A 54,100-nucleotide genomic window follows, 5' to 3' on the forward strand; every position below is an offset into this window, starting at 1 on the left:
GGGCCGCGGCGGCAGCGCGGCCGGCCCCGGGCCGTCCGGGCACAACCCGGCCGCGTGTTGCGCCACCTGGCGCAGCCGGCGCGCCACCTCGCGATGCAGGTGCCACGACAGCAGCAACGCGAGCAGCAGCGCCGCCGGCAGCACCGAGGCCGCGCTGCGCAGCAGGCTCGCGCGCAGCTCGCCGGACAGGTCGCTGCGATCGAAATCGATGCTCAGCCGAGCGATCGGCGGGTGACCGTCGCGCGGATCGGCGACCGCCAGCTCGATGCCCTTCAGCGCCTTGCGGCTCGCCAGCGCGTGCGGCATGCCGGGCAGGTCGCTCGGCGTCCCGGCGGCGTAGGCGGCACCGCCGGCGATGTCCAGGCGGACGGCCGCGACGCGCGGATAGCGCGTGATCAGGTCGAGCTCCTGCTGCACCGTGGTGCCGTCCTGCCGGCGCACCGCGTGGCCCAGCCGTGGCAGGCGGGTCTCGGTGATGTCGCGCGTGGTGGCGGACTCGGCCGCCTCGACCGCGCCGCTGGCCTGCCAGGCCTGCACGGCGAGGGTGAGCCCGGCACAGCCCAGGCTCACCAGGGCGACCATGCCGATCGTGCGCACGACCAGCGAGCGGAACGGAGCGGAGGGCGGGGGCAAGGCAGGCGTCATGAGGGCATTTCGGCCGCTGCACGAAGCGGCTGTTGCACGGCCGCGTGAACTATTGCGATCGAGCGGCGGCGCGTTCCATCGAGTTGACATTTGTTGTTGATTCAGCGGGCCGGGTGGCCCGCGACGGCCCGCACGCGGCTTGCCAATGGCGAGCGGCTCCACCCACAATCGACGCATGACAGGCGCGTCGTCACGGTCGGAGATGGCAGCAGGCGGCGAGGCCCGGCTGGGGCACACCGGCAATGCGCCGCGGGCCGGGCTGCTGCAGCGGATCCGCAGCATGCTTGCGCTGCTGGGCGACGGTCGCCACCGTCGCACGCCGGCGGACAACTTGATCGACAACTGCCAGCAGCCGCTGCTCGGCGTCAATGCCTTCGGCCGCGTCGTGCGCGCCAACCCGGCTGCCGCCGCCTGCTTCGGCGTCGACGGCGAGCCGGCGCTGCAAGGCCGCGAGATCGCGTCGCTGTTCGACGGCTGGGCCTGCCTGCCCGATCACGCCGTGCTCTGGCCTGCAGGGGGCCCGCCCCGCAAGGCGATCGAGTGCGAGGCGCAGGACACCGCACTGCGCCGGCTGCTGGTGCGAGCGGTGCCGAACCCCGACGACGGCGGCTGGAGCCTCTCGCTGTCCGAGTGCACGCAGGAACACCTTTCGCGGCAGCAGCGCGACGCCGCCCTCAGCCTGCTCAACCACGACCTGCGCGCGCCGCAATCCGCCACGCTGACGCTGATCGAGCTGTGGCGGCTGCGCCAGTCGACGCTGACCGAGGACGAGCTGCTGTCGCAGGTCGAGACCAACGCGCTGGCATCGCTGTCGTTGGCGGACGATTTCGTTCGGTTCGTGCGCATGCATGACCGCGTGCTGCAACTGCAATCGCTCGACCTGGACGACGTCGCCGACGAGGCCGTCGACGATGTGTGGAGCCGTGCCCGCGAACGCAGGATCGCGATCCGTCGCGGGCCGGCCGCGCGGTCCGGACCGCGGGTCGATGGCGACCCCGAGATGCTGCAATGCGCGATGCGCAACATCCTGCGCCATGCCCTGGCACGCAGCCCGGGCGGCGCGATCGTGGACTGCAGCGTCGCCGCCGGCCCGGACGGCCTGGTCTTCGAGGTCACCGATCACGGCGCGAACCCGGCGGCCAGCCCGTCGGCCGCGGGCGCGGCGCTCGATGCGGAAGCGGGTGTTCCGATGCTGCCGGCCGACGGCGACTACGCGCTGGCGTTCGCGATCCTCGTTGCGCGCCGGCATGGTGGCGTGTTGCGCCAGCGTCGCACCGCGACGCAGGGGCTGGCGGTCAGCCTGGTGTTGCCGCTCGGGGCCCGGCCCTAGGCCCCACGCCGTTCGTTCGCTTCGACGTCCGGCCCCTCGGTCGGTACGGCGAGCTTGGCATGGCCGGCGTCGTCGAGCGCTTCGAGCCTGTAGCCGACGCCGTACACCGCGCTCAGCCGGAACCCGGACGACGGCCGCAGGCCCAGCTTGTTGCGCAGGCTCGAGATGTGCGTGTCGAGGCTGCGCGACCAGATCTCCGGGTTCACGCCCCAGACCTTGTCGAGCAGGTGCTGCCGCGACAGCAGCCGGCCGACGTTGCTGAACAGGAAATGCGCGAGCTCGTACTCCTTCTGCTTCAGCTCGATGGGCTTCCCGTCGGCCGAGAGCTCGCGCTTGCGGATGTCGAAGGTGTAGCGCCCGAAGCTTTCGACCTCGGCGGTGGCGGCCGGGTAGGTGCGGCGCATCAGCGCGGACACGCGGGCCGTCAACTCGCCGATGCGCACCGGCTTCGTCAGGTAGTCGTCGACGCCGTTCGACAAGGCCTCGACCAGGTCGCGTTCCTGGTTGCGGTTCGTGACGAACAGGATCGGGATGCGGTGCGCCACCTTGCCGCGCACCCAGGCCACGATCTCCGGCCCGCTCATGTCGGGCAGGTGCCAGTCGAGGATCAGGAAGTCGAAGGTGTCGCGCCGCATCTGGCGGATCAGCGCCTGGCCGCGCTCGAAGCCCTGGCAATCGTGGCCCAGGCTGGAGACGGCGTGCGAGATCAGGTCGACCTGCGAAGGATCGTCGTCAACGATGGCTACTCTCATCGGGATTCCTCCCCAAGTTGCCGACCATGCGGTGCTCCCGTGGGTGTGAACATAGCTGAATTTCCTGCCGTTGTGCGAGGGCTTGTGCGAGGACAAACGGGGTTGACTTCTCAGGGATCGAAGCGGTAACCCACGCCGTAGACGGCGGTGATGCCCGAACCTTGCGGCCGCACGTTCTCGAGCTTGCGCCGCAGGTTGCGGATGTGGCTGTCGACGGTGCGGTCGGCGGTGTCGCGGAATTCCTGGCGCACGGCATCGAGCAGCTGCGCACGCGACAGGATGGCGCCGGCGCGCATCAGCAGCGCGCGAAGGATGCGGTATTCGGAGGTGGTCAGGTCGAGCGCGCGGCCTTGCCACAGGATGCGCTGGGCGGCTTCGTTGACGTCGAAGCCGCCGTGCGACATGGTGCGGAACTGCCCGGTGACGCGCCGCCACTGCGCTTTCACCCGCGCCGCCACCTCGCGCGGGCTGAAGGGCTTGCAGACGTAGTCGTCGGCGCCGGACTCGAGGCCGAGCAGCCGGTCGACTTCGTCGATGCGCGCCGTCAGCATGATGATCGGCACCGACGAGAACTCGCGGATGGAGCGGCACACCTCCAGGCCGTCCAGGCCGGGCAGCATCAGGTCGAGCAGCACGATCGAGGCGCGCTGCAGGCGCACCTCGTTCACCGCTGCCACGCCGTTGTGGACCACGTGCGTGTGCCATCCCTGGGCGCGCAGGTAGTTGCCGAGCATGTCGGCGATCTTCAGGTCGTCCTCGGCGATGAGGATCGGGGTCGACTCCATCGAGCTGTTCACGCGGCTGTTCCTTCTTGCGCAGCGATGACCGGCAGGGCCAGCCGGATGGCCAGTCCGCCCAGCGGGGACGGGCCGGCGCTGACGTTGCCGCCGTGCGCCAGCAGGATCGCGCGCACGATGGCCAGGCCGAGGCCGCTGCCGCCGGGGACCTGGCCCTCGTCGGGGCCGGACCGCTGGCGCGAGCGGTCGACGCGGAACAGCGGTTCGAAGACGTGCGGCAGGTCGCTCGCGTCGACAGCGGGGGCGGAATCCTCGACGCCCAGCCACAGGTGGCGTCCATCGTCGTCCACGTCCCACGACAGCCGCAGCCGGCCCGGGCGCGTGGTGTAGCGGGCGCTGTTGCCCAGCAGGTTGCGCAGCACCTGCTCGATGCGCACCGGATCCCAGAACGCCTTCAGCGCCCGGCGCTCGGGCACGCTCACTTCGACCCGCAAGCCGTCGAGCGACGGATGGCGGATCAGCCGCTCGACGATGTAGTCCAGCGTGTCCAGCGGATCGAGTTCGATCGGATGGCAGGGCAGGCTGCCCAGGTCGGCGACGGCAAGCAGGTGCAGGTCGTCGACGATGCGGACCATGTGGCGGACCTCCTCGCCCAGGTTCACGACCAGCGCGCGGCTGGGCTCGCGCGCGCCGTCTTCCACCGACTCGATCTCGCCCTGCAGCACCGACAGCGGCGTGCGCAGTTCGTGCGAGATCTGCGCCATCCACTTGCGGCGCGCCAGTTCGAGCTTGCGCAGCGAGTCGGCCATCGACGAGAGGTCGTCCGACAGCTGGGCGATTTCCCGCGGGCCTTCGGGGGCCGGTTCGGTGGGATCGAAACGGCCGGCGGCGAGGTCGCGCGTGACACCCTGCAGCACGCCGAGCGGCCGGGTCCAGCGCCGAGCCAGCCAGACGGCGAGCCCCATCGACATGCCGAGCGAGACCAGCGCCGCGATCGCGATGCCGCGGTATTGGCGCTGCAGGAAATCGGCATCCTGTCCGCTGGCGGCGGACGCCAGCTCGAGTTGCGCAAGGCCACGCACCAGCTCGTGCGCGCTCGCAGCGTCATCGGCCGGTGCGGCCGCCGGGTCCGCGCTGCCGGCGCGCGCGTCGAAGTAGTGGGCGAAGCGCTCCCGGCGCTGGGCCTCGCGGTGCTGGAGGTAGTCGCCGAAGCCGTCGCGCAAGCTCAGCAGCACGCCGCCCGCCACGAAGAGCACGGACAGGCTGACCACTGCCATCAGCAGCATCGCCAGTTGGTGGACCATTCGAAAGCGCATCAGCGGGGTGGCCGGTTGTGGGGTTGCAGGAACGACGCGGAGAAAGCGGTGGACAGCGGGTCTGCGTTGCCGGTGATGTCGGCAGCTGTGGGGCGTGATGACAGGGTCCAAAACTCACTCACGCGCATGCTCGTTCCTGCGAGGGCGGCTTGGCAACGCGGGTTCGCAATCGTTGACATTTCAAGCACCCCAAACGCGCACTTCTGGGTGGCGTTCGCATTCTGTTACCGCCATGATTCGACCCCACCAACTCGCAACAAATTGCAACCATGACGCGCAGCACCTTCCGTCACAGCGGCTTCACCTGCTGCACCGACGAGGCCGGCGGGCAACCGATGCGGGCCCATCCGCATGCCGCCGCAGCACCGCTGCCTTGCGGGTCGCCGGATGTCCGTGGCTGTGGCGCATGAACCTGCAACTCCCGTCGACCTGCCATGACCCATACCGTCGATGAAGTTCAATCGCCTGCGCGGCAACGCGTGACCGGTGCCACGCTGACCGGCCCCACCCATCGACCGAAGGCCGGTCCGGACGGACCGGTCTTCGTGGTTGCGCGGGACGATCGCACCCACGCGCGCTTGCGCAAGGTGTGCGCAAAGCTCGGGCGGCCCTGCATTGCGGCGGCATTGGCCGACGTGGTGGTTCGCGTGCCCCAACCCGGGGCTGCGCAGCTGGCGGTGGTGGCGGCGAGCGGGCTCGACGTGCCGCTCGGTGCCGTGCTGCAATCCCTGCGCGAGGCCGGTGTTGCCACGGTGGCGCTCTACGGCCCCGAGTTCGGCGGCCTGGTCCACCTGCTGGCCCTCGAACTGGGGTTCGACCATGTCTGGGACGGGTCGGCCAATGACGAGGCGCTGGCGGTTCTCATCAAGCATGCGGGGCTGCGCCATCAGCGAGACCGGAGCGCGAAAGCCGAAGAGACGGCAGGCGACAGCGATCTCATCGTCGATACCGGCAGCCTCACCTGCACGGTGCGCGGGGTTCCATTCGCGCTCGGCATATCGTCGCTGTACACGCTGAAGCTGCTGCTGGACCGGGCTCCGCAGCCGGTGAGCCGGGCCGACATCGAAGCCGTGATCCCGGTCACCAAGGCCGGGCGCATCGGTGGCACGCGCGTCGTCGATGCGCATGTGTCGCGGTTGAGGCAGCGCTTGCGCGAGGCGGGTGCGGACACGGTGAGGATCGTTGCCATTCGGGGCAAGGGCTATCGCATCACCACGGTGTCGGCGGGCACCGAGGCAGACGCGCCAGATGAGTCGGAGCAGTTGGATCAGCGTGACGCGGTCCGGTGAGGGGCGGCGAACGGCGCGGGAGCGCCGGACTCTTCGAGCCGCAAGGCCGTGACGTCGTGGCGCAAGCGCACCATCTCGTGCGGCGAGCGCGCGTCGTAGATGCCGCGGATGCGGTGCCAGCGGTCGATCAGGAAGGCGCGTTCGGTGTGCGGCGGCAAGCCGTCGGCACCGGGTTTGCTGATGTCCGAATGGAGGCTGCGCCGGGCCCAGTCTTCCACCTGTTTGGGCTCGCCGGTCAGCAACAGCCAGTCCTTCGGCAGGCCGAAGCGGTCGGCATAAGCGGCGAGCGCGGGCACGTCGTCGGTCAGCGGTGACACGGTCAGCGAGACGAACTGCGGTGGCGTGTCACCGAAGCTCGCATGCAGCGTGCGCAGCAGGTCCATCGACACCGGGCACACCGAGACGCAGCCGGCGAAGAACAGGTTGACGACGGTGGGGCCGCGGTCGAGGAGCTGCCGGTCGACAGCTCGCTGACGCTGGTCGATCAGCTGGAAGCCGCCGATGCGCATGACCGACGAGATGCGGTCCCAGCGCGGGCGCAGGTCGGCTGCCGCGTAGAACGGCAGCGTGTCATGGTCGAACACGGAAGCCGGGCGCTGCCAGTCGATCCACAGCGACCACGTGATCGCGGCCAAGGCACAAGCGCCTGCCGCGACCGCGAGCTTCGACAATCGGCGCATGGTCCGCCCGGCGCCGGTCAGTTCGTGCTGGCCGCCGTGCCGCGGAAGCAGCCGACGGTGTAGGGGAAGTCCTCGGTCGTGTGGTAGTGGTACTCCGATGACGAGGCTCCGGCGTGGATGTGGCCGTGGCATTCGTCGAGGTCGGAACTGCGCAGTGCCTTGCCGCTTTCTCCGAGATTGCCGTAGATGCCGAATCCGTCGCTCGCATAGCCCACCAGGGCGGAGTGCTGTCCTGCCACGTCGGCGGTGAGGCCGCAAGCAGGCAGGCTGTGGTAGTGGTAGGCATCAGCCGACGGATGTCCGCCGCAGGCATCGGTGATTTCCCAGGCGCGAGCGTCTCGCGCGATGGCATCTGTTGCTGCAAAGAGTCGCGCACCGGTCAGGAAGACCCCGATGGCGCCGTAGCCGACGCAGGTCGGTGTGTCGTGGTAGGTCGGGGTGCTCGGCAGGCCCCATGCGATGGTCTTCGACAGCACACGGTTGGGGTTGGGGTCGTATTGGCTCAGGCTGGCGTCATCGGTGGGGAAATCTCCCGTGTTGTGACCGGGCAAACCGTTTCCGCTGATGCTCGGCCAGCTGACGGAGAAGGTGGAACTCCATGTTTCCGTGGCGGCGAGGTAGAGCTTCTTGGTCAGATCCCAAGTGGTTTGGTCTGCGTTGAACCAGGGACCCTTGCTGCCGGCCTGGGTGCCGCTGTTGATCTTGCAGAGATAGAGGTAGCCCGCCTTGGGTGTCGTCTTGGTCATCCGATAGTCGGTCGCCGCGTCGCCGAGCGGCAGCTTGGTGGTATCCAGCGATGTCGTGGACCCTCCGGAGGACCCTCCCGATGACGATGCCACCGGAACCACATCCTTGGCTGTCGACGTCGCCGACCCCGCTGAGTTGGTGGCCGTCACCGTGCACGAGTACGTGGTGCCATTGGTCAATCCGGTGATCGTGATGGGACTGCTGGTGCCGGTGACGGCGGATGTCGAGCACTTGCCGGTGTAGCTCGAAGCCGCCCCGCCGCTGGTCGAAGCCGTGAACGCGAGCGTTGCCTGGCCGTCGCCGGCGGTTGCCGAGTTCAGCGTCGGCGCGCCAGGGGCCGTCTCGCTGGTCGCCGACGACGACCCGTTGCCGCCGCACGCCGCGAGCGCCAGCAGCGGCCACGCCTGGGCCAATGAACGCAGGAACTTGGGAAGGGGCGATGCGGGTGTCTTCTGCATGTGATGGCTCCGGCTGTGCATCGCCGGAAGTTAGAGAGCATTTGTGCAGAGAGCGCGGGGATCATCTGCACAATTTCTGCAACTTCATCCCCGGCCGCCTGCGTTACGCTGCCGGTTTCGGCCCGGCGAGCGGGCCTGCGGAGAGCTTCGTGAAGACCTACAACATCGAGATCCAGCGCGTGAAATCCATGCGCCACGACCAGCACGGCCTGGTCCATGCCCAGATCGACGCACTCGTGCAGACCGTCACGGCGCGCGACGAAGGCGAGCCGTCCAGCGTCATCAGCATGACCGAGGCAAACGCGCGCGTGCTGCTGTCGCTGATCAAGGCCCAGCTGCTCGAGCTGGACAAGCGCAAGGCACGCAGCCGGTTCTGAGGCGATTGAAACGGAGTGTGACCAGCGCTCTTCATCCCTACAGCCCGGGCCGGCCGGGCCGAAGACAGAGGGGCGGGTGCCGTTCGAGCGCGCCGGTCGCCCGTCTGTGAATGCGGGCGGAGTGACCACTGACGGTTACCGGTTCTCGCGCCACAATCGCGTTCCCACCCTGATGCAGATGCCCGTGCCCTCCGTTCCCACCAAGACCCCGCTCGGCCAGGATGAGCTGCGCAACCGCACGCAGCGCCTGGGTCAGCGGCACCGCACGGTGCTGTTCCTGGTCGATGGACGGCGCACGCTGGCCGAGGTGCTGAGCCTGGCGCACCAGGCGGGCGCGCAGACGGTGCACTTCGAGGACCTGGTCCGGCTCGGCCTGGTCGAGATGCCGGCGGAGGTGGACGAAGCTGCCGAAGAGGCGGTCGACAGCGGCTCGGGCGCGCTCGATGCACTCCGGCTGACCAGTGTCGCCCTGGACGTGCCGGAGCCCCTGGTCCCGGTCGCCTCCATCGTGCCGCTGGCGCTCGACGAGCATGCCGTGGCCGCGCCGGTCGACAGTTCGCGCGTGTCGTCCACCTCGTTGCTGCCGCCGCAGGTGGCGGCCACGCCGTGGCTGCATTCGCCGATCGACGAGCCGATCGCGTTGGAGGCAGTTCCAGTGCCGGCGCGCCGGCGTGCCGTCGAAGCGCCGGCAGCGTCGGTGCAGCTGGTGGACGCCACGCCCTGGGTCGACACGATTCCCGCCGGGACGCCGGCCGTCGCCGTCGCAGCCCCCAAGGCCCTGAAGAAGGCGTCGCCGCGCCAGGCCGGCCGTGCCGCCGCCTCGGCCCCGGTCGTGATGACGACCATGCTGGGCCGGGCGCTGGGCCGCGGGCGCGGGCGCCAGCAGGTGCCGCTGCCGCCGGTGGCGACGCCGATGGCCCGCCCGTCGAGCGAGCAGGACCTGATCGTCCAGGTGCGCGAGCTGCTGCTCGACACCATGCGCATCGATGCCCCGCTGTTCGCCGCACTCACGCTGACCCGGGTCCGTTCGGCCCAGACGCAGCGTGAGCTGATCGGCATCGTCTGGGAGATCGAGCGTCACCGCAGCCATGCACGCATGACGCGCGACGAGCTGATCAGCCTGCAGCAGGCACGCGAACTGCTCGGCATGGGCAACACCGTGGTGGCCGGAGACAGCCAATCCGACCGCCATGACGACTGGCCGACGACGCAGCCGCCGCTGTAGCCGCAGCAGCGCGGTTCGACCGGCCGCGGTTCAGCCCGCCGTGGTTCAGCTCGATGCCGCGCCGAATTCCTTCTTGAACCAGGCGTCCAGCAGCGACTTCTCTTCGGCCAGCGGTTGCTGCTGCGGGAAGGCGCCGGACGGCTTGCGCTTGCCGAGGCTGGTGAGTGCCGCATCCGACGTGCGCAGCACCTGGCCGTTGGCCGACAGCGTGTAGCGCAGCGTGATGCGCGCCGGGTCGTTGTCGTTGCGCTGGATGCGCAGGTTGCCGCGCTGCGTCGGTCGCAGGCGTCCGGCGAGGTCGACGTCCAGCACCTCGATCTTCAGGGCCTGGTCTGCCGGCAGCAGCCGGGCGGCCAGCGATTGCAGCTCGACGGCCAGCACCTGCAGGTTGGCGTCGCGTTCGGCTGGCGTGTCGCCGGCGTCTGCATAGCGCTCGGGCTGGGTGAAGCTGACGTCGGCGGTGCCGCTGGCAAGGGCCGTCGCGACGCACGTGGCGGACAGCGCGGCCGCCAGGGCGACCGATCGCAAATGCAGGTGGACCATGTGATTCTCCCGGTGAGGCTCGATGCGCAACGTTACGCCGCCGCGGCGGCGGGTGCAAGGCGGTGCCGCGGCCGGCTACCATGCGGGCCGTTCCCGGAAAGGTCTTCGATGCGCCGCCTGCTGCTCCCCCTGCTGCTTGCCACGTCCCTGCTGGGTGCCTGTGCCAGCGTCGTCAACCCGGTCACCGGCCGCAGCGAGCGATCGGTGATGGACGAACACACCGAGATCGCCGAGGGCCGCAAGGCGCACGAGGCGGTGATGAAGGAGTACACCGCGCTCGACAACCCGCAGGTGCAGGCCTACGTCAACGACCTGGGCCAGCGCCTGGCGAAGCAGTCGCACCGGGCGCAGCTGCAATGGACCTTCACCGTGCTCGACAGCCCCGAGGTGAATGCCTTCGCGCTGCCCGGCGGCTATGTCTACGTGACGCGCGGCATCATGGCCTACATGGAGAGCGAGGCCGACCTGGCCGGCGTGATGGGCCACGAGATCGGCCACGTCACCGCACGCCATGGGGCGCAGCGCGCGACGCGCCAGCAGACCGCCGGCATCGGCGTGCTGGCCGCCACGGTGCTCGGCGCGGTGCTGGGGGTCGGCGACGTGGCGAACCAGGTGTCGCAGAGCGTGGCCGCCGGCTACATCGCGTCGTACAGCCGCGACCAGGAGTCGCAGGCCGACCAGCTGGGGGCCGAATACCTGGTGCGCAACCGCTACAACCCGAAGAACATGGTCGAGGTGATCCAGGTGCTCAAGCGCCAGGAACAGTTCGCCGCCGACACGGCCAAGGCCGAAGGCCGCAACGCGTCCGGCGGCAACGACTGGCTGGCCTCGCACCCGAGCAACGACCAGCGCCTGCGCGACATCACCGCGATCGCCGACGGCTACGCGAAGGACGCGAACTACGTCGACGAGGGGCGGGACCGCTACCTGCAGGCCGTCGCCGGCCTGCCGTTCGGCGAGAGCCGCGCGCAGGGCGTGACGCGCGGGCGCAGCTTCTACCACGAGCCGCTGGGCATCGCGCTGAAGGCGCCCGAGGGCTGGAAGGTGCAGAACTCGGCCGAGGACATCACGCTGGTGAACGCCGCGGGCGATGCCGGGCTGGTGGTGATGCTGGCGCCGGCCAAGGCGGGCAGCACCCACGAAGAGATCGTGCGCAACGTCTTCAAGCCGACGCAGGGCAAGTTCGACAGGCTCGAGCTGAACGGGCTGAAGGCGAGCCGCTTCACCGGCACCGCGACGACGAAGCAGGGCCAGGCGCGCGCCGTCGTCGCGACGGTGGTGGACGGGCCGCAGAACAACCGCTTCGTGCTGTTGCAGGCTTCGAAGGACGCGGCGGCGCTGCAGCGCAACGCGGCGGGGTTGAAGGAGGCGGAGACGTCGTTCCGTGCGCTGACGGCGACCGATCGGAACGCCGCCAAGCCGTGGACCTTGAAGACGGCCAGCTTCCCGCGCGGGGGCTTCGCCGAACTCGCGAAGCAGTCGCCGCTGCCGCAGGCCGAGGCGCAGCTGAAGCTGATCAACGGCGTCTACGGTGGCGGTTCAGACCCCGCGGTCGGGCAGAAAATCAAGGTGGTGGAGTGAGCGCGGCGGGCCGAGCGCCGGGCCGCCCCAAGCCGGCCCGCATCCCCCCGGGGGATCGGTCGATGTATTCCATCGACCGCGGGGCCGTCATTTCCCCCAGCTGTCCTTGAGGCTCGTGATGCGGTTGAAGACAGGCTTGCCGGCGGCATGCGAGATCCGGTCCGCGACGAAATACCCATGCCGCTCGAACTGGAACTTGTCGTCCGCCTGCGCCTTCGCCAGTGACGGCTCGACGTAGCCGGTCGACACCTTCTTGCTGTGCGGGTTCAGCACCGTCAGGTAGTCGCGGCCACCGGCATCCGGCTGGGCCTCGGTGAACAGGCGGTCGTACAGGCGCAGCTCGGCGGCCACGCCGTCGTGCACGCCGACCCAGGTGATGGTGCCCTTGACCTTCACCGCATCGGCGCCCGGCGTGCCGCTCTTGGTGTCGGGGATCACCCTGGCCAGCACCACCAGGTTGCCATCTGCATCCTTCTCGCTGCCGGTGCACTCGACCACCACGCCGTACTTCAGCCGCACCTTGTTGCCGGGGAAGAGCCGGAAGAAGCCCTTCGGCGGCGTTTCGGCGAAATCGTCGCGCTCGATCCACAGCTCGGGGCCGAGGCCGAACTCGCGCTGCCCCAGTTCGGGCTGGTGCGGGTGCGCCGGCGCGTGGCAGGGCTCGATGTGCGCGGCGCTGCCGAACACCTCGGCCCAGTTGACGAGCTTCAGCTTCACCGGGTCGATCACCGTCATCGCGCGCGGCGCCTTGGCTTCCAGGTCTTCGCGCAGCGCGCCTTCGAGCGTGGCGTAGTCGATCCAGCTGTAGTCGCGCGTGACGCCGATGCGATCGCAGAACAGCTGGATCGCCTGCGGCGTGTAGCCGCGCCGGCGCAACCCGGCCAGCGTCGGCATGCGCGGGTCGTCCCAGCCGTCGACGTGGCCTTCGTCGACCAGCTGCTTCAGCTTGCGCTTGCTGGTGATCACGTAGGTCAGGTTCAGCCGCGCGAATTCGTGCTGGTGCGGGCGCGGGCGCGCCAGCAGCCCGAGCGTGCACAGCGTGTCGAGCAGCCAGTCGTAGAACGGGCGCTGGTCCTCGAACTCGAGCGTGCAGATGCTGTGGGTGATCTGCTCCAGCGCGTCCTCGATCGGGTGCGCGTAGGTGTACATCGGGTAGATGCACCAGGTGTCGCCGGTGTTGTGGTGCGTCGCGCGCTTGATGCGGTAGAGCGCCGGGTCGCGCAGGTTGATGTTGGGCGAGGCCATGTCGATCTTCGCGCGCAGCACCGCGGCGCCGTCCGGCAGCTTGCCGTCGCGCATCTCGCGAAAGCGCGCCAGGTTCTCGGCCGGCGTGCGGCCGCGGAACGGGCTGTCGGTGCCGGGCGTGTTGAAGTCGCCGCGCGCGGCCTTCATCTGTTCGGCGCTCTGCTCGTCGACATAGGCATGGCCGGCGCCGATCAGCGCCTCGGCCGCGCGGTACATGAAGTCGAAATAGTTGCTCGCGTAGTAGAGGTGGTCGACCGGCGCGCCGTTGACCTCGCTGCGCCAGTCGAAGCCCAGCCACTTCACCAGGTCGATGATGGCGTCGACGTACTCCTGCTCTTCCTTCTCGGGGTTGGTGTCGTCGAAGCGCAGGTGACAGACGCCGCCGAAGTCGCGCGCGAGCCCGAAGTTCAGGCAGATGCTCTTGGCATGGCCGACGTGCAGGTAGCCGTTCGGTTCGGGCGGGAAGCGGGTGCGGATGCGCGCCGCGTCGAGCGGGCCGCCGGCCTGGTGCGCTGCATCGCCGGGCGAACCCGCGAAATGCCGGCCCGCATAGCTGCCCTGGGCCAGGTCGCGCTCGATGATCTGCCGCAGGAAGTTGGTCGGCCGGACATCGGACGCGGCGGGCTCGCCGGGGGAGGCTTTGCTGTGGGCTTCGCTCATGAAATGCGCTGGAAATTCAAGGGTTTTGGAACGGATTCATTGTAGTGCCCGGTTTTTGGGCGTGAATTTTTCACGGCACCTGTATCTGGATGTATCCAACCCCCGCGGGCAGAGGGAGTGGAAGGGCTTTTCGTGCCGGAACCCGGGGCGAACAATCGATGCACCATGAAAAGCCCGCCGCGCTCGACCCACTCCGCGTTCGACTTCCTGCCCAGCCAGACCGGCTGGATGCCCACCGCCCCGTCGGCGCTGATGGACGGGCCGAACGGGCTGCAGCACCGGCCGCCGCCGCCCAAGCGGGCGCCGCAGTTCGGCGGGCTCAGCGGCATCGCCGAGGAGTGGCTGGCCTCGCTGCCGCCGCGCTACCAGCCGATGTCCACCGCGCAGCGCCATCCGCACGTCGTCAACCGGCTGGCCGCGCTGTGGGACCAGCCGGCCCGCCTGCCGGCCTACTTCGATGAGCTGCTGCTGAGCGATCGCCCCGGCCGCGCCGGCTTCTCGTTCGAGGTGCTGACCGAACTGGGCGACCTGCGTTCGCTGCTCGAACTGGCGATGCAACGCGCCCGCCAGTGAGGCGCCAACTTAACGTTCCAGAAACCTGCGGCTTACCAAACGACACGGAATGCGGTCTTCCAAGGCATACGTTGTGACGTTGTAGGGGGCATGACGCCGCCATCGCGGTGGCGTCCGACCCGAAGGAGCACACGATGTTGAATCGCAAGACCCTGTTCGTTGCCGCACTGGCCGTCGCCGGTGCCTCGTTCACCGTGGGCGCACAGGCTGCCAACGTGCACTGGTCGGTGGGCATCAACCTGCCGCCGGTCAGCACCGTGGTGTCGACCGGACCCGTCTATGCCGAGCCGGCCTATGTCGAACCGGCTTATTACTACGCACCGGCACCGGTCTACGTGCAGCCGGCACCGGTGGTGGTCTACCGCCCGCGGCCCATCTACCGTCCCTACCCGGTCTATCGTCCGTACCCGGTGGTGGTGCCGCACTATGGCCCGGGGCACGTGACGTACCGCGGCGGCTGGGACGGGCGTGGCGATCACTGGGGTGACCACGGCCATGGCCGCGACGATGGTCCCCACGGCGGCCACCGCCGCTGATCACATCGGCTTGAAGATGTGGGCGTAGAGGCGGCTCACGCCCAGCTTGTCGGCGTGGCCGCGCAGGGTCAGCGTGATCTTGCCGGCCTCGTCGCGCAACGCGGTGGCGATCGCGTCCGAGCGCACCACGGTGCCGCGGTGGATCTGCCAGAAGCGTTGCATGTCCAGTTGCGGCAGCAGCTCGCGCAGCGAGATGCGCACCAGGTACTCGCGCTGCGCGGTGACGACGCGCACGTACTTGTCGGCCGCCTCGAAGTACAGCACCTCGGCCACCGGCACCATGTGGATCGCCGGGCCCACCGCCGCCTGGATCACCGTGAGCTGCGGTGCGGCCGGTGCCGCTGACACGCCGCTGCCGAGCAGCTGGCGCAACTGGCTGAGCGCCGAATCGATTGCCGCATCGCCGTTCGCCGGCGTGCGTTGACCGAGGGCCGCCTGCACCCGCTCGCAGGTCTGCGCCAGCCGGGCCGGCTGCACCGGCTTCAGCACGTAGTCGATCGCGGCGTGGTCGAAGGCCTGCAGCGCGTACTCGTCGTACGCCGTCACGAACACCACCACCGGCAGCGGCGAGCCATCGTCCGGCCACTCCTCGACGATGGCCTGGGCCGCCTCCAGGCCGGTCAAGCCGGGCATGCGGATGTCCAGGAACAGCACCTGCGGGCGCAGCGTCAGCGCCTGCTGCACCGCGGCCTCGCCGTGCGTGGCGCTGGCGACGACCTGCAGCCCGGGCCATGCCGACTGCAGCTCGGCCTTCAGGTTGGCGGCGAGCAGCGGCTCGTCTTCGGCGATCAGCGCGGTGGCATTCATGCGTTCGGGCTCCAGGGCAGGCGGACGGTGGCCAGCGTGCCGCCTTCGCCATCGGGTGCCGCGCCCAGGTGGAACGCGGCCGTGTCGCCATACAGCGTGGCCAGCCGCCGCTGCACCTGGCTCAGACCGAAATGGGTACCGTCGGGCGTGTCGTCGGCCGCACCGTCGGACAGGCCGGCACCGGTGTCGCGCACCCGCAGCACCAGCTGGTCGCCTTCGCGCCGCGCCGACACCCGCAGCCGCCCGCCCTGCACGTGCGGCTCCAGCCCGTGCTTGATGGCGTTCTCGATCAGCGGCTGCAGCAACAGCGGCGGCACCGGCCGCTCCGCCAGCTCGGCCGGCAGGTCGAACTCGGGCTGCAGGCGTTCGCCCATGCGGATCTTCATCAGCTCGAGGTAGTCGCGCACCCGGGCGAACTCGGCCGACAGCGGGTGCAGCGTGGCGCGCGACGCCGACAGCGTGGCGCGCAGGAAGGCGATCAGCTGGTCCAGCATCAGCTGCGCGCGCGGCGGGTCGAGCCCGATCAGCACGCGCAGGTTGGCCAGCGTGTTGAACAGCATGTGCGGCTCGAGCTGCGACTCCAGCAGCTTCAGCTGGTTCTCGGCCGAATCGCGCTGCGCGGCCGCGAGCTGGCGCAGCCGCATCTGGTCCTTGCCGCGGGCGTAGAAGAAGAACGAGATGCCGGCGCTGACCGCGATGCACATCAGCAGGTAGCTCAGCATCGAGCGCGGCGACGAGCGCCACATGTCGAGCAGCGGCCGGTCGTAGGCCAGGTCGCCCAGGGTGTTGCCCAGCAGGTAGCCGAAGAAGATGGCGCCGCCCTGCAGCGCCCAGCGCCGCCAGCCTTCGGGCCAGCCGGTCTCGGGGTTGATGCGCACCACCAGGCGGCTGAAATCCATCAGTGTCCAGATGCTCAGCCCGATGGCCTGCGCGTAGACCATTTGCACATGCCACGGGCCGGGGCGGTTCAGCGCGAGCACGATGCCGATGAAGGTGTTGAAGCCGGCCACGATCAGGCCGTGTCTCAGGAAATCGAGCGGCCGGATGGCGTTGTTGTCGTCGATCGGTGTCGGCATCGCGGGATTGTGCGGGATCTGGTTTCGGGCGGACTCAGGCCGGGACCGGGGTGCGGGAGGCGCGCCACATCGCGAGGCCGCGGCTCAGGAACAGCCCGCTGAAGGCGCCGTAGACGAGCGCGACCACGCTGGCGAAGCCGTGGCGGGCGGAAAACTCGGGGTGCAGCGCCAGCGTCGCACCGACTGCGAACTTGACGGCGAACAGGCCGACCAGCAGCGCCAGTGGCACCCAGCTGCCGGGAACCCGCACGCGCCGCGTGGCCGCCGACCATTCGATGCCGCGCCAGCCGCCGGCGAAGCGCACCGTCAGCAGCGTCTTCGCAACGCCGGCGGCCCAGCCGAAGAGCACCGCGCCGCTCCAACCGAAGGTGGCGCCCAGGCCGGCCAGCGACAGCGCGGCCAGCGCCAGCGGCAGCAGCGTGGCGCGCTGCAGCGTCAGCTGGCGCGGCGCCATCTGCAGGATGCCGATGGCGACCAGGCCGGCGAGCAGGGCCCAGGCCCAGGTCGGCGCGTGCTGGAGGATGGCGATGAACATGGCGGGCTCCGGGATGGTGGCGGGGTGGCGATGGACGCACTGTGGCGGGTGGCGCGGCAGGCGCCCAGCCGGCTGCGACGAAACGCCGCCGCGGGTCGCGAGCGGTGCCGGCCCGGGCGCGAAGCGGCCGCGACGCCGTATAGTCACCGCCGCCCTTGCGTCCCACGGAGACCTGCATGTCTTTCCTGCCCCCGCTGCCGCGCCTTCCGGTCGGCCTTGCGCTGCTGGCCGCTGCCGCGCTGATCGGCTGCAGCTCGCCGATGCCCCCCTGGGTGCCGCCGGAGACCGGCACGCCGCCGCTGGCGCGCATCCCGGCCAGGCCGGCCGCTGCGGCTTCCGCACCGGCTGCCGAGTTGCCGGCCCCGGGGGCGCCCTACAACGCCGCCGTGGCGGCCCGCTTCCCCGAACCGGCGGTCGACTTCCGCACCCCGGCCTTCCAGCCTGGCCATGCCGGCTTCACCAGCAATGCCGAGCTGCAGGCGGTGCTGCGCGAGATCGTGCACGGCGGGCGCAATGCGACGCTGCTGTCGCTGGGCAGCTCGCAGTCGGGCGTGCCGCTGGAGGCGGTGCTGTTCACGCGCAACCCCGACATGTCGCCGGCGGCGGTGCTGCGCAGCGGGCGTCCGACGGTGCTGCTGGTCGGCCAGCAGCACGGCGACGAGCCGGCCGGCAGCGAGGCACTGGTCGTGCTGGCGCGCGAGCTGTCCGCCGGCAGCCTGGAGGAACTGCTCGACCGCATCAACGTGATCGTGCTGCCGCGCGCCAACCCCGACGGCGCGCAGGCCGGGCGCCGCGTCACCGCGAGCGGCATCGATGCGAACCGCGACCACCTGCTGCTGAAGACCCCGGAGGCGCAGGCCCAGGCGCGGCTGGTGCGCGACTTCCAGCCGGTGGTCGTGGTGGATGCGCACGAGTACACCGTGGTAGGCCGCTTCCTCGAGAAGTTCAACGCGGTGCAGCGCTTCGACGCGCTGGTGCAGTACGCGACCACGGCCAACCTGCCGGAGTTCATCACCAAGGCGTCGGAGGAGTGGTTCCGCCAGCCGATGCTCGCGAGCCTGAAGCAGCAGGGCATCAGCTCGGAGTGGTACTACACGACCTCGGTCGACGTGAACGACAAGAAGATCTCGATGGGCGGCACGCAGCCGGACACCGGGCGCAACGTCAACGGGCTGAAGAACGCGGTCAGCATCCTGATCGAGACGCGCGGCGTCGGCATCGGGCGGCTGCACCTGAAGCGGCGCGTGCAGACGCACGTGGTGGCGATCGGCAGCTTCCTGCGCAGCGCGGCCGAGCACGCGGGCGACCTGGTCAAGCTGCGCCAGTACGTCGATGCCGACGTGGCCTCGAAGGCCTGCCAGGGCGAGGCGGTGGTCGAGGCCGGCCCGACGCCGAGCGAATACACGCTGCAGATGATCGATCCGGCCAGCGGCGCCGACAAGGCGCTGGTCGTCAACTGGGATTCGGCGCTCGAGCTGCAGCCGCTGAAGACGCGGCCGCGCGCCTGCGGCTACTGGCTGGCGGCCGACCAGACCGATGCGGTGATGCGGCTGCGCACGCTGGGGGTGCGGGTGGAGCAGGTGAGCGGCATGGGCGTGATGCAGGGCGAGACCTATGCCGAGACCGGCCGCGAGAGCGGTGTGCGGCAGGACGTGCGCGGCACCATCGCCGATGGCGGTGCGGTGGTGCGTGCCCAGGTGCAACTGACGCAGACGCTGCTGGACGTGCCGGTGGGCAGCTACTACGTGCCGCTGAGCCAGCCGCTGGCCAACCTGGTGATCGCGGCGCTGGAGCCCGACACGCAGAACAGCTTCTTCGCCAACGGCATCATCGGCAGCGTCAGGAGCGAAGCGCGGGTCACCGCCGTGCCCGGGGTCAAGCTCAATGTTCTCCCGTAGCCCGGATGCCAATCCGGGTGTGGCGTCGGCGCGAGCGAAGGCGCGTGTGGGGAGGCCGGGGCGCGCCGGATGGAGCGGTCGCCGCGCCGGGGGCGCGTCGACTTCCCTGCGCCGTCTGCTTTCAAGGCCCGTCGCCGAAACTCCCGCCGCTCGCTGCGCTCGCTGTGGTCAAACAGTCGGCGACAAGTCAGTCCACGAAGCGTGCTGGCGCACGCGGGCCTTGAAAGCAGCCAGCTCCGGCGCCCCATCCTGATTGGCGCGCCCCAGCCTCCCCACACGCGCCTTCGCCGAACCGGCGTTTCGTGCCTGCAATCCGGGCTGCCAGCGACAGATCAGCGGCGCTTGCTGCCGCCGAGCAGGCTGCCCAGCACCCCGCGGATCAGCTCACGCCCGACGCTGGTGCCGATCGTGCGCACTGCCGACTTGGCCATCGTCTGCGCCAGCCCGTCGTGCTTGCCGCCGCGTGGCCCGGTGGTGCCGAACAGCACGTCGCTGAGCATGCCACCGAGGCCACCACCGGCCGGGGTGGGCTGGGCCGTGCCGGCAGGCACCGTGGCGGTCGGCGCCGCCTCCGCGCTCGCCACTCCCCGGCCCTTGAGCTTCTCGTAGGCCGACTCCCGGTCCACCGTCTTCTCGTACACCCCCGCCACCAGCGAGTTCGCGACCAGCGCCTTGCGCTGCTCCGGCGTGATCGGGCCGATCTGGCTCCCCGGCGGCAGCACGAACACGCGCTGCGTGACGCTCGGCCGCCCCTTCTCGTCCAGCAGGCTGACCAGCGCCTCGCCGACCGCCAGCTCGGTGATCGCGGTCTCGATGTCGAGCCCCGGGTTCGCGCGCATCGTGCTCGCCGCCGACTTGACCGCCTTCTGGTCGCGCGGCGTGAACGCGCGCAGCGCATGCTGCACCCGGTTGCCCAGCTGGGCCAGCACGGTGTCCGGGATGTCCAGCGGGTTCTGCGTCACGAAGTAGACGCCGACACCCTTGCTGCGCACCAGCCGCACCACCAGCTCGATGCGCTCGACCAGCGCCGCCGGCGCGTCCTTGAACAGCAGGTGCGCCTCGTCGAAGAAGAACACCAGCTTGGGCCGTTCCAGGTCACCGACCTCGGGCAGCTGCTCGAACAGCTCGGACAGCATCCACAGCAGGAAGGTGGCATACAGCCGCGGTGCGTTCATCAGCTTGTCGGCCGACAGCACGTTGATGACGCCCCGGCCGTCCACCGCCTGCATGAAATCGCTGATGTTCAGCATCGGCTCGCCGAAGAACCTGTCGCCCCCCTGCTCGTCGATCTGCAGCAGCCCGCGCTGGATCGCGCCGACGCTGGCGGCGCTGACGTTGCCGTACTCGGTGGTGAACTGGCTCGCGTTCTCGCCGACGTGCTGCAGCATCGCGCGCAGGTCTTTCAGGTCGAGCAGCAGCAGGCCGTTGTCGTCGGCGATCTTGAACACCAGGTTCAGCACGCCCGCCTGGGTCTCGTTCAGCGCCAGCATGCGCGCCAGCAGCAGCGGGCCCATGTCGCTGACGGTGGCGCGCACCGGGTGGCCCTGTTCGCCGAACACGTCCCACAGCGTGGCCGGGCAGGCGGCCGGGACCGGGGCGTCCAGCCCGCGTTCCTTCAGCACCGCGGCCAGCTTGTCGCCGAGCTTGCCGGCCTGGGTGATGCCGGTCAGGTCGCCCTTGACGTCGGCCATGAAGACCGGCACGCCCAGCCGGCTGAAATTCTCGGCCAGCGTCTGCAGCGTGATGGTCTTGCCGGTGCCGGTGGCGCCGGTGATCAATCCGTGGCGGTTGGCCAGTGCCGGCAGCAGGAAACACTCGGCCTTGTCGTGCTTGGCGATCAGAATCGGCTCGGCCATGGGTTTCTCCGGTGGGCAGGCAAGTAAAATTGCAGTCTATCCAAGAACATTGCCCACCCGGCTGCCGGCGTGGGCCCTCAGAGGAGCCTTCATGGCCGGACATTCGAAATGGGCCAACATCCAGCACCGCAAGGGGCGTCAGGATGAAAAGCGCGGCAAGATCTGGACCCGCGTGATCCGCGAGATCATGGTCGCCGCGCGCCAGGGCGGCGGCGACGTCAAGGAGAACCCGCGGCTGCGGCTGGCGGTCGACAAGGCCAAGGCCGCCAACATGCCGGCCGACACCATCAAGAAGAACATCGACAAGGCCACCGGCAACCTCGAAGGCGTCAGCTACGAGGAAATCCGCTACGAAGGCTATGGCATCGGCGGCGCGGCCGTGATCGTCGATTGCATGACCGACAACCGCGTGCGCACCGTGGCCGAGATCCGCCACGCCTTCAGCAAGTACGGCGGCAACCTGGGCACCGAAGGCTCGGTGGCGTTCCAGTTCAAGCATTGCGGCCAGTTCGTCTTCGCGCCCGGCACCAGCGAGGACAAGGTGATGGAAGTCGCCCTCGAAGCCGGCGCCGAAGACGTGCTGACCGACGACGACGGCGCGATCGAGGTGCTGTGCACGCCGGTCGATTTCGAGGCCGTCAAGGCCGCGCTCGAAGGCGCCGGCCTGAAACCCGACGTCGCCGAGGTCACGATGCGGGCCGAGAACACCATCGACCTGAGCGGCGAAGACGCGCAGCGCATGCAGAAGCTGCTCGACGTGATCGAAGACCTGGACGACACGCAGGATGTCTTCCACAACGCCGTCCTCGGCGAATGAGAGTGAGTTCATGAAAGTTCTGGTCATCGGTTCCGGCGGACGCGAGCACGCGCTGGCCTGGAAGCTCGCGCAGTCGCCCAAGGTGCAGGTGGTCTACGTGGCCCCGGGCAACGGCGGCACCGCGCTCGACGTACGCTTGAAGAACGTCGCGATCACCTCCGCCCCCGCGTTGGCCGACTTCGCGCAGGCCGAGAAGATCGCGCTGACGGTGGTCGGCCCCGAAGGGCCGCTCGCGGCCGGCGTGGTCGACGAGTTCCGCGCGCGCGGCCTGCGCGTGTTCGGCCCCACGCAGGCGGCGGCGCAGCTCGAGAGCTCGAAGGCCTTCGCGAAGGACTTCATGCAGCGCCACGGCATCCCGACCGCGCTGTACGCGACCTTCGACGATGCGAAGGCCGCGCATGCGCACGTCGACAAGCACGGCGCGCCCATCGTCATCAAGGCCGACGGCCTGGCGGCGGGCAAGGGCGTGGTCGTCGCGATGACGCTGGCCGAGGCGCACGAGGCGATCGACTGGATCCTCGGCGGCCAGGACAACCGGCTGGGCGTGCAGCACAACGCCGGCGGGGCGCGGGTCGTGATCGAGGAGTTCCTGCAGGGCGAGGAAGCCAGCTTCATCGTGATGTGCGATGGCAAGAACGTGCTGCCGCTCGCGACCAGCCAGGACCACAAGCGTCTGCAAGACGGCGACGTCGGCCCCAACACCGGCGGCATGGGCGCGTATTCGCCGGCACCGGTGGTCACCCCCAACGTGCATGCGACGGTGATGCACGAGATCATCCTGCCGACCATCGCCGGCATGGCGCGCGACGGCACGCCGTTCACCGGCTTCCTGTACGCCGGCCTGATGATCGACGACGCAGGCGCCCCGAAGACGATCGAGTTCAACACGCGCCTGGGCGACCCGGAAACGCAGCCGATCATGATGCGGCTCAAGAGCGACCTGTTCGACGTGATGATGGCGGCCACCGACGGCACGCTCGACCAGGTCGAGCTGCAATGGGACCGGCGCGTCGCGCTGGGCGTCGTGATGGCGGCCGGCGGCTACCCGCTGAACCCGCGCAAGGGCGACGCGGTCACCGGGCTGCCGGCCGAGCAGCCGGATGCGGTGGTGTTCCATGCCGGCACCGCGCCGGAAAAAGGTGGCGTCGTCACGTCGGGCGGGCGCGTGCTGTGCGTGACGGCGCTGGGCGAATCGGTGAAGACGGCGCAACAGCGTGCCTACGAGGCGCTGCAGGGCATCCACTTCGACGGCATGCAGTTCCGGCGCGACATCGGTCACCGTGCGATCAAGCGCTGAGCCGGCATGGTCCTGACCGAGCGTCCGGTGCAACTGCGCGGCAGCGCCGTGGCCCGTGCGCTGCTGCGCCTGGCCGGCTGGCGCCTGCAGTTCAGCGGCCTGCCGGCGCGCCAGGGCGTGATCATCGTCTACCCGCACACCTCGAACTGGGACTTCGTCGTCGGCCTGGTCGCCAAGTGGGCGTCCGGCGTGCCGGTGACGTTCTGGAGCAAGGACAGCCTGTTCCGGCTGCCGTTGTTCGGGCGCTGGATGCGCTGGGTCGGCGGCGTCGCGGTCGATCGCGGCGCGCGCCACGGCATCGTCGGGCAGATGGCGCTGGCACTGCAGCAGGCGCGCCGGGACGACGGCTTCCTGTGGCTCGCGCTGTCGCCGGAAGGCACGCGCCGCCACACGCCGTGCTGGCGCTCGGGCTTCTACCACGTGACGGCGGCGGCCGGGGTGCCGCTGGCGCTCGGCTACTTCGACTACGCCGCGCGCGTGGTCTCGGTCGACCACTTCATCACCCTCAGCGGCGACGCGGCGCAGGACATGGCCGAGATCGCCGCCTACCTCGGTTCCCACACCGGACGCCGGCCCGAACAGGCCGGGCCGATCCGGCTCACGCCATGAACACTTCCGACGTCCGCGCCTACCTGCTGGGCCTGCAATCGCGCATCATCGCCGCCGCCGAGGCGGAGGACGGGCATGCCTTCGTCACCGACCACTGGGTGCGCGAACCCGGCGGCAAGCTCGAGGGCGAAGGGCTGTCGCGCCTGGTCGAAGAGGGCGGGCTGCTCGAGCGCGGCGGCTGCAGCTTCTCGCACGTGAAGGGCAAGGTGCTGCCGCCGTCGGCCACGCAGCACCGCCCCGAGCTGGCCGGCGCGCCGTTCGAGGCGATGGGCGTCTCGCTGGTGTTCCACCCGCGCAATCCCTACGTGCCGACGGTGCACATGAACGTGCGCATGCTGGCCGCGCTGCCGGCCGGCGCCGCGCCGGTCACCTGGTTCGGCGGCGGCATGGACCTGACGCCGTACTACGGCTTCGAGGACGACGCGCGGCACTTCCACCGCGTCAACCGCGACGCGCTCGCGCCCTTCGGCGACGACAAGTACCCGCGCTTCAAGCAGTGGTGCGACGAGTACTTCTTCCTGAAGCACCGCAACGAGCCGCGCGGCATCGGCGGCGTGTTCTTCGACGATTTCTCCGAGCTCGGCTTCGAGCGCAGCTTCGAGATGATGCGCGCGGTGGGCGATGCGTTCATCCCGGCCTACCTGCCGATCGTGCAGCGGCGCAAGGGCCTGGCCCATGGCGAGCGCGAGCGCGATTTCCAGGCCTATCGACGCGGGCGCTACGTCGAGTTCAACCTGGTGTTCGACCGCGGCACGCTGTTCGGGCTGCAGTCGGGCGGGCGCACCGAGTCGATCCTGATGTCGATGCCGCCGCTGGTGAAGTGGCGCTACAACTGGGCGCCCGAGGCCGGCACGCCCGAGGCGCGGCTGTACACCGATTTCCTGCGCCCGCGCGCGTGGGCCGACGAGACGCCGGCTTGAAGCGCATTGCCCTGTTCGGCGGCAGCTTCGACCCGGTGCACGCGGCGCACGTGGCGCTGGCAGGTGTCGCGTTGTCGCAACTCGGCCTCGACGAATTGCGCTGGGTGCCGGCCGGCCGCCAATGGCAGAAGCACCGCGACCTGACGCCGGCCGTGCACCGCGCGGCGATGGTGCGGCTGGCCATCGCCGGCGAGCCGCGTTTCGTGCTGGAAGACTGCGAGCTGCGGCGCAGCGGCGCGAGCTACACCTACGACACCGTGCGCGAGCTGCAGGCCGCCGAGCCCGGGGCCGAGTGGTTCCTGGTGATCGGGCAGGACCAGTACGCCGGCCTGCACAGCTGGGTGCGCTGGCAGGAGATGCTGCAGCGCGTCACGCTGGCGGTGGCCAACCGGCCCGGCGTCACCGTGCTGGCCAGCCCCGAGGTGCAGGCGGTGCCGCACCGGGTGGTGCCGCTGCCGATGATGGACGTCTCGTCGACCGAGATCCGCGCCCGCGTGGCGCGCGGACTCGCGGTCGACGATCTGGTGCCCGCCCCCGTGGCGCGCTATATTGCCCAACACGCCCTGTACCAGGGCGATCTCATCAGGAGTTGAATGGACATCCGAAAACTGCAGCGCGCCATCGTCGATGGTCTGGAAGACGTGAAGGCACAGAACATCCTCGTCTTCAACACCGAGCACCTCTCGCCGCTCTTCGAGCGCGTGATCATCGCCTCGGGCACCTCGAACCGGCAGACCAAGGCCCTCGCGGCCAGTGTGCGTGATGCGGTGAAATCGGGCGGCTTCCCGGTGCTGCGCACCGAGGGCGAAGACAACGGCGAATGGATCATCGTCGACTGCGGCGCGGCCGTGGTCCACGTGATGCAGCCGTCGATCCGCGACTACTACCACCTCGAAGAGATCTGGGGCGACAAGCCGGTCAAGCTGAAGGTCGACACCGCGCCGGTCAAGCTGGTGAAGGCCGAGGAAGTCCCGATCGCGAAGAAGTCGGCCGCGAAGAAGGCGCCGGCCGGGAAGACGGCGGCTGCCAAGGCGGCACCGGCCAGGAAGGCAGCTGCCAAAACGGCACCGGCCAAGAAGGCACCCGCCCGGAAGGCCGCACCTGCCAAGTCGGGCGTCACCCGCACGGTGGGCGTGAAGAGCGCCGCGCCGGCGAAACGGGCTGCACCCGTCAAAGCCGCACCGGCCAAGGCTGCACCAGCGAAGAAGGCCCCGGCGAAGAAGGCCGCGGCGAAGAAGGCCCCGGCCAAGGCGGCTCCGGCCAGGAAGGCGCCGGCCAAGAAGACCGCCTCGCGCGCGTGAAGCTGCTGCTGGTCGCCGTCGGCCAGCGCCAGCCGGCCTGGGCCGAGACGGCCTACGAGGACTTCGCGAAGCGCTTCCCGCCGGAGATGCGCCTCGAGCTGAAGGCCGTCAAGGCCGAGGCACGCGGTTCGCGCACCGCCGAACAGATGATGGCCGCCGAGGCCGTCCGCATCGAGGCGGCGCTGCCCAAGGGCGTGCGCCGCGTCGTGCTCGACGAGCGAGGCGACCGTCTCACCAGCGTGCAACTGGCTGCGCGCATGAAGGCCTGGCTGCCGGATGGCCGCGACGTGGCCTTCCTGGTCGGCGGCCCCGACGGCCTGGACGCCACGCTGAAGCAAGGCGCCGACGAGACGATGCGCCTGTCCGACCTGACGCTGCCGCACGCCTTTGCCCGCGTGCTGCTGGCCGAGGCGCTGTACCGGGCCTGGACGCTGACGGTGAACCACCCCTACCACCGCGAATAGCCCGCCCTTCACGATGCCTGCGCTGCACGATTTCATCTACCTCGCGTCGCAGAGCCCGCGCCGCCGCCAGTTGCTCGACCAGATCGGCGTGCGCCACGAGCTGCTGCTGCCGGGGCCGCACGAGGACGCCGAGGCGCTGGAGGCGGAGCGGCCCGGCGAGCTGCCGGCCGACTACGTCGAGCGCGTGACGCTCGCCAAGCTGGCCGCCGCCCGGGCCCGCCACGCGGCGCGCGGCCTGCCGCCGGCGCCCATCCTGTGCTCCGACACCACGGTGGCGGTGGGGCGCCGCATCCTCGGCAAGCCGGCCGACGCCGCCGATGCGCGCCGCGTGCTGGGCCTGCTGTCCGGGCGCACGCACCGGGTGCTGACGGCGGTGGCACTGGCGTACGGGCGGCGCCGCGAAATGCGGGTGAACGTCTCGCACGTGGACGTCGCGCCGCTGCCGGCCGCCTGGATCGAGGACTACATCGCGAGCGGCGACCCGTTCGGCAAGGCCGGCTCGTACGCGATCCAGAGCGCGATGGCCGGCTGGATCCGGCGCATCGCCGGCAGTCACTCCGGTATCATGGGTTTGCCCCTGTACGAAACGGCCCAACTGCTGAGACAAGCGCGCGTCAGGTTCTGACGACGCCGCCCCAACAAGAGCGCCCATGCAAGACATCCTCATCAACTGGGCACCCCAAGAGACCCGTGTCGCGATCGTCGAGAACGGCGCGGTGCAGGAATTGCACCTCGAGCGCACGCTCGAACGCGGCCTGGTCGGCAACATCTATGCGGGCCGGGTGGCGCGCGTGCTGCCGGGCATGCAATCGGCCTTCATCGACATCGGCCTGGAGCGAGCCGCCTTCCTGCATGTCGCCGACGTGCACGTGGCCGGCAGCAGCCCGCGCAACGACCATGCGCCGGGCGCCGCGCCGCCGGCGCCGATCGAGCGGCTGGTGTTCGAGGGCCAGACGCTGACGGTGCAGGTCATCAAGGATCCGATCGGCACCAAGGGCGCGCGCCTGTCGACGCAGATCAGCATCGCCGGGCGCATGCTGGTGTTCCTGCCGCAGGACGACCACATCGGCATCTCGCAGAAGATCGGCTCGCACGAGCTGCGCGACCAGCTGCGCACGCGCATGAACGAGCTGACGGGCAAGACCGAGGGCAGCCTGCCTGGCGCGGTGCCGTATGCCGGCGGCGGTTTCATCCTGCGCACCAATGCCGAGGACGCGAGCGACGCCGAGCTGGCCGACGACATCGCCTACCTGCGCAAGACCTGGGGCACGATCCGCGAGCGCAGCTTCAAGTCGCCGCCGGGCACCTTGCTGCACCAGGACCTGAGCCTGGTCGAACGGGTGCTGCGCGACCTGGTCAACGACACCACGCAGTCGATCCGCATCGATTCGCGCATGCAGTACGACCAGCTGGTGGCGTTCGGTGCCGAGTACATGCCGAGCTCGGTCGACAAGCTGCAGCACTACAAGGGCGAGCGGCCGATCTTCGACCTGTACAACATCGACGAGGAGATCGCGCGCGCGCTGGCGCGGCGCGTCGACCTGAAGTCGGGCGGCTACCTGATCATCGACCAGACCGAGGCGCTGACGACGATCGACGTCAACACCGGCGGCTATGTCGGCGCGCGCAACTTCGACGACACGATCTTCAAGACCAACCTGGAAGCGGCGCAGGCCATCGCGCGCCAGCTGCGGCTGCGCAACCTGGGCGGCATCATCATCATCGACTTCATCGACATGGCGCGCGACGAGCACCAGGGCACGGTGCTGGGCGAGCTGCGCAAGCAGCTGGCGCGCGACCGCACCAAGATCACGGTGAGCGGCTTCACGCAACTGGGGCTGGTCGAGATGACGCGCAAGCGCACCCGCGAGTCGCTGGCGCACATGCTGTGCGAGCCGTGCCCCACCTGCGGCGGCAAGGGGCAGGTGAAGACGCCGCGCAGCGTCTGCTACGACATCCTGCGCGAGATCCTGCGCGAGGCGCGGCAGTTCAACCCGAAGGAATTCCGCGTCATCGCGTCGGCCGCGGTGGTCGAGATGCTGCTCGACGAAGAGAGCCAGCACCTGGCCGGCCTGAGCGATTTCATCGGCAAGCCGATCTCGCTGCAGGCGGAGGCGGCGGGGTCGCCGGAGGCCTACGACATCGTGCTGATGTAGGCCGCGCTCAGCGCGCCGCGTCCTTCACCGCCGCGAACTCCCACAGCAGGTGCGCCGTGCGGTCCTGGTCGAGCGTCCAGCGCCGCTTGCCGCGCACGAAGCGCAGGCTCTCGCGCAGGTTGTAGGCGATCCAGCGCGCCGGTTGCCGCCGCTTGGCCTCGGCCACCCGCAAGGCCTCGCGTTCGGCTTCCTTCTCCGGTCCGGTGAAGTCGAGGTTGTGGTGCCGCACCCATTGCGAGCGCAGCAGCTCGAAACGTCCCTCGAAGCCGTAGATCGCACCGAATGGCCGCGGCCCGCAGAAATACTCGTGCGTGCGCTCGGTGATGATGTTGACGTGCGTCGGGTCCTGGAAGGCCTCGGCCTTCGGATACGCGGGCGTCACCGCGTACAGCCGGCCGCCCGGCGCCAGCACGCGCCAGATCTCGTTCATCAGCGTGATGAAGGGCAGGATGGTGCGGCGCTCGTCCGGCACCGCCAGCACGCGCGGGATGTGCTCGATGAAATCGAAGGCCGACACCGAGCCGAACATGCCGTCCGGGTACGGGATCGGGTCCAGCGCGAGGTTGGCCGCGCGCGACTCGAAGCCCTCGGTGGGCGGCAGCTCGCGGATGTCGACGCCGAACAGCCGCTTCTGGTCATAGGGGTTGCGCGGGTACTTGCCGCAACCCAGGTCGAGGTGGGTGTCGGGCAGGCCGGCAGGCAGCGTGCGGCGGGGCAGGGCGGGTTGTGTCATCGGGTCAGCTCGGCAAGGGTGTCCAGCAGCAGCGTGCCCTTCTCGGTGTCGGGCTCGAGGTAGGTGCCCTCGGCCCATTCGTTCCAGGCATTGAAGAACAGGAAGGGCGCGCCGGCTGCGCGCGCCTTGGCCAGTTGCGCCGCCATGCCGCGCCGGAACGCGGCCGGGTCGAAGTTGCGCATCACCAGCCCGCGCAGGCCGCGCCGCGGGCTGTTGTCCCAGTCCGCGAAACCGCCGGGGTAGGTGTGCGGCGGCAGGCGGCGCCGCGTGATCAGCTGCCACAGCGACGCATAGTCGTGGCTGTTCAGCCGGTGCGGCCGCGCATCGGGCTGCAGCCAGCGGCGCAGCCGCGCCACGTGCCGCAGCAGCTTCTCCTTGCGCCGGTACCAGCCTGGCTGGTGGTGCGTCAGCGTGTACATCGGCTCGAACTCCACCTGCGCGTCAGCCAGCCCGCTGCGCTCGTCGGCGCGGAACACCGTCAGCATCGACACGATGTGCAGCCCGGGCAGCCCGGCCTCGGCGGCCAGCGTGCGCCAGCGCGCCAGCATCGCCGCCAGCGGCGGGATCGACTGCGTGCGGTAGATCAGCAGCATCGGCTTGCCGTCGACGCGGATGTAGCGGCGGTCCTGGAAGGCCTTCAGCAGGTAGGCGAAATGCCGGTCCCAGTCGTCCTGCCCGCCGTACTCCTGCGGCATCAGCACGTCGCGCTCGCCGCCGTCCCAGGCGCGCGTCCACGGCTCGTTGGCCCAGGCCAGGCAGAACGGGAAGTCCGGTTCGCCGTCCTCGATCAGCGCCTGCACCGGCCGCTCCAGCAGCTGCCGGCCGTTGAACCAGTAGTGGTAGTAGCAGAAGCCGTGCACGCCCTTGCTGCGCGCCAGCTCGGCCTGCCAGGCGCGCGCCTCGCGCGTCGTCAGGTCGTAGTAGCGCTCGCCCAGCGGCACGCGCGGCTGGCGGTGCCCGCGGAACAGCGCGGTGGCCCGCTGCACGTTGGTCCAGTCGGTGAAGCCCTGTCCCCACCAGCGGTTGTTCTCTTCGATCTCGTGGAATTGCGGCAGGTGGAAGGCGATGATCTTCGGCTCGGCCATGCGGATGACGGGCGCGGCCGTCGTTGTGTCGTCGAATGTCGGAGTCTAGAGTGTCTTTGCAGGGACAATCGCCGTCCGATGAGCCCCTTGATCCTCCCGCAGGTGACCCTGTGCTGCGTCGATTCGACGCCGCGGCTGGCGTGGTCGTTGAAAGCCTTGCGCCATTGCCTGGCGCAGGTCGCGTTCGGCGACGCCTTCCTGTGCACCGACCGCGCCTCGCTGGCCGGGCATGAGCTGCCGCCGGGCGTGCGCTGGGTCGAGATCGCGCCACTGTCCAGCATCGAGGCCTATTCCGAATTCATGGTCAAGGGCCTGGCCGCGCACCTGCGCACCAGCCACCTGCTGGTCGTGCAGTGGGACGGCTACGTGCTGAACCCGGCCGCCTGGCGCGACGAGTTCCTGTCGGTCGACTACATCGGCGCGCCGTGGAACCACATTCCGCAGCCGTGGAAGGTCGGCAACGGCGGCTTCTCGCTGCGCTCGGCGGCCTTGCTGCAGGCCTTGCTGGATCCGGCGATCCAACCGGAGCACCCCGAGGACCTGTGCATCTGCAAGACGCACCGCGCGGCACTGGAGGCCCGAGGCCTGCGCTTCGCGCCGCTCGCGATGGCCGAGCGCTTCGCGGTCGAGGACGGTCCGCTGTCCGGCGAGGTGTTCGGCTTCCACGGCCCGTACCACCTGCCGGCGGTGCTGCCGCCGGACGAGACGCTGGCCTTCGTCGAATCGCTGGCGACGCCGGCGCTGCGTTCGCACTACTTCGGCAGCCTGCTGCGCGAGCTGGTGCAGGGCGCGCGGCGCGAGCCCGCGCTGCGGCCGGCGCTGGCGGCCTTCCAGCGGCTGGTGCTGAAGGCGATCGGTGAGATGGACGGCGCGGCCAGCCTGTCGCCGCAGGCGCTGGGCATGCTGAAGGCGCTGATCCGCCACGGACAGCGCGCACCCGCCGCGAGCCTGCTGGCGCGCCGGCGCGTCGCGCTGGGCCGCCGCTTCGCCGAACCGAAGCTGTGGCTGCGCCTGCAGTTCAATGCGCTGCGCGCCGCGGTGGCCGGACGATGACGAGCCGCATCGCCGCGCTGGAGCGCTATGCCGCGGCCACCTGGACGCCGCCGTTCGCGCAGCCGCTGCCCTCCAACGCCGAGGCCTATGCGGCCCGGGCCTCGCGCTGGAAGGTCGCGCGCCGCCGCGCGATGCGCGAACTGAACCTGGCGCTGCACGGCCAGAGCGGGCTGCAGCGCACGCACATCGATCCGGCGCGGCACCGCCGCCTGCTGTGGATCCACCAGGGCACGCCGCAGGTGGGCGATTCGCTGATGGACCTGGCGGCGCGCGTGCTGCTGGCCGGCCGCGTCGAACGCATCGACCTGCTGACCGAGCCGCACCTGCTCGGCCTGTACCGCAGCGACCGCGTGTTCGCCCACGCGGTGTCGAGCGCGGCCGACCTGCCCGGCGACCACGACCTGGTGCTGCTGCACAGCATCTCGTCGCGTTCGGTGAAGGACAAGCTGGCRCATTTCCGCCGGCTGCCGTTCGCCCACGTGCAGGGCTGCTACACCGGGCCGGAGTTCAACCGCACGCTGTTCGGCTTCCACCGCTTCGCGCAGCTGCTGGGCCTGCCGGCCGGCGGCCTCGACGCGATCGCTCGCCCCACGATGACCGCATCGCCCGAGGAGCACGCCGCCATCGACCGCCTTCGGATCCCGCCCGGCGCCATCGCCGTCGCGCTGGGCGGCGTGCGCGACTGGCGCACATTTTCTCGGTGGGTCGAGGTGCTGCGCGGCCTGCGCAGCACCGGCTTCGCCTCGCCCATCGTGCTGGTCGGCGCCGACAACGGCCTGGCGATGCGCGACCAGGTCGTTGCGGCCGGCATCGGCCTGCCGCTGATCGACCGTGTCGCGCAGCACAGCCTCGGTGAAGTGCAGGCGCTGATCGGCTGTTGCGCTCTGGCGCTGTGTGCCGATGGCGGGCTGCTGCACGTCGCGCACACCACCGACACGCCGGTCGTCGCGCTGTTCGCCGGCGAGATCCTGCCGGCGTTCCGCGTCACCGCCGCCAACCGCACCACCTCGTTGCATGCGCCGGCACGCGTCGACGACATCGCGCCGGACGCGGTGGTGCAGGCCGTCAGCGCTGCGCTGAGCTGAGCAGGCGCTGGTAGATGCCGAGGTAGGTCTCGGCGGCCCGGTCCCAGCGGAAGCGAGCGGCGTGCGCACGGATCGCGAGGCCCTCGCGCAGCAGCCGCGGCATCTCGGCCTCGATCGTGCGGCGCATCGCCCGCGGCTCGAAGCTGTCGAAGTAGCCGGCATGCGCCCCGCCGATCTCCGGCAGGCTGGTCAGCCGCGACAGGAACACCGGCTTGCCGAAGTGCATCGCCTCCAGTGGCGGCAGCCCGAAGCCCTCGGTCAGCGACGGGAACACGAAGGCCTGGCAATGCGCGTACAGCCAGGTCTTGCGTGCATCGCTCACCTCGTTCACCACCGTCACGTTGGCCAGCCTGCGCTCGCGCACCTGGGCGGCCAGCCGGTCCGAATCTCCGGTGCGCGGCCCGGCCAGCACCAGCTGCTGGCCCGGCCACAGCGCCGCCATGTCGACCAGGCTCTGCGGGTTCTTCGAGGCGGCCATGCGGCTCAGGTGCAGCAGGTAGCGGCCCGGCGCGATGCCCTCGACCGCCTCCTGGGCATGGGCGTTCAGGTCGCGTGCGCCGTTCGGGATCACCGTGACCGGGCCGGTCCAGCCGAGGTGCTTGCGGATGTCGGCCTCGACGTGGCGTGTCAGCGTGGTCACCTCGTCGAAGCGGCGCAGGCGTTTGCGCAGCTTGTCGAGCGCCTTGCGCGCCTGCGGCTCGGCATCGTGGTAGACCGGGTTCAGGTCGTGGATGGTCAGCAGCGAGCGCTGCGTGCCCAGCGGCGGGATGATGCGCCCCAGCTGGTTCAGCCCGTGCCACACGTCGAAGCGGCGCAGGCCCTGCCAGTGCCAGTAGCCCTGCAGCTTGCTGGTGGACAGGTAGCCCACCTGCTCGCCGAAGCGGCCGTGCCAGCGCTTGGGCAGGTGCATGTGGAAGCGCACGCCCAGGCGGTCGCGCCAGTCGGGGGCGACGCGCGCGACGTGCTCGCAGATCTGCGTCGAGAACTCGCCCAGCCCGTCGCTGAGCGAGTCGATCATGCCGAGGCTGATGCCGACGTGGCGCAGGGGGGCGGCCATGCGGGCTCAGGCAATCAACTTGTAGTGCTTGCGGCTGAGGTCGCCGCCGAACCAGCGCTCGACGCGCATCGACAGGCGGTGCTTGCGCTCGCGGCTCGTCAGCACATGCGCCGGGTCGGGCGCGAAGTGCTGCTCGGCCTCGTCGCGCAGCCAGCCGGCCATCACCGCCGGGTGCGTGCCGGCGTAAGGTTTCAGCGACTGCGGATCGATGTTGCCGTAGTGCACCTTGGGCGCGCCGTGCGACCAGTATTTGCTCACCTGGTCGAGCTTGGCCTGCATGTAGTCGGTGCGGCGCACGTGGCCGTAGTGGTAGATGTGGGCGTTGGCCAGCGCCGCGTTCGGGTGGCGGCCGCGCCGATGCTTGTCCATCACGACCCAGAACTGGCCGTCGGGCGCGTAGCTGCGGATCGTGTTGCGGATCAGCCGGCATTCGCGCCGGTACCAGGCCGGGCTGACGGCCAGCCAGTGCGGCGAGCCGTAGAAGTGCAGGTAGTCGAACACCAGTGCCTCGACCTGCCGGTTGCCGTGGTGGCGCTCGACCGATGCGCGGATCGCGGCCAGCTCGGCTTCGTGCAGCACCTCGTCGCCTTCGAGGTAGAAGGCCCAGTCGCCGGTACAGGCGTACTGCGCGATCATCTTTTGCTGCGCATAGACGAAGCCGCGCGATTCCATGCGTTCGTTCCACACGGTGTCGATCAGGCGGATCTTCGGGTCGCCGATCGCGAGCAGCCGCTCGCGCGTGTCGTCCTCGCCGCGGCCGACCGCGATCACGAACTCGTCGACCAGCGGCAGCAGCGAGCGCACCGAGGCCTCGAACGGGAAGCCCAGCTTGACGCCGTTGCGCAGGAAGGTGAACCCGCTGATCGAGGCTGTCATTGGTGTGCGTTCAGGCGGGCCACTTCGCCGGGATTCCACTTCTGCTCCATCGGGATCAGCCGCGACGCGTCGGCGAAGGCCGGCGGCCGCGCGCGCAGCGTCACGCGGATGTAGTGGTGCACGAACACGTCGAGCGCGATGTGCAGCGGCCGCACGTCGCCGATCTCGACCGCACGCTTCTTGGCGCGCAGGAACAGGTCGGCATCGGCCGCCTGGATGCGCTCGTCCCACAGCCCGATGCGGTCGATCGCCCGGCGGTTCATCAGCACCGAATTGCCGACGTAGCCTTCGAGCACCAGCCCCTCGAACTGCTCGGCGCGCTGGCGGCTGAAGCGCTCCCAGTCGCCGTACATCCAGCGGTGCGACATGCCGAGCCAGGGTTGCTTGGCGCCGAAGAAGCGCACCGGCAGCGATGCGCGCTTCCAGCGCCGGCGCAGCGCGTGCGTGGCCTCGGGTGTCTCGATGCGCTCGATGCCGCATACCGTCAGCGCGTCCAGCCCGTGCGCTTCGGCATTGGCGACCAGCCGCTCGTCCCAGGCCGGCGGCACGACGATGTCGTTGTTCAGGAACGCCAGCCAGTCGCCCTGTGCCGCCGCGATGCCCTGGTTCTGCGTGTAGGGGTAGGAGTAGTTGGCCTTGTTGCGGATCACCTTCGCGCCGACCGACTCGAAGAACTCGGCCGAGCCGTCGGTCGACGCGTTGTCGATGATGATCAGCTCGGACGGCAGCTTCGTGTAGCGCTGCAGGTGCTCGACGAACCAGCGGTTCATCTCGAGCTGGTTGTGCACGGCGGTGATGATGCTGAGGCGGGTCATCCGCGAAACTCCGGTGTGGCGGCGTGGGATCTGAACTGCAGCGAGTGCAGGTGCGCGAACAGGCCCCCCTGGGCCAGCAGCTCGGCATGCGTGCCCTGCTCGACGACGCGGCCGGCCTCGAGCACCAGCACGCGGTCGGCGGCCTTGATGGTGGACAGGCGGTGCGCGATCACCAGGCTGGTGCGGCCGCGCATCAGCCGGTCGAGCGCCTCCTGCACCAGGCGCTCGGATTCGGAGTCGAGCGCCGACGTGGCCTCGTCGAGGATCAGGATCGGCGCGTCCTTGTAGATCGCGCGGGCGATCGCCAGGCGCTGGCGCTGGCCGCCCGACAGCTGGTTGCCGTTGTGGCCGATCAGCGTGTCCAGGCCCTGCGGCATGTCGTCGACGAACTTCAGCAGGTTGGCGCCGCGCAGCGCCTCGCGCACGCGCGCGGTGTCGACCGCCTCGCCGCCCAGCGCCACGTTGGCCGCCACCGTGTCGTTGAACAGCACCACGTCCTGGCTGACCAGCGCGAACTGCCGCCGCAGCGCGGCCACGTTCCAGTCGCGCAGCGCGTGCCCGTCGAGCAGCAGCTCACCGCTGGTCGGTTCGAGGAAGCGYGGCAGCAGGTTCACGAGCGTGGTCTTGCCGGCGCCGGACGGGCCGACCAGCGCGACCGTCTCGCCGACCTTCAGGTTCAGCGTCACGCCGTCCAGCGCCGGGGCCTGGTCTTCCTTGTAGCGCAGGCCCACGCCGCGCATCTCGATGCGGCCCGCGGCGCGGCCGGGATCGAAGCTGCCGCCTTGCTCGACCGGCGAATCGGTGATGAGTTCGACGCCCCGTTCCAGGGCGGCCAGCCCGCGCGTGATGGGCCCGGCCACCTCGGACAGGTGCTTGATCGGCGCCAGCAGCATCAGCATCGCGGTGATGAAGGCGGCGAAGCTGCCCGCCGTGCCGCCGTAGTGCGTGCTCTGCCACAGTGCCGCGATGATCACGGCCGACAGGCCGCAGGCGGCGATCATCTGCGTCACCGGCGTCATGGTCGCGGCCGCCATCGTCGACTTGATGGCCAGCCGGCGCAGCGTGTCGCTCAGGCCGCGGAAGCGCCCCGCCTGCGTGCCCTCGGCGCCGTGCAGCCGCACGATGCGCCAGGCCAGCACGTTCTCCTCGACCACGTAGGCGAGCTGGTCGGTGGCCTGCTGGCCCTCGACCGTCAGGCGGTGCAGCCGCTTGCTCAGCTTGCGCATCACGAAGGCCACCGCCGGCACCAGCACGCCGACGAACAGCGTCAGCTGCCAGTTCACCCACAGAAGGTAGGCCAGCAGCGCGATGAGCGTGGCCGAATCGCGCACCAGCGTCATCACCGAACCCACCAGCAGCCCGGCCCCCTGTTGCACCTCATAGGTCAGCGTGTTGGTCAGGCTGCTGGCGGTGTTGCGGCTGAACAGCGCGGGCTGCACCGTCATCAGCCGCTCGAACATCGCGGTGCGCAGCGCCTGCGTGCCGCGGTTGGCCGACCAGGCCAGGCCGTACTGCGCGACCAGCCCGGCGACGCCGCGGATGAAGAACAGGCCGATGATGGCCACCGGCACCATCCACAGCGGGATGCCGTTGCCGGTGAAGCCCTTGTCCAGCAGCGGGGCCATCAGGGCCGGCATCACCGGTTCGGTCAGCGCGCCGATGACCGAGCCGGCGATCATCAGCACGAAGCCCCGGCCGCTGTCGGCGAAATACGGTGCCAGGCGCTTCAGGCGGGATCGCAGCGGCAAGGCGGGGGGCAGGGTGGGGGTGCTCATTCCGGGCGCATTATCGTTTGCCGGCACTGCCTACAATCGCGGCACCCCACGATCCGCCTGCCTGCCGCCCTTCTTCATGCCTGCGCCCAACCTGTCGGTCATCGTCATCACGCACAACGAAGGCCACCAGATCGCGGACTGCCTGAAGAGCGTCGCGTTCGCCGACGAATGGATCGTCGTCGACTCCGGCAGCACCGACGACACCCGCGAGATCGCCGCCGCGCTAGGCGCCCGCGTGCTGCGCAGCGCCGACTGGCCGGGCTTCGGCCGCCAGAAGAACCGCGCGCTCGACGAGGCCCAGGGCCGCTGGGTGCTGAGCCTGGACGCCGACGAGCGCGTCAGCGCGCCGCTGGCGGCAGCGATCCGGGCGGCGGTGGCTGCATCCGATGCTGCGGGTGAAAGTGGAGCAACCGCTTACCAGCTGTCACGCCTGTCGCGCTTCTGCGGCCAGTGGATGCGCCACGGCGACTGGTACCCTGACCGCGTGACGCGGCTGTTCCTGCGCGGCCGCGCGCGTTTCACCGACGACCTGGTGCACGAGCGGCTGGACGTGCAGGGACCGGTCGCGCGGCTGGACGGCGAGCTGCTGCACGAGACCATGCCGACGCTGCACGACGCGCTGGACAAGATGAACCGCTACAGCAGCGGCCGGGCGCTCGACAAGCTGCGCGCCGGCCGGCAGGGCGGGCTGGGTACGGCGCTTGCCCATGGGGCCTGGGCGTTCGTGCGGGCCTACCTGCTGCGCCGCGGCTTCCTGGACGGCCGGCTCGGTTTCGTGCTGGCGGTCTACGTGGCCGAGGGCACGTACTACCGATACCTGAAAATGGCGTTCTCCGGAACCAAGAACACAATTCGAGATCAGGACCCTTGATGCTGAATCGACGTACCTTCTCCGCTTCCACCGGCCTCGCCTGTGCGGGCCTGGCGTTCACCGGCGCGGCCCGGGCCCAGTTCCGCGTCGAGATCGCGGGCGTCGGCGCCACCCAGGTGCCGATCGCGATCGTCAAGTTCCGCGACGAGGACAAGACCACGCAGGCGCTGTCGGCCATCATCCGGGCCGACCTGGAACGCGCCGGCGTGTTCCGCGGCATCGACACCAGCGCCACCATCGACGAGACCGCGTCGCCGGTGATGGGCGAGTGGCGCGCCCGCAGCGCCGATGCGCTGGTGGCCGGCTCGGTGACGCGGCTGGCCGACGGCCGCTTCGACGTGCGTTTCAAGCTCTGGGACATCGTCAAGGGCCAGGAGCTCGGCGGCCAGAGCAACGCGGTGCAGCCGGCCGACCTGCGGCTGGCGGCGCACCGCATCGCCGACTTCGTCTACGAGAAGCTGACCGGCGACAAGGGCGTCTTCTCGACCCGCATCGCCTACGTCACGCGCACCGGCACCCGCTACGCGCTGCGCGTGGCCGACGCCGACGGCGAGGGCGGCCAGGTGGCCCTGAACAGCCCCGAGCCGATCATCTCGCCGGCCTGGGCGCCGAACGGCCAGGAGCTGGCCTATGTGTCCTTCGAGTTGCAGAAGGCGGTGGTCTACGTGCAGGACGTGGCCTCCGGCAAGCGCCGCGTGATCGCCAACTTCCGCGGCTCGAACAGCGCGCCGGCCTGGGCGCCCGATGGCCAGTCGCTGGCCGTCACGCTGAGCCGCGACGGCGTCTCGCAGCTCTACACGATGGGCCGCAACGGCGAAAGCCCGAAGCGCATCACCGTCAGCCAGTCGATCGACACCGAACCCGTCTACGCGCCCGACGGCCGCACGCTGTTCTTCGTCAGCGACCGCGGCGGCGGCCCGCAGGTCTACCGCACGCCGGCCGCCGGCGGGGCGGTGGAGCGCGTGACCTTCTCGGGCGCGTACAACATCAGCCCGGCGCTCAGCCCGGACGGGCGCAACCTGGCCTACATTTCGCGCCAGGGCAACGCATTCCGGCTCTACCTGCTGGACTTGGCCACGCCCGGCGCGACGCCGCAGGCGCTGACCGACACCAGCGACGACGAGAGCCCGAGCTTCGCGCCCAACGGCCGGCTGATCATCTACGCGTCGCGCTCGCAGGGGCGCGACGTGCTGATGACGACGACGCTGGACGGCAAGATCAAGGCGAAGCTGGTGTCGACAGCCGCCGATGTCCGCGAGCCCATGTGGGGCCCGTACGGTCGCTGACGAAGCGGCCCGCGCATCTTTTCTCGACGATACAACGACCAGGAGCTACACCATGAAAGCAACACGACTCGTCTCTCTCTCCGCCCTGACCCTCGCGGCCCTGCTGGCCGGCTGCGCCTCGGGCGTCAAGCTGGACGACAAGCCGGCCCCGGTGGAGAACCGCTCGACCGGCGGCACCTCGGCCAACACCGGCGCCAACAACGCTGGCACCTCGCAGTCGCAGGTCGCGAGCGTCGACCTGACGAAGAACGCGACCGCGCCGATCGGCAGCGTCATCTATTTCGACTACGACAGCTACGTCGTGAAGGACGAGTTCCGCCCGACCATCGAGGCACAGGCCAAGAGCCTGGCCGGCAACAAGGCCAAGAAGATCACCATCGAAGGCCACACCGACGAGCGCGGCGGCCGCGAGTACAACCTGGCGCTGGGCCAGAAGCGCGCCGAGGCCGTCGTCAAGTCGCTGACGCTGCTGGGCGTGACCGAGTCGCAGGTCGAGGCGGTGAGCTTCGGCAAGGAGCGTCCTGCGGTGCAGGGCAGCGATGAAGCGGCCTGGGCCAAGAACCGCCGCGCCGAGTTCAACGCCAAGTAAGCCGGAGGCCGGGCATGCATCCGATCTTTCGTGGGCTCGCGCCGCTGCTGGCGGCGTTCGCGCTGCTCGCGGCGCCGGCGGCGCATGCCGGGCTGTTCGACGATGACGAGGCGCGCAGGGCCATCCTCGACCTGCGCGCCAAGCTCGAAGAGAGCAACAAGCTGCAGGCGCAGCGCCAGGCCGAGACGAACGCGCAGCTGATGGAGCAGATCTCTCTGCTCAAGCGCAGCCTGCTCGATTTGAACAGCCAGATCGAGCTGATGCGCACCGACGCGGCCAAGCTGGTCGGCCAGAACGAGCAGCTGACGCGCGACGTGGCCGAGCTGCAGCGCCGGCAGAAGGACATCGCGCAGGGCGTGGACGACCGCATCCGCAAGCTCGAGCCGCAGAAGGTGACGCTGGACGACAAGGAATTCCTCGTCGATCCGGAGGAGAAGAAGCAGTTCGACGACGCGATGGCGGTAATGCGCAAGGGCGACTTCGCCGGCGCGGCCTCGGCCTTCGTCAGCTTCCGCCAGCGCTTCCCCGCCAGCGGCTACAACGAGGTGGCGCTGTTCTGGCTGGGCAATGCGCAGTACGGCAAGCGCGAGTACCGCGAGGCGACCGCCTCGTTCCGCGAGCTGCTGAAGGTGGCGCCCGACAGCCCGCGTGCGCCGGAGGCGATGCTGTCGATCGCCAACTGCCAGATGGAGCTGAAGGACACCAAGGGCGCGAAGCGCACGCTGGACGACCTGCTGAAGGCCTACCCGAAGTCCGAGGCCGCGCAAGCGGGCAAGGAGCGGCTGGCGTCGATGAAGTGATGCCGTGAACGCCGCGACCGATCTGTTGTTGCCGGACCTGGAGCGCCGCTTCGGCGGCCTGCGCCGCCTGTACGGCGAAGCCGGCTACCAGCGGCTGCGCGCGCTGCGCATCGCGGTGGTCGGGCTGGGGGGCGTCGGCTCGTGGGCGGCCGAGGCGCTGGCGCGCAGCGGCGTGGCATCGCTGACGCTGATCGACATGGACCACGTCGCCGAGTCGAACATCAACCGCCAGGTGCAGGCACTGGGCGCCACGCTCGGCCAGGCCAAGGGCGTGGCCTTGCGCGAGCGCATTGCCGACATCCACCCGGGCTGCGAGGTGCAGCTGGTCGACGACTTCGTGACGCGCGACAACTGGCCGGCTCTGCTGCCCGGCGCGGTGGACGTCGTGATCGACGCCTGCGACCAGGTTCAGGCCAAGCTCGCGATGGCCCAGTGGGCCCTCGAGACGCGCACGCCGCTCGTGATGGCCGGTGCGGCCGGCGGCAAGCGCAAGCCGCAGGCGGTGGAGGTGGACGACCTGGCGAACGTCACGCACGACCCCTTGCTGGCGTCGCTGCGGCAGCGGCTGCGCAAGCAGCACGGCGCGCCGCGCAGCGGTGCGATCGGCGTGCGCTGCGTGTTCTCGCGCGAGGCGGTGGCGATGCCGGCGACCGACGGCGACGCCTGCGGTATCGCTGCAGACCAGGGGGACGGCACGCTGAACTGCCACGGCTACGGATCCAGCGTCGTCGTGACGGCCACGTTCGGTTTTGTATTGGCATCGGAAGCGCTTCAAAAAGCGCTCTGAATCGCGCTACAATCTGCGCTCCGCTGCGTTGAGGCGGTGCCGTAGAAGTTGTACGGTGCTGAATCAGGGATGACCTTGCAAGACATGCTATAGTCGTGGGCTTGCTGGGTTGTTAGCTCAGTCGGTAGAGCAGCGGACTTTTAATCCGTTGGTCGCAGGTTCAAGTCCTGCACAACCCACCAGTTTTCTTGAGCGGGCTCTTAGCTCAGTTGGTAGAGCAGCGGACTCTTAATCCGTTGGTCGAAGGTTCGAATCCTTCAGGGCCCACCAACACACGAGGCCGGTCAGTGATGCGATCACTGACCGGCCTTTCTGTTTCCGGGTGCGCGCGTGCGGGCCCGGGCTCAGCGCCACACCAGCACCGGCACCGTGCTGTGCACCAGCACCCGCTGCGTCTCGCTGCCCATGAACATGCCGACGACGCCGCGCCGGCCGTGCGAGCCCATCAGGATCAGGTCGCATTCGAGCCGCTGCGCGACCTCGACGATCGCCTGGTACGGGCGGTCATGGACCTCGCACAAGGTGGTGCATGCGACACCGCCCTCGCGCGCTGCCTTCGCGATGACGTCGAGGTAGGCCGCGGCATGCTGGTTGGCGTCGCGCTCGAACTCTTCGCGGCTGCCGCCGAGCACGCCGCTGCGGTAGGTCAGCACATGGAACTGCGGGCTGACATGCAGCGCGGTGATGCGCGCGCCCGATTCGCGTGCCATGTCGATGCCGCGGAACGCCGCCATCTCGGATGCTGGCGAACCGTCGGTCGGGATGAGGATGTGCTTGAACATATGGCCTCCTGTCGTGGCATTCGCCGGGCCATGTGCGAGATACCGAGTGCGGGGCCCGGCGCCATGCCAGCGTAGGCTCATTCCCGACGCGCTGCAACCATCGTCCGAGAGGGGAAATCGGACAGGCGCATGCTTGCGGCATGTCGGTCCGGATCACCCACGAGCAGCTCGCCGCGCACGATGACAAGGGCGAACGCCATGTCGTGATGGTGACGCGCGCGCCGGTCCCGAGCGCTCCGCACCTGCGTGGCATGCCGCATTACACCTGGCACGACGGGCAGGTGCTGCACCTGGTCGATGCGAAGGCCGGCGTGCTGGAATGCGCCGTCACCGGGCAACGCCTGGCGATCGAGAGCTGGCGCGGGTAGGTCAGCGCGCTCCCAGGCCGGCACGCAGGCGCTGGAACTGCGCCGATTCACGCAAGGCATCGCGGCCGGCCCGCTCCAGCGCGCGCACCTGGGCCGGCGTGATCGTGAAGGCGGTGGGCACCTGCAGCAGCGTCTGGCGCAGGCTGCGGTCGCCGATGCCGCGCAGGCTGGCCTCGATCACGTGGAGCTGCGCATCGGCCGCGAACGGGCTGTCGGGCAGGCCGCGCTGCTGCGCGATCTCGGCAGCCCAGCGGCGCGCGTCGTCCTCGAGGATCGCCAGCGTCTCCTGCGTGGCGCGGGCGCCGGCGCTGAACAGCAGCGAGTCCATCACCTGGCCGGTGCTCGGCACGCGGTCCGCCTGGTCGATGCGCTCGGCCGCGTCACGCTCCGAGTTGACCACCACGAGGATGATCCGGCGCACCGAGCCCGGCGGCACGCCGCGGAAGCTCTCGCGGATGGAGCCGCCCGCCATCGAGCGGTCCAGCAGCGCGCGCACCCCCAGGTTGTCGCTGAGGCCCCCGTCCACCAGGTGCAGGAAGGGCCGCTCCTGCGCATCGAGGTAGCTGCGGGTGCTGTCCTGCAGCATGCGGGCGCGGTAGTTGCCGTCCGCTGCGCCGCCAGCGGCAGCGGCGGCTTGCGACGGGCAGTGGCCGGCGTAGTTGCGCAGCGTCATCGGGCTCAGCAGCAGCGGCACGGCGGACGAGGCGGCGACCGCGAAGGACAGCGGAACGCTGGCCAGGTCGGAGCAGATCAACGCGAACTGCTCCTGCGTGAACTGGAAGGGCGCGCCGCTCGTGAGGTCGGTGGCCGTCACCAGCAGGCGAGGGCCGCGGGGGCGCGCCTGCAGGTCGCCGAAGCTGCGGCCTCGGTACAGGCCGTCGAGCCGCTCGGCCAGCACGTTGCTGCGGCCGAACCAGGAGGACGTCATGCCGTACAGCCGGGCCGGCGACAGCGCCCGCCCGACGAGTCCGGACTGGAAGTCGGCGAGCAGGAAGTCCGGCTCGAAGCGCGCCAGCGTCTCGTCGCCGAACGCGGCGTAGTGCGCGGCCAACACGCTGCCGCCGGAAACGCCGCTGACCAGGCCGACCTCGTCGAGCAGCGTGGTCTGCCGGCCTTCCCATTCGAAGCCGGTCGCCTTGAGTTCCTGCAGCACGCCCAGGCCGAACGCGGCCGCGCGGGCACCGCCGCCCGACAGCGTCACGGCGGCGACGATCGACGGCGCCCGGGCGTTGCGGTCGATCTGCGTGGTGGCGCTCATCACCGCGGGCGCGTCGTCGCGCGCCGGCAGGTTCTGCCACGGGCGCTGCGTCGAGCAACCGCCCGCCAGCAACGCGGCCAACAGCGCGGGCAACAGCGCGGCCGGCATTGCGGCCAGGTGTCGGGGGCGCATGGGTCAGCGCAGCTTCGAGGCCAGCTCGTCCGCACCCTTCTCGATGCCGACCTTCGATGCATCCAGCAAGCCCAGGCTGGCGCCGATGTTCAGCGCGTTGGGGTACTGCTTGGCGACGTACGCATCGAGCAGGGTGTCGCTCTGCGCATCGAGGATCTCCACCGCATAGCTCACCGAGCCGGTGAACGTGCCTTCCTTGCCGCGCAGCGACTGCACGATGTTGTAGGGCCCGCCGCCGAGGTCGAAGCGGGTGAAGGTGCTGAGCCCGCGCGTGGTCGTCTTCGCGCCGGTCAGCGTCAGGCAGACCCGCAGCGTGTCCGGCCCCGGATTCGCCACCAGCCTGAAGCGCGTCTTCAGGCGGTCCTCGAAGCGCGTTTGCATGTACCTCGCCAGCACCGCCTTGTCTTCGTCCGAGATGTCTTCGAACTGGCCGTCGGCGCCCTGGTAGACGACGACGGGATCGACGATGGCGCTGGCGTACTTCTGCCAGTGCGTCGGCGTGGAGAAGCGATAGGGGATGCGGTCGGCATCGTCCTGCGTGTTGGGCCGCAACTGGGACGCGGACTTCAGGCCGTTGTACGGCAAGGGCCGCGTGCTGGCGCAGCCGGCCAGCACCAGCAGAACCCAGAAACCCAGGAGATTGGCCGCGCGGGCGAGGTATCGGAACATGGTATGCTCGTTGTTAACCGTACAGTACGGTACTGTTAAGTTTCGACGAGCTGGTACCGCCTGTCAAGCAAAAGCGTACGATGCGGTTCAACAAAGGAGCACACATGAGGGTCAGGACCCAGGCGAAGCGCGAAGCCATCCTCGAGACCGCGGCCCAGCTGTTCGAGGAGATGGGTTACGAGAACGCCTCGATGAGCGAACTGGCGAAACGGGTCGGCGGCTCGAAGGCCACCTTGTACGGCTACTTCCCGTCGAAGGAGTCCTTGCTGGTCGCGGTCGTCGAGTCGTTCGCGACCGCCCACCTGGCCGATGCCACGTCGCAGCTCTCGCTGGAGCCGGGCGGGCACCACACCCTCGGTTCCATCCTGATGCGCTTCGGCGAAGAGATGCTCGAGGTGTTGACCAACGACCGGCGCGCGATCGCCATCTACCGCATGGTGGTGGCCGAATCCGGCCGCTCCGAGGTCGGCAAGCTGTTCCACGACGCGGGACCGAGCCAGTCCATCGACGCGCTGGCCCGGTTGATGGGGGCGGCCATCGAGCGCGGCGAGATGCGCGCCGGAGAGCCGCGGGTCATCGCGCAGCAGTTCCTGTCGTTGCTGACGGCCGAGATCAACTCGCGCCAGTTCGAGCAGCGTCCGGCGGCGCTCACGCGCGCCGAGATCGGCGGCATGGTGGACCGTGCCGTCGACATGTTCCTGAGGGGCGCGGCGCCGCGCCCCTCAGGCGTGTCGTTCAGCGGCGCTGCGCCCAGCGCGCGCGGCACAGCGCGGCCAGTTCGATGACGCCCCACAGCACGCTGCTCGCGACTGCCACGCCGAGTTGCCAGGCCAGGCCGGGCTGTCTGCGGACCATGCCGATCATGGGTCGCTCCTTGGTTTCGATGCGGCACCGTAGCAAGCCTGCGTGACGGTTTGATGGCAGACCGCGCGGGCCGGGCGCGCTATCCTGCGCGCGCACTCCCACGCCTTGCCGCCTTGCAAACGCCCGCCGAACTGATCGAACTGCAACGCCTGATCGAAGAAGGCGGCGCACACGTGACGGCGCGCGTGGTCTGCGAGGTCGATGCCGGCCCGCAGCGCCTGCCGGTGATCGCGCTGGCACTCGGCAACCCGGCGCACGACATCCCGGCGGTCGGCTTCTTCGGCGGCGTGCACGGCCTGGAGCGCATCGGCTCGGCGGTCGTGATGGCGCACCTGCGCAGCCTGGTGATGCGGCTGCGCTGGGACGAATCGCTGCACCGCCAACTCGACGGCGTGCGCATGGTGTTCATGCCGATCGTCAACCCCGGCGGCATCGCGCTCGGCACGCGCGCCAACCCACAAGGTGTCGACCTGATGCGCAATGCGCCGGTCGACGCGCAGGACCGCGTGCCCTTCCTGCTCGGAGGCCAGCGCCTGAGCGCCGCGCTGCCGTGGTACCGCGGCCCGGCCGGCGCGCCGATGCAGGCCGAGAGCGCGGCGCTGTGCCGCGTGGTCGAAGACGAACTGCTGGCGCGGCCGTTCAGCCTGGCCGTCGATTGCCATTCGGGCTTCGGCCTGCGCGACCGGTTGTGGTTCCCGTATGCGCACACGCGCGCGCCGATGGCCCACCTGGCCGAGATGCATGCGCTGCACCAGATCTTCCAGCAGTCCCACCCCAACAACCGCTACGTCTTCGAGCCGCAGAGCCGGCAGTACCTGGCGCACGGCGACCTGTGGGACCACCTCTACCGGCGCGCCGCGGCGATGCCGGGCAGGCTGCTGCTGCCGCTGACGCTGGAGATGGGTTCGTGGCTGTGGGTGAAGAAGAACCCGCGCCAGCTGTTCTCGCGCCATGGCATCTTCAACCCGCTGATCGCGCACCGCCAGCAGCGCGTGCTGCGCCAGCACATGGCCCTGCTGGATTTCCTGGCCCGCGCCGCCGCCAGCCATCGGCGCTGGGCGCCCGCGCCCGAGTCGCGCGAGGCGCACCGCCAGCAGGCGCTCGAGCGCTGGTACGACGCGGCCGTCGCGCCGAAGTAGGGGGATTCAACCCCCTCGAATGCGCGATGCCGTAACACGCGGCGCATTTGTAGAGTGCATCCATCCGTTAACGATGGGGCCCCTGAATGGACACCAGCTACGTTCCCGCCTTCGACCAGGCCATGCAGTTCCTCTACGAGAAGCACGGCAACGCGATCAGCGACGACCTGGTGCAGGCCTATTGCGTGCAAGGCTACCTGGCCGAGGAGGCTGGCGTGTTGCGCCTGACCGACAGGGGCCGCGCGACGCTGCGCCGCGCACGCCTGCCGGTGATCCTCGCCGACTGTCCGTCGAGATGATCCGCGTGACGTGCTTGGCAGATTTGGCATGCCCGCGCGGCGGGCGTGTTGCCACTTTGCTACGGCCGTTACAGCTCTGAAATATCGAGCCTTCTTCCTACACGCAAACCGACGCCGCCCCTCTACGCTGGAAGCCATGTCGGACCTGCACCAAAGCCTTCGCCAGATGGGACTGCCCCAGCTCCTGCTGGCGTTGCTCTTCCTGTGCAGCTACGGCATCGCGCTCGGCAGCCTGTTCGGCCCACTGGGGCGTTGGCGTGCTGGCGGCGTCGCCGCCGCGTCGGCGGTTGCATTCGGCTTCTTCACCGACCCTTGGGAACACGCCGTGATGCTGATCGCGTTCGTGCTGATCGGCTTCGGCCTCTTCATCGCGCTGGCCTGGCTGCTGGCGCGCCTGCCGGCCTGGTTCACGACCACGCCGGAGCCGGTGATGCCGCTCGACATCGCACCTGCCCTGCTGCGCGAAGAGGCGGTGGCGCCCGCGCGCATGCCGGTGCCGGCCCCACGCCGGCCCGGCCTCGGCCTCTGAAGCACAATCCGCCCGAGGGGCTGTCCTCCGGCGGATCGGCATTTCGTCCTACACCATGCGCCATGCGGGCGCCGTAGCATGACTTCGGGGTTGGGCCGCTGGCAATGCTCCTCCGAATTCGGCGGTCCCTTGGCGGTCAGTGCGTGCACTGACCGCTCCTTTCTTTTCCGGGAGCAATGGCGATGGTCACGATGCGTGGGTTGGCGGGATGGATGGGCGCCGTGGTGGCGCTGGGCCTCGCGGGTTGCGCGTCGACCACCAAGCTCGATTCGCAGTGGACCGATCCGTCCCTCGCGAAGACCTCGCTGCAAGGCGCCAAGGTGCTGGTGGTGTGCGATGCCGACGAGGCACCGCTGCGCCAGATCTGCCTGGACGAGATGCGCTCCGAGGTGACGGCGCGCGGCGCCACCGCGGTGGCCTTCGACGACACCGACCGCGGCATCGCCGGCGCCGCCAAGTCGACGGCCGACTACGTCGCCGTCGCGCGCGAGCGCGGTGCGAGTGCGGTGCTGCGCACGCGCGCGATGATCTCGCTGTCGCGGCCCGACAGCGGCGTCAGCCTGGGCTTCGGCCTGGGCACCTTCGGCTCCGGCGTCGGCCTCGGCGTGGGCATGTCGACGCCGGTCAGCGGCGGGTCCAGCACGGTTGGCTACGCGGCCGAATCCAGCATCACCGACGTGCGCAGCGGCAAGCTGCTGTGGACCGGTCGCGCCACCACCGCGCCGTCGAAGGAACTGAACAAGCAGATGGCCGAACTCGCCACCACGCTGCTCGGCGGGGCGCAGAAGGCCGGCCTGTTCTGAACGGATGAAGCGCTTCGCGTGGACGCTGGCCGCCGCCTGCGGCTTGCTCGCGGGCTGTGCCGGCTATGACCCCGGCCCGCTGATGCCGGGCGCGACGCTGGCCGCCGTCACCGAGCGCATGGGCGCACCGACCGGCGAGTTCCCGTTGCCGGACGGCGGCAAGCGGCTCGAGTACGCCCGCGGCCCGATGGGCAAGCACACCTACATGCTCGACGTCGACGCGCAAGGGCGCCTGGGCGGCTGGCAGCAGGTGCTCACCGAGGCGCGCTTCAACGCCATCCTCGCCGGCACGCCGGGTTCGCAGGTGCTGTTCGATTTCGGCCGGCCGGCGCAGCGGCAGCACATCGGGCGCCAGCACCTCACGGTGTGGTCGTACCGCTACGAGAGCCCGTTCTGCCAATGGTTCCAGGTCAGCGTCGGCGATGATGACGGCAAGGTGGTCGAGACCGGCTACGGCATCGACCCGATGTGCGACTACAACGACCACGACAACGACGCCCGACCATGAGCGCTGCTTCCTCCATCACCCTGTATGGCATCCCCAACTGCGACACCGTCAAGAAGGCCCGCCAGTGGCTGGCCGGGCAGGGCGCGCAGGTGCAGTTCCACGATTTCAAGAAGGACGGCGTGCCCGACGCGCTGATCGACGGCTGGCTGCAGCAGGTCGGGTGGGAGACATTGCTGAACCGCAAGGGCAACACCTGGCGCGGGCTCGACGAGGCGGCCAAGGCCGGCGTGACGGACGCCGCGTCGGCGCGGGCGTTGATGCAGGCGCAGAGCAGCGTGATCAAGCGGCCCGTCGTGCGCTGGGCCGACGGCTCGGTGACCGTCGGCTTTTCAGAGCAAGTGTTCGCGCAAGCGCTCAAGAACGGTTGAACCCCGGATTGGCATCCGGGGTACCGCGTCAGGCCGCCAGCAACTGCCGCAACACGAACGGCAGGATCCCGCCGTGCTTGTAGTAGTCCACCTCGATCGGCGTGTCGATGCGCAGCGTCAGCTTCACGTCGTGCTGGCTGCCGTCCTTGCGCTTGATCACCAGCGTGGCCTCCTGCTGCGGCTTCAGCTCGGCGCCCAGCAGCACGTCGAACTCCTCGTCGCCCTGGATGCCCAGCGACTGCCATGAATCGCTGCCGCGGAACTGCAGTGGCAGCACGCCCATGCCCACCAGGTTGGCGCGGTGGATGCGCTCGTAGCTGCGCGCGACCACCGCCTTGATGCCCAGCAGCTGCGTCCCCTTGGCCGCCCAGTCGCGCGACGAGCCGGTGCCGTATTCCTCGCCGGCGAACACGATGGTCGGCGTGCCCTGGGCCATGTACTTCATCGCGGCGTCGTAGATGAACACCTTCTCGCCGCCGGGCTGGAACAGCGTCACGCCGCCTTCCTCGCGGCTGCCGTCGGCGCCGGCCGGGATCATCAGGTTCTTGATGCGCACGTTGGCGAAGGTACCGCGCACCATCACGTCGTGGTTGCCGCGGCGCGAGCCGTAGCTGTTGAAGTCGGCCTTCAGCACGCCGTTGTCCTTCAGCCACTTGCCGGCCGGCGAGGCTTCCTTGATGGAGCCGGCCGGCGAGATGTGGTCGGTCGTGATCGAGTCGCCGAACAGCCCCATCGCCCGCGCGCCCTTGACGCCCGAATCGGCCAGCGCCGGCGTCATGTGGAAGCCGTCGAAGAACGGCGGCTTGGCGATGTAGGTGCTGGCCGGCCAGGTGTAGACCTCGCCCTTCACGCCCTTGATCTGCTCCCACAGCTTGCCCGGCTTGCGGTCGATCTTCTCGTAGTTGTCGCGGTACGCGTCGGCGTTCATCGCGTGCTTCATCAGCTTGGCGATCTCGTCGGCCGTCGGCCAGATGTCGCCCAGGTAGATGTCGCGCCCGCCCTTGCCTTGGCCCACCGGTTCGGTCATCAGGTCGCGCACCGTCGTGCCGGCGATCGCATACGCCACCACCAGCGGCGGCGAAGCCAGGAAGTTGGCCTTCAGGTTCGGGTGGATGCGCGCCTCGAAGTTGCGGTTGCCCGACAGCACCGCGGCGCACACCAGGTCGTTCTTCGTGATCAGCTCGTTCAGCTCGGGCGTCAGGTCGCCGGCATTGCCGATGCAGGTGGTGCAGCCGTAGCCGGCCAGCGTGAAGCCGAGCTTGTCGAGGTAGGGCGACAGGCCGGTCTTGTCCAGGTACTCGGTGACGATGCGCGAGCCGGGCGCCAGCGAGGTCTTGATGTGCTTCGCCACGGTCAATCCGGCCTCCACCGCCTTCTTCGCCAGCAGGCCGGCGGCCAGCAGCACGGCCGGGTTCGAGGTGTTGGTGCACGAGGTGATGGCGGCGATCAGCACGTCGCCGTTGCGCACCTGCAGACCGTCCTTCGTGGTGAACACCTGGTGCAGCTTGTCGGCCGGCTGGTTGAAGCCGTTGGCCGCGGTCGGCTTGCTGAACAGCTCGGTGAACTCGCTCTTCATCTTGCCGAGCTCGATGCGGTCCTGCGGGCGCTTCGGGCCGGCCAGCGACGGCGTCACCGTCGACAGGTCGAGCGAGACCTCCTTCGAGTAGTGGATGTCGCCCGATTTCGGCACGCCGAACATCTTCTGCGCCTTGAAGTAGGCCTCGAAGGCGTCGATCTCGGCCTTGCTGCGGCCGGTGCCCTTGAAGTACTCGATGGTCTTCCCGTCGACCGGGAAGAAGCCCATGGTCGCGCCGTACTCGGGCGCCATGTTGGCGATGGTCGCGCGGTCCGGCAGCGCCAGCGTGCTGGTGCCTTCGCCGAAGAACTCGACGAACTTGCCGACCACCTTCTCGCGGCGCAGCAGTTCGGTCACGGTCAGCACCAGGTCGGTGGCCGTCACGCCCTCGCGCAGCTTGCCGGTGAGTTCCAGGCCGACCACGTCGGGCGTCAGGAAGTACACCGGCTGGCCCAGCATGCCGGCCTCGGCCTCGATGCCGCCGACACCCCAGCCGACCACGCCGATGCCGTTGATCATCGTCGTGTGGCTGTCGGTGCCGACCAGCGAATCGGGGTAGTACACGCCGTCCTTGCGGTGCACGCCGCGCGCCAGGTACTCCAGGTTCACCTGGTGCACGATGCCGAAGCCGGGGGGCACGACGCCGAAGGTGTCGAAGGCCTGCATGCCCCACTTCATGAACTCGTAGCGCTCGTTGTTGCGCTGGAACTCGAGCTTCATGTTCAGGTCGAGCGCGTTCTTGGTGCCGTAGTAGTCGACCATCACCGAGTGGTCGACCACCAGGTCCACCGGCACCAGCGGCTCGATGGTCTTCGGGTTCTTGCCCATCGCGGCGGCCACGCCGCGCATCGCGGCCAGGTCGGCCAGCAGCGGCACGCCGGTGAAGTCCTGCAGCACGACGCGGGCAACGGTGAACGGGATCTCGTCGACGCGGTCGGCGGTCGGCTGCCAGTTGGCCAGCTGGGCCACGTGCTCGGCCGTCACCTTGTTGCCGTCGCAGTTGCGCAGCACCGACTCGAGCACGATGCGGATCGAGATCGGCAGCTGGTTCACGTTCGGGTACGTCTTGGCCAGCTCCGGCAGCGAGAAATACTGCCCGGCGGCGGCCGAGCCGGTCTTCAGCGTCTTCAGCGTGGCGGCGAAGGCGTGGGCGGGGGTTTTCTTGGTGGTCTTGTCGACTTTGGCCATGGGAGCTCTCCGTAGGGGTCATCGCAGGGTCGGGGCGACCGATTGTGCCCTCGGGCGCCGCCGGAACCGTGACACGGCGCACGAAAACCCCACATCGCCGGCCGGAGGCGGGCGGCGAAGTGGGCCGGATTTGCCATCCTATTGATCCGACCGTGGCCAGCCCGTCCTGCCCACAATGGGGCGGGCCCGTTTGCTGCCCACCCTTCGCCCACTCCTGCCCGCCACCGATGGACACACGCCCCGCCACGCCCGCCGCCCCGGCCCATGCCGCCGAGGTGGAGCGCGAAATCGCGCACGCCCGGTCGGGCGGGATGCAGCTCAACGAGCTGCTCGAACGGGCCCAGCAGCTGAACCAGCGCGGCCTGGGGGCCGCCTCGGCCGAGCTGTACGAGCAGTGGATCGCCAACACCGAATCGCCGTTCCGCCACGTCGCCTGCTTCAACTGGGGCACCGTGCTGGGGGCGCTGAACCGCCATGCCGAGGCCGAGCAGGCCTACCGCCGCGCGCTCGCCTTCCACCCCGCATTCCCGCAGGCCCGGCTCAACCTGGGCCACCAGCTCGAGCACCTGGGCCGCCCGGACGAGGCGCTGGCCGAGTGGCAGGCCGTCGTCGCCGCCACCGCCGTCAACCCGGTGGCGCTGATGGACATCCGGCTGCACGCGCTGAACAACCTGGCGCGCCTGCTGGAGATGCAGCGCCGCTTCGACGAGGCCGAGGCCTGCATGGTGACCAGCCTGGAGCTGAAGGCCGACCAGTCCGACGTGCTGCAGCACTACGTGCACATCCGCCAGAAGCAATGCGAATGGCCGGCCCACCAGGCGGTCGGCGAGGTCACGCCGAACCAGCTGCTGGTCGGCACCTCGCCGCTGGCGACGCTGGGGCTGAGCGACGACCCGGCGCTGCAGCTGATGGCCGCCCAGCGCTTCGTGCACACCCGCGTGCCCAAGCCGCCGGCCGTGGCGCTGCACGCCGCCCAACCGCCGCGCACCGGGCGCATCAAGGTGGGCTACCTGTCGGGCGACCTGTGCATGCACGCGGTCGGCCTGCTGACCGCCGAGTTGCTCGAGCTGCACGACCGCAGCCGCTTCGAGGTGCACGGCTTCTGCTGGTCGCGCGAGGACGGCACGCCGCTGCGCCAGCGCCTGCGCAAGGCCATGGACGTGTACGTGCCGCTGGCCGGCGTCGACGATGCGACCGCCGCCCAGCTGATCGCCCGCCACGGCATCGACGTGCTGGTCGACCTGCAAGGCATCACCAACGGCGCCCGCCCGGCGATCCTCGGCTACCGCGCCGCGCCGGTGCAGGTCAGCTACCTCGGGCTGCCGGCCACGTCGGCGCTGCCGGGCGTCGACTGGATCCTGGCCGACCGCTACGTGATGCCGCCCGAGCAACTGCCGTACATGACGGAGAAGCCGCTGTATGTGCCGCACTGCTACCAGGTCAGCGACCGCCAGCGCGAGGTGGCGCCCACGCCCACGCGCGCGCAGTACGGCCTGCCGGACGACGCCTTCGTGTTCTGCTCGTTCAACAACAATCACAAGTTCACCGAGCCGGTGTTCACCGGCTGGATGCGCATGCTGCAGCAGGTGGACCGCAGCGTGCTGTGGCTGCTGGCCGACAACGACTGGGCGCGCGAGAACATGCTGCGCCAGGCCGATGCGCACGGCATCGCCCGCGAGCGCGTGGTGTTCGCGCCGCGCGTCACGCCGCCCGAGTACCTGGCGCGCTTCCAGCTCGCCGACCTGTTCCTCGACACGTTCCCCTACAACGCCGGCACCACCGCCAGCGACGCGCTGTGGATGGGGCTGCCGATCCTGACGCTGTCGGGCCGCACCTACATCTCGCGCATGGCCGGCAGCCTGCTGACCAGCGTCGGCCTGCCCGACCTGATCACCGGCTCGATCGCCGACTACGAACGCCTGGGTGTGCAACTGGGCCGCAACCCGGCGCGCATCGCGTCGTACAAGCGCTACCTGGCCGAGCACGGCCGGCAGTCGCGGCTGTTCGACGTGCCGGGCCTGGTGCGCGACATCGAGGCCGGGTTCGAGCGCCTCGCGCTCGCGCACCGCAGCTGAGCCGCCTGACCGCTGCCCATGGACCGCCAGGAGCCCTTCATCCAGCCGGACGCTGCCAGCGCGGCAGCCGTGCCGCCGGACGACGCGCTGCTGCAGTCGATGGTGTGGCTGACGCGCCACCACGGGCGCGAGCGCTCGGCCGCGTCGCTGCTGACCGGCATGCCGCTGTCCGGCCCGCTGGGCCCCGACCAGGCGGTGCGCGTGATGCGCGAGGCCGGCTTCAACGCCGGGCTGGTGCAGCGCAAGATCTCCGAGATCCATGCGCTGCTGCTGCCGGCGGTGCTGCTGCTGCGCAACGGC

At 69.8% G+C, this 54,100-nt stretch carries 57 protein-coding genes and 2 tRNA genes (1 of these 59 cut by a window edge); 36 read left to right on the forward strand and 23 right to left on the reverse strand.

Annotated elements, in window-relative coordinates; translation table 11 throughout:
• Nucleotides 1-645 (reverse strand): hypothetical protein (locus AC1DYN_RS12950; RefSeq protein ID WP_477960053.1); only part of this gene is annotated, 645 nt, incomplete at its 3' end.
• Between the two features lie 175 nt (nt 646-820).
• Here AC1DYN_RS12950 and AC1DYN_RS12955 point away from each other — a divergent pair.
• Entirely contained in the window at nt 821-1,975 is a 1,155-nt protein-coding gene (locus AC1DYN_RS12955; protein ID WP_477960055.1) for a histidine kinase, read from the forward strand.
• Here the strand turns inward: AC1DYN_RS12955 and AC1DYN_RS12960 are convergent.
• From AC1DYN_RS12960 to AC1DYN_RS12970, 3 genes are all read right to left on the reverse strand, one after another.
• Entirely contained in the window at nt 1,972-2,727 is a 756-nt protein-coding gene (locus AC1DYN_RS12960) for a response regulator transcription factor (protein ID WP_477960057.1), read from the reverse strand. The two genes, AC1DYN_RS12955 and AC1DYN_RS12960, sit on opposite strands and share 4 nt — an antisense overlap.
• Before the next feature lie 110 nt (nt 2,728-2,837).
• Complete coding sequence (locus tag AC1DYN_RS12965) at nt 2,838-3,524, reverse strand: response regulator (RefSeq protein WP_477960059.1); 687 nt, start codon at nt 3,522-3,524, stop codon at nt 2,838-2,840.
• Nucleotides 3,521-4,768, reverse strand: a complete 1,248-nt coding sequence (locus AC1DYN_RS12970; protein ID WP_477960061.1) for an ATP-binding protein — start codon at nt 4,766-4,768, stop codon at nt 3,521-3,523. The genes AC1DYN_RS12965 and AC1DYN_RS12970 overlap by 4 nt, the downstream gene beginning before the upstream one ends.
• A gap of 446 nt (nt 4,769-5,214) precedes the next feature.
• On the opposite strand from AC1DYN_RS12970, the gene AC1DYN_RS12975 reads away from it, so the two are divergent.
• Complete coding sequence (locus AC1DYN_RS12975) at nt 5,215-6,069, forward strand: winged helix-turn-helix domain-containing protein (protein WP_477960063.1); 855 nt, start codon at nt 5,215-5,217, stop codon at nt 6,067-6,069.
• Here the strand turns inward: AC1DYN_RS12975 and AC1DYN_RS12980 are convergent.
• A complete protein-coding gene (locus AC1DYN_RS12980) occupies nt 6,048-6,749 on the reverse strand; it encodes an SCO family protein (RefSeq protein ID WP_477960066.1) in 702 nt (233 codons plus the stop codon). The two genes, AC1DYN_RS12975 and AC1DYN_RS12980, sit on opposite strands and share 22 nt — an antisense overlap.
• 17 nt (nt 6,750-6,766) lie before the next feature.
• The gene (locus AC1DYN_RS12985) at nt 6,767-7,954 is read right to left on the reverse strand and encodes a YHYH protein (RefSeq protein WP_477960068.1); all 1,188 of its coding nucleotides are present in this window, start codon (nt 7,952-7,954) and stop codon (nt 6,767-6,769) included.
• A gap of 149 nt (nt 7,955-8,103) precedes the next feature.
• Here AC1DYN_RS12985 and AC1DYN_RS12990 point away from each other — a divergent pair, with 149 nt between their 5' ends.
• Nucleotides 8,104-8,331 carry a hypothetical protein gene (locus AC1DYN_RS12990; protein WP_477960070.1) on the forward strand — a complete coding sequence of 76 codons (228 nt, stop codon included), beginning with the start codon at nt 8,104-8,106 and terminating at the stop codon, nt 8,329-8,331.
• 184 nt (nt 8,332-8,515) lie between these two features.
• On the forward strand, nt 8,516-9,556 hold the full coding sequence (locus AC1DYN_RS12995) for a hypothetical protein (RefSeq protein WP_477960072.1): 1,041 nt from the start codon (nt 8,516-8,518) through the stop codon (nt 9,554-9,556).
• A 45-nt stretch (nt 9,557-9,601) separates the two neighbouring features.
• Here the strand turns inward: AC1DYN_RS12995 and AC1DYN_RS13000 are convergent, their stop codons facing one another.
• Entirely contained in the window at nt 9,602-10,099 is a 498-nt protein-coding gene (locus tag AC1DYN_RS13000) for a DUF3016 domain-containing protein (RefSeq protein ID WP_477960074.1), read from the reverse strand.
• Between the two features lie 108 nt (nt 10,100-10,207).
• Here AC1DYN_RS13000 and AC1DYN_RS13005 point away from each other — a divergent pair, with 108 nt between their 5' ends.
• The gene (locus tag AC1DYN_RS13005; protein ID WP_477960076.1) at nt 10,208-11,680 is read left to right on the forward strand and encodes a M48 family metalloprotease; all 1,473 of its coding nucleotides are present in this window, start codon (nt 10,208-10,210) and stop codon (nt 11,678-11,680) included.
• A gap of 87 nt (nt 11,681-11,767) precedes the next feature.
• On the opposite strand, the gene AC1DYN_RS13010 is transcribed toward AC1DYN_RS13005, so the two are convergent.
• Nucleotides 11,768-13,585, reverse strand: coding sequence for a glutamine--tRNA ligase/YqeY domain fusion protein (locus AC1DYN_RS13010; protein ID WP_477960078.1), 1,818 nt, complete (start codon nt 13,583-13,585; stop codon nt 11,768-11,770).
• A 165-nt stretch (nt 13,586-13,750) separates the two neighbouring features.
• On the opposite strand from AC1DYN_RS13010, the gene AC1DYN_RS13015 reads away from it, so the two are divergent.
• Both AC1DYN_RS13015 and AC1DYN_RS13020 read left to right on the forward strand, forming a co-directional pair.
• Nucleotides 13,751-14,158 (forward strand): hypothetical protein, encoded by a 408-nt coding sequence (locus AC1DYN_RS13015; RefSeq protein WP_477960080.1) that lies wholly within the window; start codon nt 13,751-13,753, stop codon nt 14,156-14,158.
• 134 nt (nt 14,159-14,292) lie between these two features.
• The gene (locus AC1DYN_RS13020; protein ID WP_477960082.1) at nt 14,293-14,694 is read left to right on the forward strand and encodes a hypothetical protein; all 402 of its coding nucleotides are present in this window, start codon (nt 14,293-14,295) and stop codon (nt 14,692-14,694) included.
• Here AC1DYN_RS13020 and AC1DYN_RS13025 read toward each other — a convergent pair whose 3' ends face one another.
• Genes AC1DYN_RS13025 through AC1DYN_RS13035 form a run of 3 tightly spaced genes read right to left on the reverse strand, consistent with a single transcriptional unit; the run spans nt 14,695 to nt 17,112 of the window.
• Nucleotides 14,695-15,501, reverse strand: coding sequence for a LytR/AlgR family response regulator transcription factor (locus AC1DYN_RS13025; RefSeq protein WP_477960084.1), 807 nt, complete (start codon nt 15,499-15,501; stop codon nt 14,695-14,697).
• Nucleotides 15,498-16,577: a sensor histidine kinase gene (locus tag AC1DYN_RS13030; RefSeq protein ID WP_477960086.1), complete on the reverse strand. Its 1,080-nt coding sequence runs from the start codon at nt 16,575-16,577 to the stop codon at nt 15,498-15,500. The genes AC1DYN_RS13025 and AC1DYN_RS13030 overlap by 4 nt, the downstream gene beginning before the upstream one ends.
• Nucleotides 16,578-16,611: 34 nt before the next feature.
• Nucleotides 16,612-17,112 (reverse strand): DUF6622 family protein, encoded by a 501-nt coding sequence (locus AC1DYN_RS13035; RefSeq protein WP_477960088.1) that lies wholly within the window; start codon nt 17,110-17,112, stop codon nt 16,612-16,614.
• 176 nt (nt 17,113-17,288) lie between these two features.
• On the opposite strand from AC1DYN_RS13035, the gene AC1DYN_RS13040 reads away from it, so the two are divergent.
• Nucleotides 17,289-19,010 (forward strand): M14 family metallopeptidase, encoded by a 1,722-nt coding sequence (locus AC1DYN_RS13040; protein ID WP_477960090.1) that lies wholly within the window; start codon nt 17,289-17,291, stop codon nt 19,008-19,010.
• 332 nt (nt 19,011-19,342) lie between these two features.
• On the opposite strand, the gene AC1DYN_RS13045 is transcribed toward AC1DYN_RS13040, so the two are convergent.
• Nucleotides 19,343-20,866: a helicase HerA-like domain-containing protein gene (locus tag AC1DYN_RS13045; protein ID WP_477960092.1), complete on the reverse strand. Its 1,524-nt coding sequence runs from the start codon at nt 20,864-20,866 to the stop codon at nt 19,343-19,345.
• Between the two features lie 91 nt (nt 20,867-20,957).
• On the opposite strand from AC1DYN_RS13045, the gene AC1DYN_RS13050 reads away from it, so the two are divergent.
• From AC1DYN_RS13050 to rng, 9 genes are read left to right on the forward strand one after another with little or no spacing between them, the layout of a single operon-like run.
• A complete protein-coding gene (locus AC1DYN_RS13050; RefSeq protein WP_477960094.1) occupies nt 20,958-21,683 on the forward strand; it encodes a YebC/PmpR family DNA-binding transcriptional regulator in 726 nt (241 codons plus the stop codon).
• A 10-nt stretch (nt 21,684-21,693) separates the two neighbouring features.
• Nucleotides 21,694-22,980, forward strand: a complete 1,287-nt coding sequence (purD, locus tag AC1DYN_RS13055; protein WP_477960096.1) for a phosphoribosylamine--glycine ligase — start codon at nt 21,694-21,696, stop codon at nt 22,978-22,980.
• A gap of 6 nt (nt 22,981-22,986) precedes the next feature.
• Nucleotides 22,987-23,589: a 1-acyl-sn-glycerol-3-phosphate acyltransferase gene (locus AC1DYN_RS13060; protein ID WP_477960098.1), complete on the forward strand. Its 603-nt coding sequence runs from the start codon at nt 22,987-22,989 to the stop codon at nt 23,587-23,589.
• The gene (gene hemF / locus AC1DYN_RS13065; protein ID WP_477960100.1) at nt 23,586-24,509 is read left to right on the forward strand and encodes an oxygen-dependent coproporphyrinogen oxidase; all 924 of its coding nucleotides are present in this window, start codon (nt 23,586-23,588) and stop codon (nt 24,507-24,509) included. The genes AC1DYN_RS13060 and hemF overlap by 4 nt, the downstream gene beginning before the upstream one ends.
• On the forward strand, nt 24,506-25,102 hold the full coding sequence (nadD, locus tag AC1DYN_RS13070) for a nicotinate-nucleotide adenylyltransferase (RefSeq protein WP_477960102.1): 597 nt from the start codon (nt 24,506-24,508) through the stop codon (nt 25,100-25,102). The genes hemF and nadD overlap by 4 nt, the downstream gene beginning before the upstream one ends.
• Nucleotides 25,103-25,810, forward strand: coding sequence for a ribosome silencing factor (gene rsfS / locus AC1DYN_RS13075; protein ID WP_477960104.1), 708 nt, complete (start codon nt 25,103-25,105; stop codon nt 25,808-25,810).
• On the forward strand, nt 25,807-26,274 hold the full coding sequence (gene rlmH, locus AC1DYN_RS13080) for a 23S rRNA (pseudouridine(1915)-N(3))-methyltransferase RlmH (protein ID WP_477960106.1): 468 nt from the start codon (nt 25,807-25,809) through the stop codon (nt 26,272-26,274). Before rsfS ends, rlmH begins: the two co-directional genes overlap by 4 nt.
• 13 nt (nt 26,275-26,287) lie before the next feature.
• On the forward strand, nt 26,288-26,899 hold the full coding sequence (locus AC1DYN_RS13085; protein ID WP_477960108.1) for a Maf family protein: 612 nt from the start codon (nt 26,288-26,290) through the stop codon (nt 26,897-26,899).
• A gap of 25 nt (nt 26,900-26,924) precedes the next feature.
• A complete protein-coding gene (gene rng, locus AC1DYN_RS13090) occupies nt 26,925-28,430 on the forward strand; it encodes a ribonuclease G (RefSeq protein WP_477960110.1) in 1,506 nt (501 codons plus the stop codon).
• 7 nt (nt 28,431-28,437) lie between these two features.
• Here rng and AC1DYN_RS13095 read toward each other — a convergent pair whose 3' ends face one another.
• Together AC1DYN_RS13095 and AC1DYN_RS13100 are read right to left on the reverse strand one after the other, a co-directional pair.
• The gene (locus AC1DYN_RS13095) at nt 28,438-29,163 is read right to left on the reverse strand and encodes a class I SAM-dependent methyltransferase (RefSeq protein ID WP_477960112.1); all 726 of its coding nucleotides are present in this window, start codon (nt 29,161-29,163) and stop codon (nt 28,438-28,440) included.
• Entirely contained in the window at nt 29,160-30,248 is a 1,089-nt protein-coding gene (locus AC1DYN_RS13100; RefSeq protein ID WP_477960114.1) for a glycosyltransferase WbsX family protein, read from the reverse strand. The genes AC1DYN_RS13095 and AC1DYN_RS13100 overlap by 4 nt, the downstream gene beginning before the upstream one ends.
• 78 nt (nt 30,249-30,326) lie before the next feature.
• On the opposite strand from AC1DYN_RS13100, the gene AC1DYN_RS13105 reads away from it, so the two are divergent.
• Both AC1DYN_RS13105 and AC1DYN_RS13110 read left to right on the forward strand, forming a co-directional pair.
• A complete protein-coding gene (locus AC1DYN_RS13105; RefSeq protein WP_477960116.1) occupies nt 30,327-31,301 on the forward strand; it encodes a DUF5672 family protein in 975 nt (324 codons plus the stop codon).
• Entirely contained in the window at nt 31,298-32,386 is a 1,089-nt protein-coding gene (locus AC1DYN_RS13110) for a glycosyltransferase family 9 protein (RefSeq protein ID WP_477960118.1), read from the forward strand. Before AC1DYN_RS13105 ends, AC1DYN_RS13110 begins: the two co-directional genes overlap by 4 nt.
• Here AC1DYN_RS13110 and AC1DYN_RS13115 read toward each other — a convergent pair.
• Genes AC1DYN_RS13115 through msbA form a run of 4 tightly spaced genes read right to left on the reverse strand, consistent with a single transcriptional unit; the run spans nt 32,367 to nt 36,909 of the window.
• Nucleotides 32,367-33,443: a glycosyltransferase family 4 protein gene (locus AC1DYN_RS13115; RefSeq protein WP_477960120.1), complete on the reverse strand. Its 1,077-nt coding sequence runs from the start codon at nt 33,441-33,443 to the stop codon at nt 32,367-32,369. The two genes, AC1DYN_RS13110 and AC1DYN_RS13115, sit on opposite strands and share 20 nt — an antisense overlap.
• A 6-nt stretch (nt 33,444-33,449) precedes the next feature.
• Nucleotides 33,450-34,319: a glycosyltransferase family protein gene (locus tag AC1DYN_RS13120; RefSeq protein ID WP_477960122.1), complete on the reverse strand. Its 870-nt coding sequence runs from the start codon at nt 34,317-34,319 to the stop codon at nt 33,450-33,452.
• A complete protein-coding gene (locus tag AC1DYN_RS13125; RefSeq protein ID WP_477960124.1) occupies nt 34,316-35,134 on the reverse strand; it encodes a glycosyltransferase family 2 protein in 819 nt (272 codons plus the stop codon). Before AC1DYN_RS13125 ends, AC1DYN_RS13120 begins: the two co-directional genes overlap by 4 nt.
• Nucleotides 35,131-36,909: a lipid A export permease/ATP-binding protein MsbA gene (gene msbA, locus AC1DYN_RS13130; RefSeq protein ID WP_477960126.1), complete on the reverse strand. Its 1,779-nt coding sequence runs from the start codon at nt 36,907-36,909 to the stop codon at nt 35,131-35,133. Before msbA ends, AC1DYN_RS13125 begins: the two co-directional genes overlap by 4 nt.
• A 76-nt stretch (nt 36,910-36,985) precedes the next feature.
• On the opposite strand from msbA, the gene AC1DYN_RS13135 reads away from it, so the two are divergent.
• From AC1DYN_RS13135 to AC1DYN_RS13165, 7 genes are all read left to right on the forward strand, one after another.
• Nucleotides 36,986-37,780, forward strand: coding sequence for a glycosyltransferase family 2 protein (locus tag AC1DYN_RS13135; RefSeq protein ID WP_477960128.1), 795 nt, complete (start codon nt 36,986-36,988; stop codon nt 37,778-37,780).
• Nucleotides 37,780-39,066 carry a Tol-Pal system beta propeller repeat protein TolB gene (gene tolB / locus AC1DYN_RS13140; protein ID WP_477960130.1) on the forward strand — a complete coding sequence of 429 codons (1,287 nt, stop codon included), beginning with the start codon at nt 37,780-37,782 and terminating at the stop codon, nt 39,064-39,066. Before AC1DYN_RS13135 ends, tolB begins: the two co-directional genes overlap by 1 nt.
• Nucleotides 39,067-39,118: 52 nt before the next feature.
• Complete coding sequence (gene pal / locus AC1DYN_RS13145; protein WP_477960132.1) at nt 39,119-39,655, forward strand: peptidoglycan-associated lipoprotein Pal; 537 nt, start codon at nt 39,119-39,121, stop codon at nt 39,653-39,655.
• Between the two features lie 14 nt (nt 39,656-39,669).
• Complete coding sequence (gene ybgF / locus AC1DYN_RS13150) at nt 39,670-40,455, forward strand: tol-pal system protein YbgF (protein ID WP_477960134.1); 786 nt, start codon at nt 39,670-39,672, stop codon at nt 40,453-40,455.
• Nucleotides 40,456-40,459: 4 nt separating this feature from the next.
• On the forward strand, nt 40,460-41,242 hold the full coding sequence (locus AC1DYN_RS13155) for a tRNA threonylcarbamoyladenosine dehydratase (RefSeq protein ID WP_477960136.1): 783 nt from the start codon (nt 40,460-40,462) through the stop codon (nt 41,240-41,242).
• Between the two features lie 106 nt (nt 41,243-41,348).
• Nucleotides 41,349-41,424 (forward strand) — tRNA-Lys (locus AC1DYN_RS13160).
• Between the two features lie 12 nt (nt 41,425-41,436).
• Nucleotides 41,437-41,512: transfer RNA gene (locus AC1DYN_RS13165), tRNA-Lys, on the forward strand.
• A gap of 74 nt (nt 41,513-41,586) precedes the next feature.
• Here the strand turns inward: AC1DYN_RS13165 and AC1DYN_RS13170 are convergent.
• Entirely contained in the window at nt 41,587-42,024 is a 438-nt protein-coding gene (locus AC1DYN_RS13170; RefSeq protein WP_477960138.1) for a universal stress protein, read from the reverse strand.
• Between the two features lie 140 nt (nt 42,025-42,164).
• On the opposite strand from AC1DYN_RS13170, the gene AC1DYN_RS13175 reads away from it, so the two are divergent.
• On the forward strand, nt 42,165-42,392 hold the full coding sequence (locus AC1DYN_RS13175) for a hypothetical protein (RefSeq protein WP_477960140.1): 228 nt from the start codon (nt 42,165-42,167) through the stop codon (nt 42,390-42,392).
• A gap of 1 nt (nt 42,393) precedes the next feature.
• Here AC1DYN_RS13175 and AC1DYN_RS13180 read toward each other — a convergent pair whose 3' ends face one another.
• Together AC1DYN_RS13180 and AC1DYN_RS13185 are read right to left on the reverse strand one after the other, a co-directional pair.
• Nucleotides 42,394-43,782 carry a patatin-like phospholipase family protein gene (locus tag AC1DYN_RS13180; protein WP_477960142.1) on the reverse strand — a complete coding sequence of 463 codons (1,389 nt, stop codon included), beginning with the start codon at nt 43,780-43,782 and terminating at the stop codon, nt 42,394-42,396.
• A 3-nt stretch (nt 43,783-43,785) separates the two neighbouring features.
• Nucleotides 43,786-44,451 carry a DUF3313 domain-containing protein gene (locus tag AC1DYN_RS13185; protein ID WP_477960144.1) on the reverse strand — a complete coding sequence of 222 codons (666 nt, stop codon included), beginning with the start codon at nt 44,449-44,451 and terminating at the stop codon, nt 43,786-43,788.
• Between the two features lie 104 nt (nt 44,452-44,555).
• Between AC1DYN_RS13185 and AC1DYN_RS13190 the strand changes: the two genes are divergently transcribed.
• The gene (locus AC1DYN_RS13190) at nt 44,556-45,236 is read left to right on the forward strand and encodes a TetR/AcrR family transcriptional regulator (RefSeq protein ID WP_477960146.1); all 681 of its coding nucleotides are present in this window, start codon (nt 44,556-44,558) and stop codon (nt 45,234-45,236) included.
• Here AC1DYN_RS13190 and AC1DYN_RS13195 read toward each other — a convergent pair.
• Complete coding sequence (locus AC1DYN_RS13195) at nt 45,187-45,315, reverse strand: hypothetical protein (RefSeq protein WP_477960148.1); 129 nt, start codon at nt 45,313-45,315, stop codon at nt 45,187-45,189. The genes AC1DYN_RS13190 and AC1DYN_RS13195 overlap by 50 nt on opposite strands.
• A 113-nt stretch (nt 45,316-45,428) precedes the next feature.
• Between AC1DYN_RS13195 and AC1DYN_RS13200 the strand changes: the two genes are divergently transcribed.
• From AC1DYN_RS13200 to AC1DYN_RS13225, 6 genes are all read left to right on the forward strand, one after another.
• Complete coding sequence (locus AC1DYN_RS13200) at nt 45,429-46,454, forward strand: M14 family zinc carboxypeptidase (protein ID WP_477960150.1); 1,026 nt, start codon at nt 45,429-45,431, stop codon at nt 46,452-46,454.
• Between the two features lie 86 nt (nt 46,455-46,540).
• Entirely contained in the window at nt 46,541-46,753 is a 213-nt protein-coding gene (locus AC1DYN_RS13205) for a hypothetical protein (protein ID WP_477960152.1), read from the forward strand.
• Between the two features lie 166 nt (nt 46,754-46,919).
• A complete protein-coding gene (locus tag AC1DYN_RS13210; protein WP_477960154.1) occupies nt 46,920-47,282 on the forward strand; it encodes a hypothetical protein in 363 nt (120 codons plus the stop codon).
• A 182-nt stretch (nt 47,283-47,464) separates the two neighbouring features.
• The gene (locus AC1DYN_RS13215) at nt 47,465-48,085 is read left to right on the forward strand and encodes a hypothetical protein (RefSeq protein WP_477960155.1); all 621 of its coding nucleotides are present in this window, start codon (nt 47,465-47,467) and stop codon (nt 48,083-48,085) included.
• Nucleotides 48,086-48,089: 4 nt separating this feature from the next.
• On the forward strand, nt 48,090-48,593 hold the full coding sequence (locus AC1DYN_RS13220) for a hypothetical protein (protein WP_477960157.1): 504 nt from the start codon (nt 48,090-48,092) through the stop codon (nt 48,591-48,593).
• Entirely contained in the window at nt 48,590-48,961 is a 372-nt protein-coding gene (locus tag AC1DYN_RS13225) for an ArsC family reductase (protein ID WP_477960159.1), read from the forward strand. The genes AC1DYN_RS13220 and AC1DYN_RS13225 overlap by 4 nt, the downstream gene beginning before the upstream one ends.
• A gap of 28 nt (nt 48,962-48,989) precedes the next feature.
• On the opposite strand, the gene acnA is transcribed toward AC1DYN_RS13225, so the two are convergent.
• Nucleotides 48,990-51,725, reverse strand: a complete 2,736-nt coding sequence (acnA, locus tag AC1DYN_RS13230) for an aconitate hydratase AcnA (RefSeq protein ID WP_477960161.1) — start codon at nt 51,723-51,725, stop codon at nt 48,990-48,992.
• Nucleotides 51,726-51,952: 227 nt separating this feature from the next.
• Here acnA and AC1DYN_RS13235 point away from each other — a divergent pair, with 227 nt between their 5' ends.
• Complete coding sequence (locus AC1DYN_RS13235; RefSeq protein ID WP_477960163.1) at nt 51,953-53,800, forward strand: O-linked N-acetylglucosamine transferase, SPINDLY family protein; 1,848 nt, start codon at nt 51,953-51,955, stop codon at nt 53,798-53,800.
• 18 nt (nt 53,801-53,818) lie between these two features.
• A protein-coding gene (locus AC1DYN_RS13240; RefSeq protein ID WP_477960165.1) for a type I secretion system permease/ATPase crosses the window boundary here: on the forward strand, nt 53,819-54,100 show its beginning. The gene runs 1,974 nt beyond the window's last position; only the first 282 of its 2,256 coding nucleotides appear in the window; it begins with the start codon at nt 53,819-53,821; the stop codon falls past the right edge of the window.

The organism is Rhizobacter sp. P2_D12 (assembly GCF_056404395.1).

Bases quoted from the DNA above. Each gene is read 5' to 3' on its own strand.
- AC1DYN_RS13185 (WP_477960144.1), bottom strand. From the start codon at position 44,451: ATGTTCCGATACCTCGCCCGCGCGGCCAATCTCCTGGGTTTCTGGGTT.
- AC1DYN_RS12970 (WP_477960061.1), bottom strand. From the start codon at position 4,768: ATGGTCCACCAACTGGCGATGCTGCTGATGGCAGTGGTCAGCCTGTCC.
- AC1DYN_RS13010 (WP_477960078.1), bottom strand. From the start codon at position 13,585: ATGAGCGAAGCCCACAGCAAAGCCTCCCCCGGCGAGCCCGCCGCGTCC.
- AC1DYN_RS13035 (WP_477960088.1), bottom strand. From the start codon at position 17,112: ATGTTCATCGCCATCCTCCAGCACGCGCCGACCTGGGCCTGGGCCCTG.
- AC1DYN_RS13210 (WP_477960154.1), top strand. From the start codon at position 46,920: ATGGGACTGCCCCAGCTCCTGCTGGCGTTGCTCTTCCTGTGCAGCTAC.
- rng (WP_477960110.1), top strand. From the start codon at position 26,925: ATGCAAGACATCCTCATCAACTGGGCACCCCAAGAGACCCGTGTCGCG.
- AC1DYN_RS13085 (WP_477960108.1), top strand. From the start codon at position 26,288: ATGCCTGCGCTGCACGATTTCATCTACCTCGCGTCGCAGAGCCCGCGC.
- AC1DYN_RS13030 (WP_477960086.1), bottom strand. From the start codon at position 16,577: ATGCCGACACCGATCGACGACAACAACGCCATCCGGCCGCTCGATTTC.
- AC1DYN_RS13195 (WP_477960148.1), bottom strand. From the start codon at position 45,315: ATGATCGGCATGGTCCGCAGACAGCCCGGCCTGGCCTGGCAACTCGGC.
- AC1DYN_RS12980 (WP_477960066.1), bottom strand. From the start codon at position 6,749: ATGCGCCGATTGTCGAAGCTCGCGGTCGCGGCAGGCGCTTGTGCCTTG.
- tolB (WP_477960130.1), top strand. From the start codon at position 37,780: ATGCTGAATCGACGTACCTTCTCCGCTTCCACCGGCCTCGCCTGTGCG.
- AC1DYN_RS13225 (WP_477960159.1), top strand. From the start codon at position 48,590: ATGAGCGCTGCTTCCTCCATCACCCTGTATGGCATCCCCAACTGCGAC.
- AC1DYN_RS13005 (WP_477960076.1), top strand. From the start codon at position 10,208: ATGCGCCGCCTGCTGCTCCCCCTGCTGCTTGCCACGTCCCTGCTGGGT.
- AC1DYN_RS13025 (WP_477960084.1), bottom strand. From the start codon at position 15,501: ATGAATGCCACCGCGCTGATCGCCGAAGACGAGCCGCTGCTCGCCGCC.
- AC1DYN_RS13040 (WP_477960090.1), top strand. From the start codon at position 17,289: ATGTCTTTCCTGCCCCCGCTGCCGCGCCTTCCGGTCGGCCTTGCGCTG.
- AC1DYN_RS13050 (WP_477960094.1), top strand. From the start codon at position 20,958: ATGGCCGGACATTCGAAATGGGCCAACATCCAGCACCGCAAGGGGCGT.
- AC1DYN_RS13235 (WP_477960163.1), top strand. From the start codon at position 51,953: ATGGACACACGCCCCGCCACGCCCGCCGCCCCGGCCCATGCCGCCGAG.
- AC1DYN_RS13190 (WP_477960146.1), top strand. From the start codon at position 44,556: ATGAGGGTCAGGACCCAGGCGAAGCGCGAAGCCATCCTCGAGACCGCG.
- AC1DYN_RS13020 (WP_477960082.1), top strand. From the start codon at position 14,293: ATGTTGAATCGCAAGACCCTGTTCGTTGCCGCACTGGCCGTCGCCGGT.
- AC1DYN_RS13100 (WP_477960114.1), bottom strand. From the start codon at position 30,248: ATGGCCGAGCCGAAGATCATCGCCTTCCACCTGCCGCAATTCCACGAG.
- AC1DYN_RS13135 (WP_477960128.1), top strand. From the start codon at position 36,986: ATGCCTGCGCCCAACCTGTCGGTCATCGTCATCACGCACAACGAAGGC.
- AC1DYN_RS13205 (WP_477960152.1), top strand. From the start codon at position 46,541: ATGGACACCAGCTACGTTCCCGCCTTCGACCAGGCCATGCAGTTCCTC.
- AC1DYN_RS13170 (WP_477960138.1), bottom strand. From the start codon at position 42,024: ATGTTCAAGCACATCCTCATCCCGACCGACGGTTCGCCAGCATCCGAG.
- pal (WP_477960132.1), top strand. From the start codon at position 39,119: ATGAAAGCAACACGACTCGTCTCTCTCTCCGCCCTGACCCTCGCGGCC.
- AC1DYN_RS13220 (WP_477960157.1), top strand. From the start codon at position 48,090: ATGAAGCGCTTCGCGTGGACGCTGGCCGCCGCCTGCGGCTTGCTCGCG.
- acnA (WP_477960161.1), bottom strand. From the start codon at position 51,725: ATGGCCAAAGTCGACAAGACCACCAAGAAAACCCCCGCCCACGCCTTC.
- AC1DYN_RS13000 (WP_477960074.1), bottom strand. From the start codon at position 10,099: ATGGTCCACCTGCATTTGCGATCGGTCGCCCTGGCGGCCGCGCTGTCC.
- AC1DYN_RS13175 (WP_477960140.1), top strand. From the start codon at position 42,165: ATGTCGGTCCGGATCACCCACGAGCAGCTCGCCGCGCACGATGACAAG.
- AC1DYN_RS13015 (WP_477960080.1), top strand. From the start codon at position 13,751: ATGAAAAGCCCGCCGCGCTCGACCCACTCCGCGTTCGACTTCCTGCCC.
- AC1DYN_RS12975 (WP_477960063.1), top strand. From the start codon at position 5,215: ATGACCCATACCGTCGATGAAGTTCAATCGCCTGCGCGGCAACGCGTG.
- AC1DYN_RS13120 (WP_477960122.1), bottom strand. From the start codon at position 34,319: ATGACAGCCTCGATCAGCGGGTTCACCTTCCTGCGCAACGGCGTCAAG.
- AC1DYN_RS13095 (WP_477960112.1), bottom strand. From the start codon at position 29,163: ATGACACAACCCGCCCTGCCCCGCCGCACGCTGCCTGCCGGCCTGCCC.
- AC1DYN_RS13180 (WP_477960142.1), bottom strand. From the start codon at position 43,782: ATGCGCCCCCGACACCTGGCCGCAATGCCGGCCGCGCTGTTGCCCGCG.
- AC1DYN_RS13125 (WP_477960124.1), bottom strand. From the start codon at position 35,134: ATGACCCGCCTCAGCATCATCACCGCCGTGCACAACCAGCTCGAGATG.
- AC1DYN_RS13045 (WP_477960092.1), bottom strand. From the start codon at position 20,866: ATGGCCGAGCCGATTCTGATCGCCAAGCACGACAAGGCCGAGTGTTTC.
- AC1DYN_RS12985 (WP_477960068.1), bottom strand. From the start codon at position 7,954: ATGCAGAAGACACCCGCATCGCCCCTTCCCAAGTTCCTGCGTTCATTG.
- AC1DYN_RS12960 (WP_477960057.1), bottom strand. From the start codon at position 2,727: ATGAGAGTAGCCATCGTTGACGACGATCCTTCGCAGGTCGACCTGATC.
- hemF (WP_477960100.1), top strand. From the start codon at position 23,586: ATGAACACTTCCGACGTCCGCGCCTACCTGCTGGGCCTGCAATCGCGC.
- ybgF (WP_477960134.1), top strand. From the start codon at position 39,670: ATGCATCCGATCTTTCGTGGGCTCGCGCCGCTGCTGGCGGCGTTCGCG.
- AC1DYN_RS13115 (WP_477960120.1), bottom strand. From the start codon at position 33,443: ATGGCCGCCCCCCTGCGCCACGTCGGCATCAGCCTCGGCATGATCGAC.
- AC1DYN_RS13105 (WP_477960116.1), top strand. From the start codon at position 30,327: ATGAGCCCCTTGATCCTCCCGCAGGTGACCCTGTGCTGCGTCGATTCG.
- purD (WP_477960096.1), top strand. From the start codon at position 21,694: ATGAAAGTTCTGGTCATCGGTTCCGGCGGACGCGAGCACGCGCTGGCC.
- AC1DYN_RS13060 (WP_477960098.1), top strand. From the start codon at position 22,987: ATGGTCCTGACCGAGCGTCCGGTGCAACTGCGCGGCAGCGCCGTGGCC.
- AC1DYN_RS12955 (WP_477960055.1), top strand. From the start codon at position 821: ATGACAGGCGCGTCGTCACGGTCGGAGATGGCAGCAGGCGGCGAGGCC.
- AC1DYN_RS13215 (WP_477960155.1), top strand. From the start codon at position 47,465: ATGGTCACGATGCGTGGGTTGGCGGGATGGATGGGCGCCGTGGTGGCG.
- rsfS (WP_477960104.1), top strand. From the start codon at position 25,103: ATGGACATCCGAAAACTGCAGCGCGCCATCGTCGATGGTCTGGAAGAC.